This window comes from Rhizobium oryzicola (genome assembly GCF_030504645.1).
Taxonomy (GTDB): Bacteria; Pseudomonadota; Alphaproteobacteria; order Rhizobiales; family Rhizobiaceae; genus Neorhizobium; species Neorhizobium oryzicola.
Genome location: NZ_JAUKWQ010000001.1, coordinates 113,505 through 168,411, shown reverse-complemented (window position 1 = coordinate 168,411; position 54,907 = coordinate 113,505). Strand labels below are relative to the sequence as shown.

Annotated in this window: 57 protein-coding genes (2 of these 57 only partly in view); 28 read left to right on the top strand and 29 right to left on the bottom strand. The window is 59.9% G+C overall.

What is annotated here, in order from left to right; all coding sequences use genetic code 11:
- The 4 genes from Q2T52_RS00805 to Q2T52_RS00790 all read right to left on the bottom strand — a co-directional run.
- Positions 1–149, bottom strand: partial view of a nutrient deprivation-induced protein gene (locus Q2T52_RS00805; protein WP_302074787.1) — the 5' end (the start) only. 496 nt of this gene lie to the left of the window's left edge; only the first 149 of its 645 coding nucleotides appear in the window; the start codon lies at positions 147–149; its stop codon lies off the left edge, out of view.
- Between the two features lie 111 nt (positions 150–260).
- The gene (locus tag Q2T52_RS00800) at positions 261–662 is read right to left on the bottom strand and encodes a DUF2177 family protein (RefSeq protein ID WP_302074786.1); all 402 of its coding nucleotides are present in this window, start codon (positions 660–662) and stop codon (positions 261–263) included.
- 11 nt (positions 663–673) lie between these two features.
- Entirely contained in the window at positions 674–1,342 is a 669-nt protein-coding gene (locus Q2T52_RS00795) for a ChrR family anti-sigma-E factor (RefSeq protein ID WP_302074785.1), read from the bottom strand.
- Positions 1,339–1,899 (bottom strand): sigma-70 family RNA polymerase sigma factor, encoded by a 561-nt coding sequence (locus Q2T52_RS00790; protein WP_367187261.1) that lies wholly within the window; start codon positions 1,897–1,899, stop codon positions 1,339–1,341. Before Q2T52_RS00790 ends, Q2T52_RS00795 begins: the two co-directional genes overlap by 4 nt.
- Positions 1,900–2,131: 232 nt before the next feature.
- Here Q2T52_RS00790 and Q2T52_RS00785 point away from each other — a divergent pair, with 232 nt between their 5' ends.
- Genes Q2T52_RS00785 through Q2T52_RS00775 form a run of 3 tightly spaced genes read left to right on the top strand, consistent with a single transcriptional unit; the run spans position 2,132 to position 5,493 of the window.
- The gene (locus Q2T52_RS00785) at positions 2,132–3,475 is read left to right on the top strand and encodes an NAD(P)/FAD-dependent oxidoreductase (protein WP_302074783.1); all 1,344 of its coding nucleotides are present in this window, start codon (positions 2,132–2,134) and stop codon (positions 3,473–3,475) included.
- Positions 3,472–4,266, top strand: coding sequence for a DUF1365 domain-containing protein (locus Q2T52_RS00780; protein ID WP_302074782.1), 795 nt, complete (start codon positions 3,472–3,474; stop codon positions 4,264–4,266). The genes Q2T52_RS00785 and Q2T52_RS00780 overlap by 4 nt, the downstream gene beginning before the upstream one ends.
- Positions 4,267–4,269: 3 nt before the next feature.
- The gene (locus tag Q2T52_RS00775; RefSeq protein ID WP_302074781.1) at positions 4,270–5,493 is read left to right on the top strand and encodes an SAM-dependent methyltransferase; all 1,224 of its coding nucleotides are present in this window, start codon (positions 4,270–4,272) and stop codon (positions 5,491–5,493) included.
- Between the two features lie 180 nt (positions 5,494–5,673).
- Here Q2T52_RS00775 and Q2T52_RS00770 read toward each other — a convergent pair whose 3' ends face one another.
- On the bottom strand, positions 5,674–6,630 hold the full coding sequence (locus Q2T52_RS00770; protein ID WP_302074780.1) for a toll/interleukin-1 receptor domain-containing protein: 957 nt from the start codon (positions 6,628–6,630) through the stop codon (positions 5,674–5,676).
- A gap of 211 nt (positions 6,631–6,841) precedes the next feature.
- Positions 6,842–7,624 (bottom strand): SDR family NAD(P)-dependent oxidoreductase, encoded by a 783-nt coding sequence (locus Q2T52_RS00765; RefSeq protein ID WP_302074779.1) that lies wholly within the window; start codon positions 7,622–7,624, stop codon positions 6,842–6,844.
- Between the two features lie 140 nt (positions 7,625–7,764).
- Here Q2T52_RS00765 and Q2T52_RS00760 point away from each other — a divergent pair, with 140 nt between their 5' ends.
- Positions 7,765–8,712, top strand: a complete 948-nt coding sequence (locus Q2T52_RS00760) for a nucleoside hydrolase (protein ID WP_436799468.1) — start codon at positions 7,765–7,767, stop codon at positions 8,710–8,712.
- On the opposite strand, the gene Q2T52_RS00755 is transcribed toward Q2T52_RS00760, so the two are convergent.
- The 4 genes from Q2T52_RS00755 to Q2T52_RS00740 all read right to left on the bottom strand — a co-directional run bounded on the left by Q2T52_RS00755 (position 8,713) and on the right by Q2T52_RS00740 (position 11,506).
- Entirely contained in the window at positions 8,713–9,090 is a 378-nt protein-coding gene (locus Q2T52_RS00755; RefSeq protein ID WP_302074777.1) for a helix-turn-helix domain-containing protein, read from the bottom strand. It abuts the gene before it with no gap.
- Positions 9,087–9,386: a type II toxin-antitoxin system HigB family toxin gene (locus Q2T52_RS00750; protein WP_302074776.1), complete on the bottom strand. Its 300-nt coding sequence runs from the start codon at positions 9,384–9,386 to the stop codon at positions 9,087–9,089. The genes Q2T52_RS00755 and Q2T52_RS00750 overlap by 4 nt, the downstream gene beginning before the upstream one ends.
- Positions 9,387–9,452: 66 nt before the next feature.
- A complete protein-coding gene (locus Q2T52_RS00745) occupies positions 9,453–10,379 on the bottom strand; it encodes a pseudouridine-5'-phosphate glycosidase (RefSeq protein WP_302074775.1) in 927 nt (308 codons plus the stop codon).
- A 5-nt stretch (positions 10,380–10,384) separates the two neighbouring features.
- Positions 10,385–11,506: a carbohydrate kinase gene (locus tag Q2T52_RS00740; RefSeq protein WP_302074774.1), complete on the bottom strand. Its 1,122-nt coding sequence runs from the start codon at positions 11,504–11,506 to the stop codon at positions 10,385–10,387.
- 184 nt (positions 11,507–11,690) lie between these two features.
- On the opposite strand from Q2T52_RS00740, the gene Q2T52_RS00735 reads away from it, so the two are divergent.
- Positions 11,691–12,086 carry a DUF1236 domain-containing protein gene (locus Q2T52_RS00735; protein WP_302074773.1) on the top strand — a complete coding sequence of 132 codons (396 nt, stop codon included), beginning with the start codon at positions 11,691–11,693 and terminating at the stop codon, positions 12,084–12,086.
- Positions 12,087–12,132: 46 nt separating this feature from the next.
- On the opposite strand, the gene pncB is transcribed toward Q2T52_RS00735, so the two are convergent.
- From pncB to Q2T52_RS00705, 6 genes are all read right to left on the bottom strand, one after another.
- On the bottom strand, positions 12,133–13,440 hold the full coding sequence (pncB, locus tag Q2T52_RS00730; protein ID WP_302074772.1) for a nicotinate phosphoribosyltransferase: 1,308 nt from the start codon (positions 13,438–13,440) through the stop codon (positions 12,133–12,135).
- 133 nt (positions 13,441–13,573) lie between these two features.
- Positions 13,574–13,861 (bottom strand): PH domain-containing protein, encoded by a 288-nt coding sequence (locus tag Q2T52_RS00725; protein WP_302074771.1) that lies wholly within the window; start codon positions 13,859–13,861, stop codon positions 13,574–13,576.
- A 92-nt stretch (positions 13,862–13,953) separates the two neighbouring features.
- A complete protein-coding gene (locus Q2T52_RS00720; protein WP_302074770.1) occupies positions 13,954–15,591 on the bottom strand; it encodes an ABC transporter ATP-binding protein in 1,638 nt (545 codons plus the stop codon).
- Entirely contained in the window at positions 15,588–16,742 is a 1,155-nt protein-coding gene (locus Q2T52_RS00715) for an ABC transporter permease (RefSeq protein WP_302074769.1), read from the bottom strand. The genes Q2T52_RS00720 and Q2T52_RS00715 overlap by 4 nt, the downstream gene beginning before the upstream one ends.
- Positions 16,742–17,818, bottom strand: coding sequence for a microcin C ABC transporter permease YejB (locus tag Q2T52_RS00710; RefSeq protein ID WP_302074768.1), 1,077 nt, complete (start codon positions 17,816–17,818; stop codon positions 16,742–16,744). Before Q2T52_RS00710 ends, Q2T52_RS00715 begins: the two co-directional genes overlap by 1 nt.
- 149 nt (positions 17,819–17,967) lie before the next feature.
- The gene (locus tag Q2T52_RS00705; RefSeq protein ID WP_302074767.1) at positions 17,968–19,797 is read right to left on the bottom strand and encodes an extracellular solute-binding protein; all 1,830 of its coding nucleotides are present in this window, start codon (positions 19,795–19,797) and stop codon (positions 17,968–17,970) included.
- Positions 19,798–20,009: 212 nt separating this feature from the next.
- On the opposite strand from Q2T52_RS00705, the gene mepA reads away from it, so the two are divergent.
- From mepA to Q2T52_RS00665, 8 genes are all read left to right on the top strand, one after another.
- Positions 20,010–21,005 carry a penicillin-insensitive murein endopeptidase gene (gene mepA, locus Q2T52_RS00700; RefSeq protein WP_302074766.1) on the top strand — a complete coding sequence of 332 codons (996 nt, stop codon included), beginning with the start codon at positions 20,010–20,012 and terminating at the stop codon, positions 21,003–21,005.
- 123 nt (positions 21,006–21,128) lie between these two features.
- Positions 21,129–21,509, top strand: coding sequence for a methylglyoxal synthase (locus tag Q2T52_RS00695; RefSeq protein ID WP_302074765.1), 381 nt, complete (start codon positions 21,129–21,131; stop codon positions 21,507–21,509).
- Between the two features lie 21 nt (positions 21,510–21,530).
- Positions 21,531–22,553, top strand: a complete 1,023-nt coding sequence (locus Q2T52_RS00690) for a glucokinase (RefSeq protein WP_302074764.1) — start codon at positions 21,531–21,533, stop codon at positions 22,551–22,553.
- A 122-nt stretch (positions 22,554–22,675) separates the two neighbouring features.
- Positions 22,676–24,451 carry an ABC transporter ATP-binding protein gene (locus Q2T52_RS00685; RefSeq protein WP_302074763.1) on the top strand — a complete coding sequence of 592 codons (1,776 nt, stop codon included), beginning with the start codon at positions 22,676–22,678 and terminating at the stop codon, positions 24,449–24,451.
- A gap of 45 nt (positions 24,452–24,496) precedes the next feature.
- Positions 24,497–25,318: a 4-hydroxy-tetrahydrodipicolinate reductase gene (gene dapB / locus Q2T52_RS00680; RefSeq protein WP_302075987.1), complete on the top strand. Its 822-nt coding sequence runs from the start codon at positions 24,497–24,499 to the stop codon at positions 25,316–25,318.
- Positions 25,319–25,336: 18 nt separating this feature from the next.
- Positions 25,337–25,972: a 2,3-bisphosphoglycerate-dependent phosphoglycerate mutase gene (locus Q2T52_RS00675; protein ID WP_302074762.1), complete on the top strand. Its 636-nt coding sequence runs from the start codon at positions 25,337–25,339 to the stop codon at positions 25,970–25,972.
- Between the two features lie 544 nt (positions 25,973–26,516).
- Positions 26,517–27,209, top strand: coding sequence for a DUF1045 domain-containing protein (locus Q2T52_RS00670; protein WP_302074761.1), 693 nt, complete (start codon positions 26,517–26,519; stop codon positions 27,207–27,209).
- 138 nt (positions 27,210–27,347) lie between these two features.
- The gene (locus Q2T52_RS00665; protein WP_302074760.1) at positions 27,348–27,638 is read left to right on the top strand and encodes a hypothetical protein; all 291 of its coding nucleotides are present in this window, start codon (positions 27,348–27,350) and stop codon (positions 27,636–27,638) included.
- 8 nt (positions 27,639–27,646) lie between these two features.
- Here the strand turns inward: Q2T52_RS00665 and polA are convergent, their stop codons facing one another.
- On the bottom strand, positions 27,647–30,622 hold the full coding sequence (gene polA / locus Q2T52_RS00660) for a DNA polymerase I (RefSeq protein ID WP_302074759.1): 2,976 nt from the start codon (positions 30,620–30,622) through the stop codon (positions 27,647–27,649).
- Positions 30,623–30,766: 144 nt separating this feature from the next.
- Here polA and Q2T52_RS00655 point away from each other — a divergent pair, with 144 nt between their 5' ends.
- The 3 genes from Q2T52_RS00655 (at position 30,767) to Q2T52_RS00645 (ending at position 33,415) form a co-directional block, all read left to right on the top strand.
- The gene (locus Q2T52_RS00655; protein ID WP_302074758.1) at positions 30,767–31,171 is read left to right on the top strand and encodes a hypothetical protein; all 405 of its coding nucleotides are present in this window, start codon (positions 30,767–30,769) and stop codon (positions 31,169–31,171) included.
- Between the two features lie 343 nt (positions 31,172–31,514).
- Entirely contained in the window at positions 31,515–31,952 is a 438-nt protein-coding gene (locus Q2T52_RS00650) for a MarR family winged helix-turn-helix transcriptional regulator (RefSeq protein WP_302074757.1), read from the top strand.
- An 80-nt stretch (positions 31,953–32,032) separates the two neighbouring features.
- Positions 32,033–33,415 carry a dipeptidase gene (locus Q2T52_RS00645; protein WP_302074756.1) on the top strand — a complete coding sequence of 461 codons (1,383 nt, stop codon included), beginning with the start codon at positions 32,033–32,035 and terminating at the stop codon, positions 33,413–33,415.
- Positions 33,416–33,788: 373 nt separating this feature from the next.
- Here the strand turns inward: Q2T52_RS00645 and Q2T52_RS00640 are convergent, their stop codons facing one another.
- Positions 33,789–33,998 (bottom strand): cold-shock protein, encoded by a 210-nt coding sequence (locus Q2T52_RS00640; protein WP_302074755.1) that lies wholly within the window; start codon positions 33,996–33,998, stop codon positions 33,789–33,791.
- A gap of 466 nt (positions 33,999–34,464) precedes the next feature.
- On the opposite strand from Q2T52_RS00640, the gene Q2T52_RS00635 reads away from it, so the two are divergent.
- Positions 34,465–34,938 (top strand): YbaK/EbsC family protein, encoded by a 474-nt coding sequence (locus tag Q2T52_RS00635; protein WP_302074754.1) that lies wholly within the window; start codon positions 34,465–34,467, stop codon positions 34,936–34,938.
- On the opposite strand, the gene Q2T52_RS00630 is transcribed toward Q2T52_RS00635, so the two are convergent.
- On the bottom strand, positions 34,932–35,288 hold the full coding sequence (locus tag Q2T52_RS00630; RefSeq protein WP_302074753.1) for a hypothetical protein: 357 nt from the start codon (positions 35,286–35,288) through the stop codon (positions 34,932–34,934). The two genes, Q2T52_RS00635 and Q2T52_RS00630, sit on opposite strands and share 7 nt — an antisense overlap.
- 142 nt (positions 35,289–35,430) lie before the next feature.
- Positions 35,431–35,670, bottom strand: a complete 240-nt coding sequence (locus tag Q2T52_RS00625) for a hypothetical protein (protein ID WP_302074752.1) — start codon at positions 35,668–35,670, stop codon at positions 35,431–35,433.
- A 470-nt stretch (positions 35,671–36,140) separates the two neighbouring features.
- Between Q2T52_RS00625 and Q2T52_RS00620 the strand changes: the two genes are divergently transcribed.
- The 3 genes from Q2T52_RS00620 to dnaJ all read left to right on the top strand — a co-directional run bounded on the left by Q2T52_RS00620 (position 36,141) and on the right by dnaJ (position 41,896).
- Entirely contained in the window at positions 36,141–38,519 is a 2,379-nt protein-coding gene (locus Q2T52_RS00620) for a transglycosylase domain-containing protein (protein WP_302074751.1), read from the top strand.
- Between the two features lie 256 nt (positions 38,520–38,775).
- Positions 38,776–40,680 carry a molecular chaperone DnaK gene (gene dnaK, locus Q2T52_RS00615; protein WP_302074750.1) on the top strand — a complete coding sequence of 635 codons (1,905 nt, stop codon included), beginning with the start codon at positions 38,776–38,778 and terminating at the stop codon, positions 40,678–40,680.
- A 79-nt stretch (positions 40,681–40,759) separates the two neighbouring features.
- Complete coding sequence (gene dnaJ / locus Q2T52_RS00610; RefSeq protein ID WP_302074749.1) at positions 40,760–41,896, top strand: molecular chaperone DnaJ; 1,137 nt, start codon at positions 40,760–40,762, stop codon at positions 41,894–41,896.
- A gap of 213 nt (positions 41,897–42,109) precedes the next feature.
- On the opposite strand, the gene Q2T52_RS00605 is transcribed toward dnaJ, so the two are convergent.
- The 3 genes from Q2T52_RS00605 to Q2T52_RS00595 form a co-directional block, all read right to left on the bottom strand.
- Entirely contained in the window at positions 42,110–43,105 is a 996-nt protein-coding gene (locus Q2T52_RS00605; protein ID WP_302074748.1) for a carbon-nitrogen hydrolase family protein, read from the bottom strand.
- A gap of 200 nt (positions 43,106–43,305) precedes the next feature.
- A complete protein-coding gene (locus tag Q2T52_RS00600; RefSeq protein WP_302074747.1) occupies positions 43,306–43,893 on the bottom strand; it encodes a LysE family translocator in 588 nt (195 codons plus the stop codon).
- Positions 43,894–43,990: 97 nt separating this feature from the next.
- Entirely contained in the window at positions 43,991–44,347 is a 357-nt protein-coding gene (locus Q2T52_RS00595) for a putative antibiotic biosynthesis monooxygenase (protein ID WP_302074746.1), read from the bottom strand.
- A gap of 83 nt (positions 44,348–44,430) precedes the next feature.
- Between Q2T52_RS00595 and Q2T52_RS00590 the strand changes: the two genes are divergently transcribed.
- A complete protein-coding gene (locus tag Q2T52_RS00590; protein ID WP_302074745.1) occupies positions 44,431–45,021 on the top strand; it encodes a TetR/AcrR family transcriptional regulator in 591 nt (196 codons plus the stop codon).
- Positions 45,022–45,030: 9 nt separating this feature from the next.
- Here Q2T52_RS00590 and Q2T52_RS00585 read toward each other — a convergent pair whose 3' ends face one another.
- Both Q2T52_RS00585 and Q2T52_RS00580 read right to left on the bottom strand, forming a co-directional pair.
- Positions 45,031–45,237, bottom strand: coding sequence for a SlyX family protein (locus tag Q2T52_RS00585; protein WP_302074744.1), 207 nt, complete (start codon positions 45,235–45,237; stop codon positions 45,031–45,033).
- 53 nt (positions 45,238–45,290) lie between these two features.
- Entirely contained in the window at positions 45,291–45,575 is a 285-nt protein-coding gene (locus Q2T52_RS00580) for a hypothetical protein (protein WP_302074743.1), read from the bottom strand.
- A gap of 168 nt (positions 45,576–45,743) precedes the next feature.
- Here Q2T52_RS00580 and recF point away from each other — a divergent pair, with 168 nt between their 5' ends.
- From recF to Q2T52_RS00565, 3 genes are read left to right on the top strand one after another with little or no spacing between them, the layout of a single operon-like run.
- On the top strand, positions 45,744–46,865 hold the full coding sequence (recF, locus tag Q2T52_RS00575; protein ID WP_302074742.1) for a DNA replication/repair protein RecF: 1,122 nt from the start codon (positions 45,744–45,746) through the stop codon (positions 46,863–46,865).
- Positions 46,866–46,902: 37 nt separating this feature from the next.
- Complete coding sequence (locus Q2T52_RS00570) at positions 46,903–47,670, top strand: molybdopterin-synthase adenylyltransferase MoeB (RefSeq protein WP_302074741.1); 768 nt, start codon at positions 46,903–46,905, stop codon at positions 47,668–47,670.
- On the top strand, positions 47,667–48,140 hold the full coding sequence (locus tag Q2T52_RS00565) for a GNAT family N-acetyltransferase (RefSeq protein WP_302074740.1): 474 nt from the start codon (positions 47,667–47,669) through the stop codon (positions 48,138–48,140). The genes Q2T52_RS00570 and Q2T52_RS00565 overlap by 4 nt, the downstream gene beginning before the upstream one ends.
- On the opposite strand, the gene Q2T52_RS00560 is transcribed toward Q2T52_RS00565, so the two are convergent.
- Together Q2T52_RS00560 and Q2T52_RS00555 are read right to left on the bottom strand one after the other, a co-directional pair.
- A complete protein-coding gene (locus tag Q2T52_RS00560) occupies positions 48,141–48,641 on the bottom strand; it encodes a DUF3833 family protein (protein WP_302074739.1) in 501 nt (166 codons plus the stop codon). It abuts the gene before it with no gap.
- A gap of 77 nt (positions 48,642–48,718) precedes the next feature.
- Positions 48,719–49,723 carry a 2-hydroxyacid dehydrogenase gene (locus Q2T52_RS00555; protein ID WP_302074738.1) on the bottom strand — a complete coding sequence of 335 codons (1,005 nt, stop codon included), beginning with the start codon at positions 49,721–49,723 and terminating at the stop codon, positions 48,719–48,721.
- Positions 49,724–49,949: 226 nt separating this feature from the next.
- On the opposite strand from Q2T52_RS00555, the gene Q2T52_RS00550 reads away from it, so the two are divergent.
- Entirely contained in the window at positions 49,950–50,492 is a 543-nt protein-coding gene (locus tag Q2T52_RS00550; RefSeq protein ID WP_302074737.1) for an SH3 domain-containing protein, read from the top strand.
- Here Q2T52_RS00550 and Q2T52_RS00545 read toward each other — a convergent pair.
- Positions 50,485–51,477, bottom strand: a complete 993-nt coding sequence (locus Q2T52_RS00545; protein WP_302074736.1) for an adenosine kinase — start codon at positions 51,475–51,477, stop codon at positions 50,485–50,487. The two genes, Q2T52_RS00550 and Q2T52_RS00545, sit on opposite strands and share 8 nt — an antisense overlap.
- 265 nt (positions 51,478–51,742) lie before the next feature.
- Here Q2T52_RS00545 and Q2T52_RS00540 point away from each other — a divergent pair, with 265 nt between their 5' ends.
- Both Q2T52_RS00540 and Q2T52_RS00535 read left to right on the top strand, forming a co-directional pair.
- On the top strand, positions 51,743–52,618 hold the full coding sequence (locus Q2T52_RS00540; protein WP_302074735.1) for an undecaprenyl-diphosphate phosphatase: 876 nt from the start codon (positions 51,743–51,745) through the stop codon (positions 52,616–52,618).
- A gap of 88 nt (positions 52,619–52,706) precedes the next feature.
- A complete protein-coding gene (locus Q2T52_RS00535; protein WP_302074734.1) occupies positions 52,707–53,654 on the top strand; it encodes an AEC family transporter in 948 nt (315 codons plus the stop codon).
- Between the two features lie 69 nt (positions 53,655–53,723).
- Here the strand turns inward: Q2T52_RS00535 and Q2T52_RS00530 are convergent, their stop codons facing one another.
- Positions 53,724–54,296: a c-type cytochrome gene (locus Q2T52_RS00530; RefSeq protein WP_302074733.1), complete on the bottom strand. Its 573-nt coding sequence runs from the start codon at positions 54,294–54,296 to the stop codon at positions 53,724–53,726.
- A 166-nt stretch (positions 54,297–54,462) separates the two neighbouring features.
- Here Q2T52_RS00530 and Q2T52_RS00525 point away from each other — a divergent pair, with 166 nt between their 5' ends.
- Positions 54,463–54,907, top strand: partial view of a 3-deoxy-manno-octulosonate cytidylyltransferase gene (locus tag Q2T52_RS00525; protein ID WP_302074732.1) — the 5' portion only. Its footprint extends 311 nt past the window's final position; 445 of the gene's 756 nt are visible here — the first part of the coding sequence; the start codon lies at positions 54,463–54,465; the stop codon falls past the right edge of the window.

The following is a 54,907-nucleotide window of genomic DNA, read 5'->3' as shown; positions in this document are numbered from 1 at the left end:
TTCGCCTTCTGCCTGATGTCGACACTTGGCTGCGCGGTCTTTTCACGTTCTCCAGCAGCCGGATCCGGCTGCGCGCGTCTCTCGCCATTCGGCGCATAGGTCGAACCGGGTGCCCCCCGGTCCGTCCGACCGAAATCCTTATCTGACATGGAACTCTCCCTTGGCTGACGGACGATCGATCATCGCGACACATTCGCGATCGATCAGCGACGGAACCGTGAGAAAGGAGGAATGTTCCCGAGGTCAGGTGAGAGGCCTATTCAGCCCGCGAACTTGCGGGTGATTGCGAGACCAATAGCCGCCGCAGTACCGGTCAGCACCGTACCCCAGGCCATGTCCACCAGGCTCATGGCCAGAGGCCAGCCCTTCAGCGTGGCAAGATTGGTCATATCATAGGTGCCGTAGGCGATGAGACCGAGGATCGCACCCGATACGAAGGCATTGAACCAAGTGCCGTTTTGCAGATGCGGCTGCACGGCAAAATAGACGATACCGGCGATGTAAACGAGATAGAAGGCACCGGCGGCGGCAAAATCAGGCCGCTCGCGCATCATATCGCCCAGCTGGCTGCGGTAGAAGCCGGTCGCGACGTTGCCAAGCCAGATGAAATCCAGCCCGAAGAAGATGATGGCGGTAGAGATGTAGGCGATCACGTAGGTCATGATCGCCTACCTCATATCTTGAGAATGGGCTGGATCGCACGAACGATCCAGCTGGTGAACTTCAGCGGCGCTTCCGTGACGGCAAGGCAAATGCAATCCTCGCCTTCCGTCGCATGCGGCGTGTGCAACAGGTCGCCATCGGCTTCCTCCACATCTCCACGGGCAAAGATGTCGCTGCCGTCGCGGAAGCTTCCCGCCAGCACCAGCGTGATCTCCCGGCCGTCATGGGTGTGTTCCGGCACCGGCTTTCCCGCGGGGATCTTCAACAGGCGAACCTGCGTGTCCTTGTCAGCGGTCGGAATGCGTATCTGGTAGGCGCCGCGACCCAGCGCATTCCATTTCAGATCCTTCACGTCGCCACCGAGATAGGAACGGAGCGGTTCCGGAATGACGAAAGCGTGGTCGGGGGATCTCTTTGCCGGAACAGGCGGACGTTTTTCCGTCACCTCTTCCGCCACAAGGCGTGCCTTCATCGCTTCCCAGCTGTCAGAGCTTGTCGAAGGTGCCGGCTTGATCTTGTCGAACAGGGCGCCGGCTGCCCCTTCCATGGCCTCCAGCGTGCGCCGACATTCAGGGCAAAGCGCAAGATGGGTCGCGACTGCCAGGCTCCAGCCCTCCGACAGATTGCCGGACGCATATTCAAGCAGAAGCTCGTCGCTCAAATGATGGTGGATCTTCATCGACGGCCCTCCAGCGATGTACGCAGTTTATCGAAGGCCAGACGAATGCGAGACTTTACCGTACCCAAGGGCAAACCCATGTCTTCAGCGATGGTTGAGTGGGAAACATCTTCAAAAAAGGCGCGGCGGATAACTTCCAGCTGCTCCGGTGGCAGGCTTTCCATGGCCTGACGCAAAAGTTCTGCATCCTGGCGCTCCTCCAGCTCCACATCCGCGGGCGGCGCGTCATCCTTCACGAAAGCGGGGTCGTTCTCATCGAACACCGGGCGCTTGCGCCGGAAGGCATCGATGCGCAGGTTCCGGGCGATCGTAAAAATCCAGGCGGAAACATTGCCACGCGCCGGATCGAATTGCGCCGCCTTGTTCCAGACGGACATCATGGTTTCCTGCATCAGTTCTTCAGCCAGCAGCGCATCCCGGGTCTTCATCGCCATGAAGGCGCGAACACGCGGGCTGTAAAAGCGGAAAAGGGTTTCGAAGGCTTCGACGTTCCGTTCCGCTCCGACAAGACCAAGCAGTCGGGAGAGTTCGGCGTTTGAAAGCTCCTGTTCCTGCAAATTCCTATCCGATCGTTTCATCCTGACGCCATGCGAAGACCGCGACAGCGAACCGTAATTCGCTTTTTGATCGTTGTGGCACGTCCTTGCCAAGATGGAAACAGTCAAGCTCATGGTGGGCATTACGCCACCCTTGCAGCGCCGGATCATAAGCCAAAAAGAAATTCCGCAGAAATCCGATTGCATCCGCCCGTCGTAGAGCCCAAGCATACTCGAACAACAGGATTCGCAAATGGTTTCAGGGCCGTCGCAAAAGTCTCGCATCGCAATCGTCGGCTCCGGCATCAGCGGATTGTCTGCTGCTTGGCTCGCATCGCAGAAGGCGGAGGTCGTGCTTTACGAGGCCGACAACCGGCTGGGCGGCCATTCCAACACCGTAACCGTTCCGACACCGCATGGCGACATTGCCGTGGATACCGGTTTCATTGTCTTTAACGACAAGAACTACCCGAATCTCGTTGCGCTGTTCGATCATCTCAAGGTCGCGACCGAAGCCTCCGACATGTCGTTTGCTGCCTCAATCGACGACGGTGCCTTCGAATATTCCGGCACCGGGCTTAAAGGTCTGCTGGGACAGAAGAGCAATGCCGCACGCCCGCGTTTCTGGCGAATGCTCTCGGATGTCCTGCGCTTCTACCGCGAAGCCGAAAGCCTGATGAACCGGGCCGACCTGATCGGCGTGACACTGGGCGACTATCTGGATCGCGAGCGCTATTCCAAAGCTTTCATCGACGACCATCTGTTGCCCATGGGCGCGGCGATCTGGTCCATGACCACCCAAGACATGCGCGCCTATCCGCTGCATGCCTTCATCCGTTTCTTCGTACATCATGGTCTGATCCTGCTGACGGGCCGCCCGCGTTGGCGCACAGTCACCGGCGGCAGTCGCGAATATGTAAGCCGCCTGATTGCCGATTTCCGCGGCGAGGTGCGCAAGGCATGCCCCGTTGCCCGCATCGAACGCCATGCCGATGGTGTGACCGTCATCGACGGATTGGGCAATCGCGACCGTTTCAGTGACGTGATCATCGCGACCCATGCCAATGATGCCCTGTCCCTGCTAGCCGAACCGACGCGCCCGGAGCGTGAGGTTCTCGGCGCCTTCCGCTATACGGACAATGTCGCGGTGCTGCATCGCGATGAAAACCTGATGCCGCGCCGCAAGGCGGTGTGGTCCAGCTGGAACTATATCGGCGGCAAGCGCACGGGCGACGACCAGCCGCTCTGCGTGACCTACTGGATGAATCTGCTGCAGAACATCGATAACCGTGATCCGCTGTTCGTGACATTGAACGCCTCGCGCGAGATCCGCCCCGAAGCCATCATCCGCACCTTCCACTATACCCATCCCCTGTTCGACCAGAGCGCGATGGAGGCCCAAAAGCAGCTCTGGGATCTGCAGGGACAGAACAATACGTGGTTCTGCGGCGCGCATTTCGGCAGCGGCTTCCATGAGGATGGCCTGCAAGCGGGCCTTGCGGTTGCCGAAGCGGCGACCGGCGCTCGCCGTCCGTGGACAGTGATGAACGAGTCGGGCCGCATTTTTGCTCCCGATCTCGCGGCGGCGGCGGAATGAGCAGCGCCTCAGCCCTCTATTTCGGCGAGGTGGTGCATGCGCGCCAGCGCCCGCGCGCGCACCGGCTGCGCTATTCCGTTTTCTCGCTTCTGCTCGACCTGGACGAGTTGTCGGCGCTGTCACGGCGGCTGAAACTTTTTGCCTATAACAGCTGGGGCGTCTTCAGTTTCTGGGACAAGGATCATGGCAATGGCGAGCCGGGCGGGCTGAAGGCCTGGGTGAAAACGCGCCTTGCCGAGGCGGGTATCGATACGCCCGACCTGCGCGTAACCATGCTCTGCTATCCTCGTATTTTCGGATACGTCTTCAATCCGCTGACCGTCTATTTTTGCCGGGATGATAGCGGTCGCCTGCTGGCCTTGCTTTACGAGGTCTGCAATACATTCATGGAGCGACATACGTACATCATTCCTGTCCTGGGGGAGAGTGAGGGCAGCGTGAAGCATTCTTGTGCAAAAGCCATGTACGTGTCTCCATTTATGCCGATGGAGTGCACCTATTACTTCGATATCGCGCCGCCGGGGGAGCGCGTGCGCGTAGCCATCAACGAAACCGATGCCGAGGGGCAGCTGCTCTATGCAAGCTTTGCCGGTCGCCGCGCGCCCTTACACGACCGCATGCTGGGCCGCGCACTTGTGACCCATCCATTGATGACCATCAAAGTGATGGCCGGCATCCATTGGGAGGCGCTCAGGCTATGGCTGAAGGGCGTGCCGATTTACCGGCACAAAAAAGCCAACCAGCCTGTGGCAAGCTCTGTAGAACAACCTGTTGTAAGTGGAGGAACCTGACCCATGACCCATGCCGGCCACGGAGACCCGCTTCTGGTGACTGATCGCATTCCCTTCTGGGAACGGCTGCTTTGCCGAATGCTGACCCGCACCCGTCACGGCAGACTGACCGTGGTTTTCCCCGGCGGACGCGAATATCATTTCGGCGGTCATTCTGCCGGCCCCTCTGCGACGATCGAGTTCAAGCGCGCCCGTGTGATCAAGCGCCTGATGGCGGGTGGTGGTCTGGGCTTTGCCCGCAGCTACATGGATGGCGACTGGGCAACACCCGATCTCGGCCATGTTCTCGACCTCGCCATTGCCAACGAGGCAGACTGGGAACGGCTGGAAAAGCCGATGGCGCTGTTTGCGCGCCTGGCGCATCTGCGCCATCGGCTGCGACACAATTCCCGGAAAGGCAGCCGCCGTAACATCGCGTTTCATTACGATCTCGGCAATGATTTCTACCGCGCCTGGCTCGATCCCTCGATGACCTATTCATCGGCGGTCTTCCGCAGCCCGGACGTCAGCCTCGAAGAGGCGCAGGCCGAAAAATACGGCCGCATCATCCGCGAGCTTGGCATCACCGCAGATGATCACGTGCTGGAAATCGGCTGCGGCTGGGGTGGCTTCATGGAACAGGCCATCCGCGAGACGGGCTGCAAGGTGACGGGCCTGACGCTTTCCAAGGAGCAGGCGGCCTATGCGCGCCAGCGGCTGGCGGAAAAGGGTTTGAGCGAGCGCGGCGAGATCCGCCTCGAAGACTATCGCGATGTACAGGGCCGCTTTTCTAAGATCGTTTCCATCGAAATGTTCGAGGCGGTTGGCGAGGAGCACTGGCCTGTCTATTTCGAGCGGGTGAAGTCGCTGCTGGTCCCGGGTGGGCAGGCGATGATCCAGGTCATCACCATCGACGAAAGCCGCTTCGAGCAATATCGCCGCCATGCCGATTTCATTCAGACCTATATTTTCCCGGGCGGCATGCTGCCAACCGTTTCCGGCTTCGCCGATCTGGCCGAAAAGGCAAAACTCTCGGTGAAGGACTGCTTCCGCTTCGGTCGGGATTACGAGCGGACGCTTTTGATCTGGGATCGAGCCTTCCAAAGCGCCTGGTCACGTATCGTCCCGCTGGGCTTCGATGAGCGCTTCTACCGCATGTGGCACTACTACCTGCATTATTGCGCAGTCGGCTTCCGCACCGGCCGCATCGACGTGGCGCAGTTCAGACTGGAGAAGGTGGCGGGGTGAGTGAGGCGCTTAACGTAGCCGGAGGCAAGTTTGCTTGTCCAGCTTCAACCAGTTTCGGCTGCTCTGTAAGCATTGATGATAGTAGCCCGAGGCCCGTCGCGGAACCTGTAACACGGATCGTTGTTTTGGTGGTAGCAAGCAGTAAGGTCCGTGAACTTCCATAATGCGCACTTGCGCGTGTTATTTGTCTTTCTTGCCAGTGAACGCGGAAACTATCTGAATGACCATATTCACAATCTGCGGGTCGATTTGAGAAGCATCAAGCGACGAGAAGGTCGATGTGCGGTCAATATTCCAATGTTGGAAAACTTCGCGGATCTCGGCGCTGTTTGCTTTACTGCCATATGCTCTGAGGAAAAATTTTCCGAATTGAATGGCGTGGATACGGTCCGAGGACTTAAGAGATTCGCTCATGTAGGATTTACCTAGCGAATAAGCGTAGCGGGCAAGAGCTGCCAAAATGGCTATAGCAATCACATTAAGCAACGATATCGAGATTGTGCGAGCATAATCAGGCGCGGTCGCGGTAGCTCTGATAACAGAATATGCTAGGTAAGCCGTTGTTAGCAGGCCAAGAAGCAGACTGGCGTATCCAATCAAATACCAGCGCTGAGCTGATGCTTTATGCGCTTTTTCATACTCTTGCTGCGTCTTGATCGCCTCATCAACAAACTCTGCAAGATTGCCCTGAACAACTTGAGCGAGTTCTTTCTGCTGTTCCTCCTGGGCCGCCCGCCGACCTTCGAACGCCGAAATTGCTATATCTATATCGGCCACCAAATCGCTGGGTGGACGATCCCGTGCGAAAATGACCTGAATATCCTGTACGATTGTGGGAAGAGTGAGCTCGCCCAACACAACTGGAAGAATGAGCATTTTCCCTGACGTCTCGGCATATGCGCGAGCGGTCCCTAGCTCCATCATAGGAAACTGAGAGTGCATCGTGCTCTCGGAAATTAGGATGATGAAGACCTCAGCGGCCTTTAGGCCTTGGTTGAGTTCCTGTCGCCAATTGATACCCGGTGTTAGCCGCGCGCCCTCGATAGTAATTTCATGTCCTGCGGCGCGAAGACTTGTCATCAGCGCTTGCGCAAACTTGTCGTCCCGCATCGTATAGGACACGTAAATTTTGGACATGTTGCCCCCAGCTTAAAGCGATGAATTTACACAACTTGTAAGATAAGGGAAGCTAGTTCGGTTGCAAACGATAGGCCATAGGGGCTCATACGGCACTCTAATGGAAGCCACTGCTTTTTGCTGGACAACTTTGTCGAGAAATCGACTGTGTCAGCGTCCTTCTTCCAAGTCTTTTTGGACGCCATCGACCTGGGCCCCTTGCACCCCCTCCTCACCCTTTCCGCAACATCATCCGCGTCAGCGCAAACTGCAGGCGGCGCGGCAGAGCGTGCAGGAGCTTGATGGCGAAGGCCATCTTCCAGGGAAAAATGATTTCGAAGTTTTGGGTCGCCAGACCCTTGATGATGGCGTTGGCCGCCTCATCCTCTGATACAAGAAACGGCATCGGAAAATCATTCTTCTTGGTCAGCGGCGTATCGACAAAGCCCGGATTGATGACGCGCAGCCTGACCCCTTCCCGCTCCAGCTCGGGATGCAGCGCTTCGCAGAGATTGATGAGCGCCGCTTTCGTGGCGCCATAGAAGCCGCCGCCGGGCAGGCCGACATAGCCGGCAACGGAAGCGACCACGGCGATCTCGCCATGACGGCGGCTGATCATGTCCGGGATGACGGCTTCCAGAGAATGGCCGGTGCCGACGACATTCAGGTTGATGGTCGTCGCCAGATCCTCGCTGTTGAAACGGCGCACGCTATCGCGCTTGTAGCTGCCGGCAGAGAAGATCGCGAGGTCGATCGGCCCCAGCGCTGTGCGGATCGCAGCGCCTGTTGCAAGGCATGCCTCGCGGTTGGTCACATCAAGCGGGAAGGGAAAGATGCGGTCCGGCATGAGCGATTGCAGTTCCGCCAGCATCTCGCCCCGGCGGGCACTCACTGCCACCCGCCAGCCACTACGTGCCAGCTTCAGCGCCACCGCGCGGCCAATGCCGGAGCTGGCGCCGGTGATCCAGCAGAGTTTACCCGTTGTCGTCGCGGCCGTCGTGCCTTCAGTGCTCATGCAATTTCTCCCTTTTGAAAGGGATTACGCATGAGGAGGAATTCGGTTCTCTGCTTGCGGTCAAACCGCCTTGCGAAGCGCTTTTCGCCATGCCAAACCAGCGGGCAACCTCCTTCTTCCCCTCGCGAGACACAGAGCCCATGACCCAGAAAATCATCATCGATACCGACCCCGGCCAGGACGACGCCGTTGCCATTCTGCTGGCACTGGCCAGCCCCGAAATCGAGGTTCTGGGCATTACGGCCGCTGCCGGAAACGTGCCCGTGGCGCTCACCTCCAAGAACATCCGCAAGGTCTGCGAACTGGCGGGTCGCCCGGATATCAAGGTGTTTGCCGGCTGCGAAGGCCCGATGGAGGGCAGCCTGTTCACCGCCGAATATGTGCATGGCGCGACCGGCATGGACGGTGCGGAACTGCCCGAACCGACAATGCCGCTGCAGGCACAGCACGGGGTGGATTTCATCATCGACACGCTGAAGGCGGAGGCTCCGGGTACGGTCACGCTCTGCACGCTGGGGCCGATGACCAATCTCGGCACGGCGCTCACACGGGCACCCGAAATTGCAGCCCGCATCAAACAGGTCGTGCTGATGGGCGGCGGTTTGTTCGAGGGCGGCAATGTGACCCCGGCTGCGGAATTCAACATCTTTGTCGATCCGAAGGCCGCCGACATCGTCTTCAAGAGCGGCGTTCCGATCGTGATGATGCCGCTCGACGTGACGCACCAAGTGCTGACGACGGCGAAGCGCGTCGCCGCGATCCGCGCGCTCGGCACGCCGCTTTCCGAGGCGGTTGCCGGCTGGCTGGAATTCTTCGAGCGTTTCGACGAAGCCAAATACGGCACCGATGGCGGCCCGCTGCATGACCCGAATGTCATTGCCTATCTGATCAAGCCGGAGCTTTATTCCGGCCGCCACTGCAATGTGGAGATCGAGACGCAGTCACCGCTGACCAAGGGCATGACGGTGGCCGACTGGTGGGGTGTGACCAAGCGCGAGAAGAACGCGATGTTCATGCGCGATGTTGATGCGGATGGTTTCTACGCGCTGCTGACCGAGCGGCTGGCGCGCCTGCCTGCCAAGGCCTGATCACGCCACCAGCGCGTAAGGTTCAACGAGGCTATCGGCAGGGATATGCCATTCCTGCCGCAGCCGGTTGATCATATCGAGCGTCAATGCGCGCTTGCGCCGCAGCACTTCCGAGGCGCGGGAACGCGACCCCAAAAGCTCTGCCAGATCGCCTTGCGTGCGGCCGGTGGTCTGCATGTAGAATTGCAGCACATCAATGGGATCGACCGCCGGCATATCGACCATACGGTTTTCGTAGGCCTCGATAAGGTCCGACAGAATGTCGAAGCGGTCGGCTTCGGGAGAGTTCTGCGGCGGAGGATTGTCGAAATAGGGCTCGATTTCTCCAAGTGCCCAGTCGAGATCGTCCTGTGTGCGGATCGGTCTGATGTCCTTCATGAGATGCTCTCCACCTTGATCCTGTCATACTCCGCATGGGTGCCAACAAACTTGATCAGCACACGCTGGAAGGGATAGGCCACATGTACGACCAGCCGGTATTTGTTGCCAGCAATGTCGAAGATGATGCGGTTGTCGGCAACAAAATCGACAGCACCTCCAAACATCGCTTTCACGTCTGAAGGCGTCGTCCACCGCGCCGCTTTCACCAGCTTGTACCACTCGGAAAGCGGCTTTTGCGCCTGAGGATGCTTATCCCAGAATGCCTTCAGCCGAGATTTGGCGATAATCTGCATGACCAAAAATATTCCCAAAATGGGAACATTACAAGGGGAGGCCTTGAACCTCCCCTTCCAGAAAGACTATCGGCTCTTCTTGATCGCCGCGTAAGCCACCGCCATGCGGGAAGCGAGCGCGGCATTGTTCTTAACCAGCGCGATATTCGCCTTCAGGCTTTCGCCCTTGGACAGTTCGTTGATGCGGGCAAGCAGGAAGGGCGTCAACTCCTTGCGGCCGATGCCGCGTTCATCCGCTTCGCGCACGGCATCATTGATCGTGCCATCGATAAAGTCGGGGGTCAGGGCGAATTCTTCCGGAATAGGGTTCGCGATCATCAGGCCGGTGCCAGTGCCGAGCTTGTGGTGCATGTGCATGGCCTCTGCAATCTCTTCCGGCGTATCGAGGCGATGGTCCGCCTTGTAACCGCTTTTGCGGGTGAAGAAGGCCGGAAAATCTTCGGTGCCAAAGGCGATAACAGGCACGCGCTGCGTTTCCAGATATTCCAGCGTCTTGGCGATATCGAGAATGGATTTGACACCAGCGCAGACGACGGCCGTCTTGGTGCGGCCGAGTTCGGTCAGGTCAGCAGAAATATCGAAGGTCTGTTCGGCGCCGCGATGCACGCCGCCGACGCCGCCGGTCGCGAAGATATCGATGCCGGCGAGATCGGCCAGCAGCATGGTGGCGGAAACGGTGGTGCCGGCAGACGCCTTGCGCACCATGGCGACCGCCAGATCACGGCCGGAGGCCTTCACCACGCCCTTCGCCTGGGCAAGCGCTTCCAACTCGCTCGCGTCGAGACCGGCGCGAAGTTCGCCATCGATCACGGCGATCGTTGCCGGTACGGCGCCGTTCTGGCGCACAACATCTTCCACGGCCTTCGCCGTTTCCAGATTGGCGGGGTATGGCATGCCATGGGTGATGATGGTGGATTCGAGCGCCACGACAGGTCCGCCGGCGGCAAGCGCATCGGCCACTTCGCGGCTCAGTTTCGGTTTCAGAAGGGTCATCGGTGTCATCCTCTTTCAGCCGGCATCAGCCGGTGCAGGTTCGCTTCCAGGAAGCGTTGGGAAAGATCGGGGTGGACGCTTGCGGCGTTTTCCGTGGTGAGTGCGCCGAGCAGCGCGCCGTGGCGGGCGGCAGCGAAGACATCCTGGCCGCCCAACAGACCGGAGAGTGTTCCGGCAATCATCGCATCACCCGCGCCGGTCATATCGACTGGCTTCGCGGAGATTGCGGCAAAGGTCTGCGTGCCGGTAGCGGACGCGACCGCCATGCCGCGCGCGCCCATGGTCACGATGGCTTCAGCGACGCCTCTTTCGCGAAGAGCAATGGCTGCGTCAGCGGCATCTGCCAAGCTTTCGCTGCCCTGGCGGTTGAGCACCGCATTGGCCTCATCGATATTCATGAACAGCAGATCGACGCCTTTGAGTTCCGATGGCAGGCGCATGACCTTATGCGTGGAGACGGCATCGATCGCCAGTCTAAAGCGGGCATCGGCCCGACGTGCAATCAGCGCGGAAAGGGTTTCAGCCGGCAGGTTGCAATCGGCAAAGACGAGGCTGGCGGAAGCAAGATGCGGCCAGACGCGATCAAGCATGGCAGGCGAAATGAGATCGAAGATGCCCATATCGGCAATGCCGATGACGAGATCGCCGTTGAGGTCAAGGATCGCGGCGTATTCCGCGGTCGAGCGCTCCGGCGTCATGACCACCTGGCTGACATCGATGCCGCGCGCCCTCAAGTGTGAGAGGATGGAGGCCCCCGTCTCATCCTCACCCACCAGGGAGATAAAGCTGACGGATGCGCCGAGCAGCGACAGGTTTTCCGCCACATTGCGCGCCACGCCTCCGAAGCTGCGCATGCCGTCCACGGGATTGGAAGTTTCCAGCACCACCTGCTGGCGAGCGCGATACTTGCGGTCAAAGACCGCGCCGCCGATGCAGACAGCGCGTGAGGCCTGCGGCAGCACATAGCCACGGCCCAGGATATAGCCCTTTTCCATGAGCCGCACGATGTGTGCGGCAACGGTGGAGCGCGCGAGGCCCAACTGGTCGGCAATCTCCTGCTGACCGGTAAAAGGGTTTTGCCTGATCAGCGAAAGAACCGCTTCTTCCTGTACGCCCAGATCGTCCATCGTGCCTTCCTGTGTTGTGGGCAGGTCTATAAACAAATGTCTTAAACGTCAACTATTGTTTTATGGCATTACTGCTCGCGCATATTTGCAACAGCTAACGAAACGTGAGCAGAGGTACGGAACGGAAATCGAGGGATGGGGATTATGTGCGCATTGGTTGACAAACAAGAAGAGGAGAAAACCAATGCGTAAGCTCGTACTCACGTCTGTGGCCGCCCTCGCCGCGACCTTCGGGACGGCTGCCTTTGCCCAACAGAGCACCGTGAGCGGCGCAGCCGGCGGTGCCGTCACCGGCGCCATTGTCGGCGGACCCGTCGGTGCCGCCGTTGGCGGGATTGCCGGTGCAGCGCTTGGCACGGCGATCGACCCGCCGCCGCGCGAAGTGGTGACCTATGTTCAGGAACAGCCGGCTCCGGCTCCTGTCGTTGTGCAGGAAGAGGTTGTCGTCGGCAAGCGTGTGCCCGATACGGTCGTCCTGACGCCCGTTCCGCAGCACCGCGATTATGCCTATGCTGTCGTCAACGACCAGCGCGTGATCGTCGATCCGCGTACCCACACGGTCGTCCAGATCGTCAACTAAAGCACATGCAGAACAGGCGGAGAGCTCAGCTTCTCCGCCTGTCTCCTTACACAAAGACCGCCTGCTCGACCCGGTCTTCCTGGCCAAAGACACGCAGGTAACGGTCGACTTCAGACGGTTCCCCTGTCGCCTTCATCGGATTGTCCGAAAGTTTCACGGCCGGTCTTCCGTTTGCTTCGCTGACCTTGCAGACAATCGAGATCGGATTCAGTCCCTGTAGTTCACGAGGCGCGCAGCCCGCGAAGTCATTGGTGAGGTTCGTGCCCCAGCCAAAGCTCATGCGCACCCGCCCCTCGAAGTGCTTGTAAGTTTCAACAATCGCATCGACATCGAGACCGTCGGAGAAGATCAAGAGCTTCTCGCGCGGATCCCGGCCCATCTTCTTCCACCACGCAACGATCTTCTCGCCACCCTCAATGGGTGGCGCGCTGTCTGGACGGAACCCCGTCCAGTCGGCGACCCATTCCGGCGCGTCGCGCAGGAAAGATGCCGTACCGAAGGCATCCGGCAACACGATCAGAAGATTGCCGCCATAGAGGCGGTTCCAGTCCTTCAAGACTTGATAGGGGGCTGCCCGCAATTGCTGATCGGAACTGGCGAGGGCTGCCAGCACCATTGGCAGTTCATGCGCATTGGTACCAACGGCTTCCAGATCGGAATCCATGGCGAGCAGCACGTTGCTGGTGCCTGTAAAGCGTTGGCCAATGCCTTCCTTCAGCGCTTCAACGCACCAGCGCTGCCAGAGAAAACTGTGGCGGCGGCGCGTGCCGAAATCGGAAATGCGTAGGCCCGGCAATTGGCGCAGGCGCTCGACCTTTTCCCACATCTTCGCCTTGGCGCGGGCGTAAAGCACATCCAGCGTGAAGGGACCGAGCGACTTCAGCGCCGCACGGGAGCGCAGTTCGTTGACGATCGCAAGTGCCGGGATTTCCCACATGGTGGTATCCACCCAGCGGCCATGGAAGGTCAGCTCATACTGGCCGTCCTTTTTGGAAAGCTCGTATTCCGGTAGGCGGTAATTGGCGAGCCAGGCCAAAAATTCCGGCTCGAAGATCTGCGCCTTGCCGTAAAAGCTATTACCCGCCAGCCAGATCATTTCCTTCTTGGAAAGCTGCACAGTGCGTGCATGATCCAGTTGGTCGCGCAGCTCCTTCTCGTCGATCACCTCTGCGAGCCTGACACTCTTCGTGCGATTGATGACGGAAAACGTGGCATCGACATCCGGATAGAGCTTCCAGATCATCTGCAGCATCAGCAGTTTGTAGAAGTCCGTATCGATCAGGCTGCGGATGATGGGATCGAGCTTCCAGGTGTGATTGTAGACCCGGCTGGCAATATCGGTCTTCGTGGTCATGTCTGCCCCTGCCCGCCTCCCGCGGCGGGCCCTCACTGGAAGAGAGGCATCGGACGACAACCTCCGGCAACGTTATGGGAAAAAGCGCCGGGGAAGTCCAGACATGCAAGGATCAAATCGATTGATATGACCCTCAGGGGTTCGACGACGGCTGGCGATCCGGATTGGCGGGCGCCGCAGTGCTGGCTGCCGGAGGCTTGGACGTCTGATCCGCTGGCGGCTCGGTCGATTGGCCCCACCACTCGGCACCGGCCCAGGCGACCATCGCCAGAACGATGCCGGCGATAAGCACCACTAGTACCGGCGATCCGCGACGCCCCTGCCGGGCTTCGGTGGGTGTCAAAGGGGCTTCGACATTACCAGGCAGCGGAATTTGACCTTGGGGCCGTGTTCCCTCTTCGGGCTTGTAGTGGCTATTCATCGCCTTCTCCTCTTCGCGGCCTACTGCCGCGCATGCGACAAACCGATGTCTGCCGAACGGATGAGGAGACCGGAGGTTCCGGACGATCAGTTCTACTGACTGACCGCCTCCGAACGAACGGCCTGGATATTGAAGGCGGCGGCCATCAGGGCCTTGGTGTAGTCATTCTGCGGCGAGGCAAAGATCTGCTCGGACGGCCCCTCTTCCATCACCTTGCCGGAGCGCATCACGATGACATGGTTGGCGAGCGCCTTCACCACCTTCAGGTCATGGCTGATGAAGAGATAGGCGAGATCATGCTTCTGCTGCAAGTCCCGCAGCAGGTCCACCACCTGCGCCTGCACGGTCATGTCCAGCGCCGACGTCGGCTCGTCCAGCATGACGAAGCGTGGCTTCAGCACCATGGCGCGGGCAATGGCAATGCGCTGTCGCTGGCCGCCGGAAAACTCATGCGGGTAGCGCCAACGGGTGGCGGGGTCGAGCCCCACTTCCTCGAGCGCCCAGGCCACCTGCCGGTCGCGCTCATCGGCACTCAGGTTTTTCTGGTGGACCTTCAAGCCTTCGGCGATGATTTCGCCAACCGACATGCGGGGGCTGAGCGATCCATACGGGTCCTGGAAAACCACCTGCAGCCGGCTGCGCAGCGGCAGCATATCCTTGAAACTATAGGCGTTGATATCCTTGCCGATGAAGCTGATCCGCCCCCGCGAGGAGATGAGACGCGCCAGGGCGAGACCCAGCGTCGTCTTGCCTGAGCCGGACTCGCCGACGATGCCGACTGTTTCGCCCGCGCGCAGCGTCACGTCGACGCCATCCACCGCCTTCACATGATCCACGACTCGGCGCAGGAAGCCCGCCTTGATGGGAAACCAGACGCGTAGATCCTTGCCTTCCATTATCACGGGACGTGTCGGGTCGATGGTCGGCGGTTCACCACGCGGCTCCGATTCCAGCAGGTGGCGGGTATAGGCGTGCTGGGGCGCGGTAAACACCGTTTCCACCGGGCCGCTCTCGACGATCTTGCCCTTGGTCATCACGCAGACGCGGTCGGCAAAGCGGCGCACGATGCCGAGGTCATGGGTGATGAACAGGATCGACATGCCGTATTCGCGCTGCAGCTTCTTCAAAAGCTCCAGGATCTGCGCCTGTACCGTCACATCCAGCGCCGTGGTCGGTTCATCCGCGATCAAAAGCTTGGGACGGTTTGCGAGCGCCATGGCAATCATCACGCGCTGGCGCTGCCCGCCGGAAAGCTCATGCGGATAAGCTTTCAAGCGCTTTTCCGGCTCGCGGATACCGACCTGGTTCAACAGTTCCAGAACACGCGCACGCGCCGTATCCCCCACCATGCCCTGATGCAGTTCAAGGATCTCGGTGATCTGCCCCTCAATCGTGTGGAGCGGATTAAGCGAGGTCATCGGCTCCTGAAAGATCATGGTGATGTCATCACCCCGCACGGCGCGCAGTTCCGCCTCGCTCGCTTTCAGCATGTCCTTGCCCGAAAACAGGATCTCGCCGGAGGGGTGGCTGGCGGAGGGATAGGGCAGGAGCCGCAGGATGGAGGCGGCCGTCACCGACTTGCCGGAGCCGGATTCACCGACGAGCGCCATCACTTCGCCGGACTGGATATCGAAGGAGACCCGGTCAACGGCTGTCGAGGTGTTGCCGCCTTGGTGAAAGGCAACCGAGAGATCGCGGACGGAGAGAAGCGGTTCAGTCATGGCACTCACCGGAACGCCTTTCTGGGGTCGAAGGCATCACGTACGGCCTCCCCGATGAAGATCAGCAGCGAGAGCATGATCGACATGGTGAAAAATGCGGTGAGGCCAAGCCACGGCGCCTGAAGGTTGTTCTTGCCCTGCGCGATCATTTCACCCAGCGACGGCGAGCCGGGCGGCATGCCGAAGCCGAGGAAATCGAGCGAGGTAAGCGTCGCGATCGATCCGGACAGGATGAAGGGCAGGAAGGTCAGCGTCGCTACCATGGCATTCGGAAGCAGGTGGCGGAACATGATTGTCCAGTTGCCGACGCCGAGCGCACGCGCCGCCCGCACATATTCGAAATTGCGCGCCCGCAGGAATTCCGCGCGCACAACATGCACGAAGCCCACCCATTCGAACAGCAGCATGATGCCGAGCAGCACGAAGAAGCCGGGCGGCAGGATGGCTGCAATGATGAGCAGGATGTAGAGAACCGGCATGGACGACCAGATCTCGATGAAACGCTGCATCAGGAGATCGGTCCAGCCGCCGAAATAGCCCTGGATGGCACCAGCCGTGACACCGATGATGGCCGAGCAGATGGTGAGCGCCAGGCCAAACAGCACGGAAATGCGGAAACCATAGATCAACCGCGCCGTGACATCACGCGCCTGGTCGTCGGTGCCGAGCCAGTTCAGGTTGCCGAGCGTGCAGTTCGGATCGGCATCCCCTTGCGGATAGGCCTTGCAGCGCTCCTCCTTCGGCATCAGCCAGAAGGGCGCTGTCGGTGCCGAATGGGGAATGTTGGAGTTGACAGTCTGATAGGAATAGCGGATCGGCGGCCAGATCATCCAGCCATTGGCGTTGATTTCCTGCTGGATGAACTCCGAGCGGTAATCGGTGGTCGCCAGAAAGCCGCCGAACTTTTCTTCCGGATAGGTGACGAGCACCGGATAGAGCATCTCGCCCTTGTAGGAGACGAGAATCGGCTTGTCATTGGCAATGAACTCGGCCGAGAGGCTGAGGACAAACAGGACGAGAAAGATCCAGAAGGCCCAGAAGCCGCGCCGGTTCGCCTTGAAGTTCTGCCAACGGCGAAGGCTGGTGGGCGAAAGCCACGGGCGCTTTGGCGGCGCCAAGGCAATATCCTGCCGCTCTGTGGTGGTGGAGGAATGGCTCATCACACCTCCCTCTTTTCAAAATCGATGCGCGGATCGATCCAGGTATAGATCAGATCCGAAATCAGGCCGACGAACAGGCCTATCAGCGAGAAGATAAAGAGTGTGCCGAAGACGATCGGGTAATCGCGGTTGACGACCGAGAGGTAGCCGAGCCGACCCAGCCCATCCAGCGAAAAGATGTTTTCAATCAGCAGCGAGCCGGTGAAGAAGGCCGAGATGAACGAGCCCGGAAAGCCGGCAATCACGATCAGCATGGCATTGCGGAACACATGGCCGTAGAGCACGCGTCGCTCGCTCAAGCCCTTGGCACGGGCGGTGATGACATACTGCTTCTTGATCTCGTCGATGAAGGAGTTCTTCGTCAGCAACGTCGTGGTGGCAAAGGCAGAGAGCGAAAGCGCGATCAGCGGCAGCGTCAGGTGCCAGAAATAGTCGGTGATCTTCTGCCACCACGGAAGCTCGCTCCAATTGTCGGAGACAAGCCCGCGTAAGGGGAACCAGTCGAGGAAGGAGCCGCCTGCAAACAGCACGATCAGCAGGATGCCGAACAGGAAGCTCGGCACCGCATAGCCGATGATGATGACGCCTGACGTCCAGACATCGAAGGTGGAGCCGTCGCTGACCGCCTTCTTGATGCCGAGCGGAATGGAGATCATGTAGGAGACGAGCAGGATCCAGAGGCCGAGCGAGATGGAGACCGGCATCTTCTGCTTGATGAGATCGATCACCGCCGTGTTGCGGAAGAAGCTCTCGCCGAAATCGAAGCGGATGTAATTGCCCATCATTTCCAGAAAGCGGGTCAGTGGCGGCTTGTCGAAGCCGAACTGCTTTTCGAGCTTCTTGATCAGTTCCGGGTCCAGCCCCTGCGCGCCGCGATAGCGCCCTTCTTCGGCGCCGCCGCGCCCGGCATCGCCGCCGCCGCCCAGCCGATCGCCGTTGTCGGAGCCTTGGATCTGCGAGATCACCTGCTCGACCGGTCCGCCCGGCGCGAACTGAACGACAAGGAAGGAGATCCCCATGATGCCGACAATGGTCGGGATCATGAGCAGAAGGCGACGCAGAATATAAGCGCCCATCAGCAGGCTCCGCCCTGGCCCTTGGAGGAGGCCGTGATCTCGGTTCTGGTCAAAATGTCACTCTCTCCGGATCTCTTGTCGAGAATCAGCATGTCCGTTGATTTGGACTATCAAACATAGATGGCGCAAGGATCTTGAGCCGGTCTTGCCTATTTGGCCCACCAGATCGTCGGGAAGCCGATGCCATAGGTTGGCAGCCTTTCCGGATGCGTGATGGTGTTCCAATAGGCAATCTTCGCTTCACCCGAATAAAAGAGCGGGACCACAAAGTTATTGGCCAGCAACACCCGGTCGAGTGCGTGGATGGCAGCCACCTGTTCCTCTCGAGTGGGGGCCGAGGTTACCATGCGGACCAGTTCATCGACCGCCGGATCGGCAATGCCGGCGTAATTCTTGGAGCCGTTCTGGCTAGCAGCCGCAGAACCCCAATAGGTCGCCTGCTCATTACCGGGGTTCATGGTCTGCGCCCAGACAACCCAGATCATGTCGAAATCAAATGTGCGGATACGATTGATATATTGCGAGGCATCCACCACGCGCAGCCGCGCGTCGATACCGATCTTCTTCATGCTGGCGATATACGGCGAAATCGTTCGCTCGAAGGAGGGACTATTGACCAGAATTTCGAAAGAGAGGGGCTTGCCAGTCTTGGCATTGACCATCTGGTTGCCCTTCAGGTCCCAGCCGGCCTCCTTCAAAAGGCCAATAGCCGTTTTCAGGTTGTCGCGGACCTTGGTCGCGTCACCACCGACAGGGTTGGTATAGGGCGTCGTAAACACCCGCGACGGAACCTTGTCCTTCAGACCCTGCAATATCTCCAGTTCGCGGCCTTGCGGCAGGCCGGAAGAGGCAAGCTCCGTGCCCCAGAAGAAGCTATCGACGCGCTTCAAGCCGCCATAGGCGAGATCGCGATTGAGCGTTTCAAAATCCAGCGCATAGTTCAGCGCCTCGCGAACGCGGGAATCCTTGAACTGATCGCGGCGCATGTTGGGCACCATGGCCTGCATGATTCCTGTCGCCTTGAACGGATTGCTGAGCGCCTCGCGGATCACGCGGCCTTCCTTGACGGCGGCAAAGTCATAACGCGTCGCCCAGCGGCTGGCGCTGTTTTCCTGCGCATAATCCACGCTGCCCGAACGGAAGGCTTCAAACTCCACGTCCTTATCCGTGAAGTAGGTGTAGCTGATCACCTTGAAATTGTTCTGGCCGCGATTGATCGGCAGATCCTTGCCCCAATAATCATCCCGCAATTCGTAGCGTAGCGTGGAGCCGGCCTGAAAGCTCGCGATTTTGTACGGGCCGGAGCCGAGCGGCGGTTCGAGGCCAGATTTGGAGATGTCACGCTGGCTGCCCTTGGCATCCTTGCCCTCGTACCAGTGCTTGGGCAGGATCGGGAAATCACCAACGATCGCCGGCAGTTCCTTGTTGTTCTTCTCGTCGAACTTAAAGGTCACCTCACGCTCGCCCGTCTTTTCCGCCGAGGTGACATGGCGGTAGTAATTTGCCAGCTGCGTGCTGTTGGCCTTGGCGCTGTTGAAGCTGAACACCACGTCCTCTGGCGTCACCGGCTGGCCATCCGCCCATTTGGCTTCTGGCCGAAGACGGAAGGAGACGGACGACATGTCCTCCGGATAGGAGATTGCTTCCGCGAGAAGTCCATAGGAGACAGAGACTTCATCTTCCGAGGATTTCATCAGCGTGTCGAAGATCAGCCCGACGCCGGCTGCCGGATTGCCCTTATCCACCAGCGGGTTGAAGCTGTCGAAGGTGCCTTCCTCGGAAAGGCGGAGCTCTCCTTTTTTCGGCGCCTGCAGGTTCACGTAAGGCAGGTTTTGGAAGTCCGGCGGAAGTTTTGGCGTTTCGAGGACCGAGACCGCATGCCGCCAGACCTGCTCTTCGGCTTTTGCCGTGATCGGTGAAAGGCTTGCGCCCAGAGCCGTAACAATCACCAAACCGTTGCGCAGATGCTCTCGCAGCATTCAGCTCCCCTTTCTGTCGAAATCCATTTCATCAGCAGCATAGGGCAAAGTGCGTCAAAATACAGTCGCCTCTCCTCACAAGGCTTTTATCTGGCTTGCCATTCTCTTGCCGTCATTGTCCGTGGAGGTTCAACAGCGGGCCAAATCACGCTAGATTCGCGAGACAGAATCGCGCTGGCGAATGGCGTCTCATACAGGTGAACCGGAAGTCGATGGCAACAATTCTCTCCTCGGCGGGCAAGCGGCTCGCATTCCTGACCGGGCTCGGCGCGCTTGTCGCCTCGGCGGCGCTTGGCGCCGATCAACCGGCGAAGCAGGCCTTCGGCGCCGTTTCCCTGCCAAGCGCGGGCGCGCCGACGCCTGTTGGATTTTACGCCAAGGGTTGTCTTTCCGGCGGCGTTCCACTTGCCGATGATGGCCCGCACTGGCAATCGATGCGCCTGTCGCGCAATCGCCATTGGGGCATGCCGCAGACGGTTGCCATGCTGAAGCGTCTTTCTAATGATGCCGACAAGCTAGGCTGGGGCGAAGGTATCCTCGTGGGGGATATGTCTCAGCCGCGCGGCGGCCCGATGTCATCAGGCCATGCCTCGCACCAGATCGGCCTCGATGTAGACGTATGGTTCACGCCCATGCCGAAGAAGCGGCTGACCCCGCAGGAGCGTGAAACATTCCCCTTCACCTCCATGCTGGACAAGAGCAAGTTCCTGACGGTCGATGAGCATCGCTGGTCGAAGACGGCAGCCAAGCTTGTCATGACGGCGGCGAGCTATCCGGATGTCGAACGCATCTTCGTCAACCCCGCCATCAAGAAGAAGCTCTGCGAGACCTGGACGGGCGACCGTTCGGTGCTGGGCAAGGTGCGGCCCATGTATGGCCATGACGAGCATTTTCATATCCGCCTGACCTGCCCGCCCGGCATGGCCAGCTGCAAGGCGCAGGCACCGGTTGCGGCAGGAGATGGTTGCGACAAATCTCTCGCCTGGTGGTTTACGCCCGAACCCTGGGCCAAGCCGAAGAAGGACCCGAACGCGCCACCGCCCAAGCCGCCGCGCCCGATGATGGTGTCCGATATGCCCAAGGCCTGCAGCGCGCTTCTTTCGGCACCGGCGGCACCGGGCGCCCGTGCGCAGGGTGTTTCCACGACGCCCGTTTCCAAGGCGACAAGCAGTGCCGAAGAGGAAGCGGGCGACCAGCCGATGCAATGAGATTTCCGCAAGGTTCTATGCGGCACATCTTCATTGAAAACGATATAAATCGGTTTCATGCCTTTCCTTGGGTGGCGAACTCGGTATAGAAATCGCCGCAGTTACGTGGGAGCGGGAGGGACCATGTCCGCTGAGGAAAAGCCGTGCATCGCGCTGATTGCGCATGACCAGAAGAAGGCCGAGATGGCGGAATTCGCCAAACGGCACGAAGTCGCCCTTTCTCGTTTTCGCATTGTGGCGACGGGCACCACCGGCGGTCGCGTGCTGGAGGCTTCCCCTGGCCTTGATGTCACGCGGCTGAAGAGTGGCCCGCTGGGCGGCGACCAGCAGATCGGCGCGATGATTGCGACGGGAGAGGTGAGCATGCTGATCTTCTTTACCGACCCGCTGACACCCCTGCCGCATGATGTGGACGTGAAAGCGCTTACCCGACTTGCCACCGTTTATGATATCCCCATGGCGCTGAACCGCGCGACGGCGGAAAAGCTTATCGATTTCCAGTAATTGACCCTTTTGGAGCGCCCCATGGCATCTGCGTTTGGCACTGAGACGCTGGCCTTCCCCATTCTCATCGGCGATATCGGCGGCACCAATGCCCGCTTCTGGATTCTGCCCGACGCCGTGGCCGAGCCTCAGCAGTTCCCGAACGTGCAGACGGCCGATTTCTCCAGCATCGACGCCGCAATCCAGACCGATGTGCTGGCGAAGACCGATCTTCGTCCGCGCTCTGCGATTCTTGCGATTGCCGGGCCGATCGAAGGCGATGAGATCCCGCTGACCAATTGCGATTGGGTGGTGCGCCCGAAACAGTTGATTGCCGAATCCGGCTTCGAACATGTCATCGTCATCAATGATTTCGAGGCACAGGCACTGGCCGTTGCCTCCATGCCGGAGCAATTCCGGGAGCCGCTGGGGCCTTCGACGGAGCCGCTCATTGCCTCCCGCGTCGTGCTGGGCCCCGGCACGGGCCTAGGGGTAGCAGGGCTGATCCATGCACGCGACACCTGGTTTCCGGTTCCGGGCGAAGGTGGCCATGTGGATCTCGGCCCCCGTACAGAGCGCGACTACCAGATCTTTCCGCATGTGGAGAAGCTCGATGGCCGCATTTCCGGCGAGCAGATTCTTTGCGGGCGCGGCCTCGTAAACCTCTACCGCGCCATCTGCGCGGCGGACGGGGTGGAGCCGCTTTATGCGCAGCCCGCCGATATCACCGCACATGGCCTGACGGGTGAAGATGCCCGCGCGGCCGAGACCATAAGCCTGTTCGTCACCTATCTTGGACGCGTGGCAGGCGACATGGCGCTGACCTTCATGTCGAAGGGCGGCGTCTTCCTGGCAGGTGGCATTTCCCAGCGCATCATAGCCGCGTTGAAGAAACCGGAATTTCGCGCCGCCTTTGAAGACAAGGCACCGCATCAGGCACTCATGCGCCACATCCCCACCTTCGTCGTCACCCATCCGCAGGCAGCCTTGGCGGGTCTTGCCGATTTTGCCCGCAAGCCCAGCCATTACGGCATTGCGACAGAAGGCCGTCACTGGAAGCGGTGAACCCTGCAGGACCGGAATGCAACAGCTGACGTGAATCTGTTCCCGGCGCTAGCCAAAGCCGACGCGACTGGTTAAACCGCCTGCGCACGGCATGAGGCCGGTCAAGATATGGGATCGTCTTATTGGAAGCAGTCAAGCAACGGAAGCGGCAGGTCGATTCAGGCACGGTTGCCGGCGTCCTGAAGCGGGTCATCGCGGAAAACGGCCGTGACCACGTCAAGGGCTACGTGATTGCCATTTCCTGTCTTGTCGCGGTGGCACTTTCGACAGCGTTCACCGCCTGGATCATGGAATCGGTCGTGAACGAAGCCTTCGCCAACAAGCGGGCTGATCTCGTCTGGATGATCTGCGGCTCCATTCTGGTTGCCTTCATCATCCGCGGTTTCGCTTCCTATGGCGAAGCGGTGACGCTCTCCAAGATCGGCAACAATATCGTCGCCGTCTATCAGCGCCGACTTTACGATCATTTGATGACGCTGTCGGTGGGCTTTTACAACGAAGCGCGCTCGGCGCATCTCGCAGCCCAGATCAGCCAGAACGTCAATGGCATCAGAGACGTCCTGAACCTGACCGTGACCTCCACGGCGCGCGACCTGCTGACGTTGATCTCTCTCATCGCGGTCATGGTGAGCAAGGACTGGATACTGTCGTTGATCGTGTTCTTCGTCGCGCCGCCGCTTCTCTATGCGCTGCGTTACGTGTCGAAGCGCCTGCGCAGCGCCACGAAGGAATCCGTTGAGTTCAACAGCCATGTCGTCGGCGCGATGCAGGAAACCATCCAGGGGATTGCCATCGTCAAGGCCTTCACCATGGAGCAGTCGCTGAGCCGCAAGGTGAACGGCATCATCGACGCTGCCGAAAACCGCGCCAACCGCATCGCACGCCTGACGGAGCGCACGGCACCGCTGACAGAAACCTTCGCGGGCGTCGCAATTTCCAGCGTACTGGCCTATGCGGCTTTCCGCTCGATCTACAGCAACGTTCCGCCCGGCGCCTTCTTCTCCTTCGTGACGGCGCTGCTGATGGCCTATGATCCGGCGCGTCGGCTTGCCCGTCTGCAGGTGCAGCTGGAACGCGCCGTCGTCAATGCCCGCATGATCTATGAGCTTCTGGACCTGCAGCCGCAGCAGCGGGAACGCGCCGATGCCAAGGATCTTGTCGTTACTGATGCCAAGATTGAGCTCGAAAATGTCAGCTTCCGCTATGGCAATGGTGATGAGATCCTGAAGGGCGTCAATCTCATGGCCGAGGGCGGCAAGACCACCGCGCTTGTGGGGCCTTCCGGTGCCGGCAAGTCGACGATCATTTCGCTTCTGCCGCGCTTCTACGATCCGGCGGAAGGCCGCATCCTGATCGACGGACAGGATATTTCGCATGTCACCAAGGCGTCGCTGCGCCATCACCTCGCTTACGTCTCGCAGCAGCCCTACCTTTTCGAAGGCTCGATCCGCGACAACATCCGCTACGGGCGCCCGGAGGCGACCGACACGGAGGTGGAGGAAGCGGCAAAGCTTGCCTATGCCCATGATTTCATCCTGGCGCAGCCGCAAGGCTATGACACGCCGGTTGGCGAAAACGGCGTGACACTGTCAGGTGGCCAGCGGCAGCGGCTTTCCATTGCCCGTGCGCTGGTGCGCAACGCACCGATCCTGCTCCTGGACGAAGCGACATCCGCCCTGGACAACGAATCGGAAGCTGCCGTGCAGAAGGCGCTGGAAACCGCCATGCGCGGACGCACCGTCGTGGTTGTCGCGCACCGCCTCTCCACCATCGTCAAGGCGGACAAGATTGTCGTGATGAATGAGGGCCGCGTGGCGGAGGAAGGGTCGCACGAAGCCCTTGCACAGCGTCCGGACGGGCTTTACGCTCGCCTCAACAACCTTCAGAAACCCATCTGAAATCCTGCTGTCGAGACGGAGCCAATTTCCCGCATGCCAACTTCCCTGAATGATACCGATATGAAGCTGGTGGTCGTGGGTGCCGCCGGGCGCATGGGCCAGACGCTGATCCGCATCATCCAGGAAACGCCGGGCGCAAAACTGCATGCGGCAGTGGAACGAGCAGGCTCCACATTTATCGGCAAAGACGCGGGCGAAATCGCCGGTGCTGGCTTCATCGGCGTGCCTGTCACGGATGATCCGCTGCAGGCCTTCCTGCATGCGGAAGGCGTCATCGACTTCACCTCGCCCGCCGGCACTGTCGAATTTGCGGGGCTGGCCGCGCAAGCGCGTATCGTGCATGTGGTCGGCACCACCGGATGCTCTGAAGAGGACAATGCCAAGATCGAAGCGGCTGGTCGGCATGCGCGTGTCGTCAAGTCAGGCAATATGAGCCTGGGCGTCAACCTGCTCAGCGTTCTTGCGGAGCAGGCAGCGCGGGCACTTCCGGTCAGCAACTGGGATATCGAGGTGCTGGAAATGCACCACAAACACAAGGTGGATGCTCCCTCCGGCACGGCGCTTCTGTTGGGCGAAGCCGCCGCCAAGGGGCGCGGCATCGACCTCAAGAGTCAGTCGGTGCGCACGCGGGATGGCCATACCGGCGCTCGTCCGCAAGGCGCGATCGGCTTTGCGACGCTGCGCGGCGGCTCCGTCGTTGGCGAGCACTCCGTCATCCTCGCTGGCGAAGGCGAATTGGTGACGCTGTCGCACAGTGCCCTGGACCGCTCGATCTTCGCGCGTGGCGCGGTTGCCGCAGCGCTCTGGGCGCGCGACAAGAAGCCCGGTTTCTATTCGATGCTCGACGTTCTCGGGCTGAATGCTTGATTTGATTTGGAGGAAATTATGAGCGGAACCCTCGTCCTCGTTCGCCACGGCCAGAGCGACTGGAACCTGAAGAACCTTTTCACCGGCTGGAAGGACCCTGATCTGACCGAACTCGGCGTGCAGGAAGCGACCGCTGGCGGTGAGGCACTCGCTGCCACCGGCATCAAGTTCGACATCGCGTTTACATCCGAACTGAAGCGGGCGCAGAACACCTGCCGCATCGTTCTGGAAAAGGTTGGTCAGCCGAACCTCGAAACCATTCGCGACCTCGCCCTCAACGAGCGTGATTACGGTGATCTCTCCGGCCTCAACAAGGATGATGCGCGCGCCAAGTGGGGCGAAGAGCAGGTGCATATCTGGCGCCGCTCCTACGACATTCCGCCTCCGGGTGGCGAATCCCTGCGTGATACCGGCGCGCGTGTCTGGCCGTATTATCTCACGGAAATTTTGCCGCGCGTGCTGAAGGGCCAGACGGTTCTGGTTGCCGCTCACGGCAATTCGCTACGTTCGCTCGTCATGGTTCTGGATCGCCTTTCCAAGGAAGAGATCCTGAAGCTGAACCTCGCGACGGGCGTGCCGATGGTCTACAAGCTCAACGCCGACTCGACGGTCGCCTCCAAGGAAGTCTTGGGCGACATGTCCGGCGCGCACTGAGCGCCTTGCCTCTTCTCATCAGCGCCGCCTCCGGGCGGCGTTTTGCTGTCAGCGATTGTACCAATAGGCACTGGCAACGGCGCTGGCTGTAAGAACCGACAGAAATGTTGCGATCAGAACTGTGGTCGTAACCATGGATTTTCTCCTTCTGTTCGAAAAGAGAATGCAGGAAAACGCCTGTGGTTCCTTGTACAGACATGCTGTCGTCATTGCGCGCGGCTAGAGCCTATCAAGGTTAAATGGAAACGGTTCTGTTGGCTCAGGCGGGGTCATATGCGAGGAGCGCGGCGCGCGTCGTAGCCAAAGCATACGGCCAAGCCGCTCGACAAAGCAGATGACCCGCCTCAGCCAACCCAATGGGCCGGATCATTTTCCGCCATTATCTGCGGCTTTCGTCTCGACCGTACCGGGAGGTATGTCCTTCGCCGAAAGCCTTGATCCTGACGAAAAATGTTTCCGGCAGAACAATTTCATTTAGCCCTGATAGGCTCTAACGCAAACTGCTGACCACCCGTCTTCTCACCCTTCCGATTCGAGGTTTTCCATGCGCTACGCCGTCTATTTCACGCCACCGCAGGATGATGCGCTGACGAAGGCGGCGGCGGCCTGGCTGGGGCGCGATGCCTTTACCGGTGAGACATTGGCACCTCCCGCAGTGCCTGATCTGACCTTGGAAGCATGGCGGATGCTGGTGGCCGAACCCGCCCGCTACGGTTTCCATGCAACCTTGAAAGCGCCCTTCTCACTGGCGCCGGGCCGCACCGAGGAAGAGCTTGTGGCCGCCTTCGATTCCTTTGTTGCCGCCACACCCGCAACCGTCATTCCGGAGCTGACCCTATCCAGCCTCGGCGCCTTCTTTGCGCTCACCCCCGGAGAAGACTCGGCAGCAATCGATGACCTGGCCGCCAAGATCGTCCGTTACTTCGAGATCTTCCGCGCGCCGCTGTCGCCGGAAGATATCGCCCGGCGCAATCCGGACAAGCTGACCGAGCGCAAGCGCGCCCATCTGGAGCGGTGGGGCTATCCTTCAGTCTTCGAAGACTTCCGCTTTCACATGACCCTGACCGGCCAGGTACCGCCGGAAGATCAAGAGCAGGTTCGCGATATCCTCTCCCCCCGCTTTGCCGATTTCACCGGCCGTCCGCTGCCGATTTCCCATCTTGGCCTGTTTGCTGAGCCGGAACGCGGAGCGCCTTTCACAGTTATGAAGGTGGCATTGCTTGGCGGCGCTTCATAACGACAGATCGTCCCGCCCTCGCCTCGGATCCCATAGAAAAAACTTCTATCGTCCTTGGAGGGAAATTTGATCTATCTCGCTTTAAAGTGGATCGTTTCGCGCTAAGTGATCTCGAACCGCTCGAACAGAGGAGAGAACATGGCGGACGCATACAGAAGCGATGGTCACGCGGCAGATGTTCTATCTGAGCTGGAAGCGCGCATGGTGGCGCTGGAAATCATTTCCATGACGGCATTGGCCATGGCGCTCGATACGTCCGAAAACGGTGATCCGCGTCAGGCGCGCGGTATTGCCCAGTTGATCAGCGAAACCGTTGGCCAGCGGTGTCAGGAGCTCGGCCTGGCGGAAGACGCCCGGCTTTCCGCCCTGCGCTATACCGAGCAGCTTCTTGGAACCGCCCTTGCCTCACTCTATCCGGGACAGCATTGACCTTCAGGTCAATGCGCCTCGTCCCAGTTCGAGGCCGCGCGCGCATCCACCTTCAATGGAACTCGCATAGCAATGGCCGGCATGGTCGCATGCTCCATCGTCTTGACGATGACAGGCATGGCGGCGTCGATCGCATCCTCTTCCACTTCAAAGATCAATTCGTCATGAACCTGCAGCAGCATGCGGACCCGCTCTTGTAGTCCTGCGGCGGCAAGCGCAGGCTCGATCTGAACCATGGCACGGCGGATGACATCGGCCGCCGACCCCTGAATGGGCGCGTTGATGGCGGCACGTTCGTTGAAGGCGCGCACGGAGGGATTGGACGACTTGATCTCGGGGTAATGCGCGCGCCGGCCAAAAATGGTTTCCACATAGCCATGCTCGCGCGCAAAGGCCTTGGTGCTTTCCATGTAATCGCGGATGCCGGGGAAGCGTTCGAAATACTTCTTGATGTAATCACCCGCTTCCGAGCGCTCGATGGACAATTGGTTCGCGAGACCAAAGGCCGAAATGCCGTAGATGATGCCGAAGTTGATCGCCTTGGCGCGGCGGCGTACCTCGCCCGGCATGCCTTCGACCGGTACGCCGAACATCTCCGAGGCCGTCATCGCATGAATATCCACGCCGTCGGCAAAGGCTTGGCGCAGCTGCGGAATATCAGCCACATGCGCCAGCACACGCAGTTCGATCTGGCTGTAGTCGGCAGACAGCAGCTTGTGGCCGGGCGTTGAGATGAAGGCGGTGCGGATCTTGCGCCCCTCGGCATTGCGCACGGGAATGTTCTGCAGGTTCGGCTCGGAGGAGGAAAGCCGGCCCGTGGTGGTCGATGCCAGCGAATAGCAGGTGTGAATGCGCTTGGTCTGCGGATGCACATAGGATGGCAGCGCATCCGTATAGGTGCTCTTCAGCTTGGTCAGCTGGCGCCAGTCGACGATCTTGCGCGGCAGTTCCGCGCCTTGCGCGGCCAGATCTTCCAGCACCTGCGCCGAGGTAGACCATTGGCCGGTCTTGGTCTTGGAGCCGCCCGGCAGGTTCATCTTGCCGAACAGGATGTCGCCCAGCTGCTTCGGCGAACCAATGTTGAAGCGCTCACCCGCCAGCTGATAGATCTCGTCTTCGAAACCTGCTGCCTTCTGGGCAAGTTCGCCGGAGAGGCGCGAGAGGATCTGCCGGTCGATGGTGATGCCGCGCTCCTCCATATGGGCGAGAACGGGCACCAGCGGGCGCTCCAGCCGCTCATAGACGCGTGTCAGACCTTCGGCAGCAAGCCGGGGCTTCAGCACCAGCCAGAGGCGCAGCGTGACATCGGCATCCTCGGCGGCGTAGGCCGTCGCCTTTTCGATATCCACGAGATCGAAGGTTACCTGCGATTTGCCCGAACCCGCCACATCCTTGTAAGGGATCGGCGTGTGGCCGAGCCAGCGTTCGGACAGGGCATCCATGCCGTGATTGCCGGCACCGGCCTCCAGCACATAGGAAATCAGCATCGTGTCGTCGAAGCTCTGCATGGTGACCCCATGCCGCTTCATCACGAGGTAATCATATTTCAGGTTCTGCGCGACCTTCAGCACCGAAGGGTCTTCCAGCAGATCCTTCAGCGCGGCAAGCGCATCCGCCATCGGGATCTGGCCCTCGACCAATCCGCCGCCCAAGAGATCGCCATGGCCGGATTGATGCGCCAGCGGCACATAGGCCGCCATGATCTCGGTCGAATCCGGCCCCTTGGAATTGTCCTGGATGGCGAGCGACACGCCGACCAGATCCGCCAGCATGGGATCGACAGCAGTCGTTTCCGTATCGAAGCCGACAAGACCGGTATCCTTCGCCGCAGCGATCCAGGTCTTTAGCGTATCAAGATCGCGGATGGTGAGGTAACGGGAGCGGTCGATTTCCTTGCCGGCAAAGGCTTCCAGCCGGCGCGCCGCGAGTTCCGCCGCCTTGGCCCTCTCGGCGGAGGCTTTTGCGGCAGGCGCAGCGGCAGGCGCCAGCGGCGCCTCGCTGGCAGGGTGTTCGGCACCGGGATCGAGATCCGGCCCATGCGCTGCCGTGCCCCACTCCACCAGCACTTCCGCCGGTTCGATGGCACTTGCATCGCAATCGCAGGCTTCCGCCACGCGGCGGGTCAGCGTGCCGAATTCCATAGCCTTCAGGAAGCCGAGCAGCTTCGGTCCGTCCTGCTTTTCTAGAACCAGCGCATCCAGCGGCAGGTCCAGCGGCACATCGGTACGCAACTCAACAAGCTTGCGGGACAGCCGCGCCATGTCCGCGTTGGCAACGATGTTCTCCCGGCGCTTCACCTGCTTGATCTCGTCGGCGCGCGCCAAAAGCGTGTCGAGATCGCCGAATTCTTCCAGCAGCTGAGCCGCTGTCTTTGGACCGATGCCTGGAATGCCGGGCACGTTATCGACGGAATCGCCGACCAGCGCCTGCAGGTCGATCATCTTTTCCGGCGGCACGCCCCACTTCTCGATAACATCGGGGATGCCGATCTGCTTGTCCTTCATGCTGTCATACATGTGGACGTTTGGCGTCACCAGCTGCATCAGGTCCTTGTCGGAGGAAATGATCGTCACGTCGGCACCGATCGCCTCCGCCGCACGGGCATACGTTGCGATGATGTCATCAGCCTCAAAGCCTTCGGTCTCGATGCATGGCAGGTTGAAGGCGCGCGTTGCCTGGCGGATCAGGCCGAACTGCGGCACCAGTTCTTCCGGCGGCGCTGAGCGGTTTGCCTTGTAGGCGTCATAGAGATCCTTGCGGAAGGTCTTCGACGAATAGTCGAAGATGACCGCGAAATGCGTGGGCGTCACACCGACATTGGTGTCGCGGGCATTGGTCAGAAGCTTCCACAGCATGTTGCAGAAGCCGGACACTGCTCCGACGGGCAAGCCGTCGGATTTGCGCGTCAGCGCCGGGAGCGCGTGGAAGGCACGGAAGATGAAACCGGACCCGTCGACAAGGAAGAGGTGATCGCCTTTTTTCATGAAAGGATGGATAGCGCGACCGGCAGGAAAGGTCCATCACAACCGGCTCTTCACCCCTGAAAATGCAAGGTGGTAGCGGATCGAGGTCGGGAATAGGCTGCCAGCCATATTGAAAATCACAATGCCACTCTTTGGAGGCTGGCCATGCCAAGAGTTCGCTTATCGACAGCCTTTTTGACATCCATCGGCCTGGCGGCGTTTGTCGGCGTCATCGGATATTTTCACCAAGTTCCCACCTGGCTACTCCTTCCCAAGGTGATGTTCGCGCCTGTCTTTGTACTCGCCTCCCTTGGGCTGGATCAGCTTTTTCCCGCTGAGGAAGCGATATCGCGCTCCTGGTCAAAGGAACTCGCAAGGTATCTTGCGAATGGCTTCCTGCTGGCAAGCTTTGTTCTCATCACCGTTACGACGAAACCAGACGCAACGCTGATAGACATGTTAGAGACGCTGGCAGTCTTTTTGGCGGTTTATGTGCCTACAATGGCAGCTCTCTTCTGGCGCCAACACGGTCGTTCAAAAACCCCTCACCACAACGTTACCGACATGTAATCGGCTCTTTCCTTGAAAAGCCGGAGTCGCCCCCACATCTCTTGGTCACCGGCGATTGATTACGCCGCAGCCTGACAGTCGGCTCGTCCCCCGCCGCATCAGGCCGGACAAAGGTCTATCCCCCTCTCCGGGCCTTTGTCCCCCCATTGAGCCGCCACGGTTGTCCCTCCCGACCGTGGCGGTTTCTTTTGGAGCTTGCCTCTTCCCAGCCGCAGGCGTGAAAGATACCGTGCTATGCAATCGGCGAGCCTGATGTGATTCGTAGGATGCCGAGCCTGCCGCAAACCGCGGCGGAAGACAGCAGCATGCCATGTTTTCCTGCATGACCCGAAGGATGCCCTTCATGGCCTTCGAACGTTCCGATTCGGCGCTTTATCTTGCCAACCAGCTTGCCAAGAGCCTTTCACGCTCGCTGCAACGGCGCGCCTCTGCGCTTGGCTTTTCACCCGGACAATTTCCCGTATTGCAGGCACTCTGGCAGGAAGACGGATTGACGCAACGCCAGTTGCTGGACCGGATGGATGTGGAGCAGGCAACGCTTGCGAACACTTTGGCCCGCATGGAACGGGACGGGCTGATTTCCCGCACGCCGCATCCCAGCGACCGGCGCGCCCAGATCGTTGCCCTCACGCGCCGGGGCCGGGAATTGCAGGAACTGGCGATGACGGCCGCCGCCCAGGCAGATGAAGAGATCTTCCACGGCTTTCGCCGCTTCGAGCGGGAGCTGCTGAAGGAATATATGCGCATGGCGATTGCCAACGGGCGGAAGCTGGAAAAATAGGCCGTCTCTTCGGGTTTTCTTTGCCGGATATCCGAAATAGGGTGCTGACAGCCCATGCATTCGACAGCAGGAATATCCGCATGACCGATCTCTCCCCTATCCTCGCGAAAGCCGACGCGAACCTCAATGCCAGCCTGGAACGGCTGTTCGATCTCGTCCGCATTCCCTCGATCTCCACAGACCCGGCTTACAAGGCCGACTGCCGCAAAGCGGCCGAATGGCTGGTGAAAGCACTGACGGATTTGGGCTTCACCGCCTCCGTCCGTGACACGCCCGGCCATCCCATGGTCGTCGCCCATCACGATGCCGATCGGGCCGATGCGCCGCACGTGCTGTTCTACGGCCATTACGATGTTCAGCCGGTAGATCCGCTTGAGCTTTGGGAAAACGATCCCTTCGCGCCCGCCATCAAGGAACTGGAGGGCGGTCGTAAGATCATCACCGGCCGCGGCACATCCGATGACAAGGGTCAGCTCCTGACCTTCCTGGAAGCCTGCCGCGCCTATAAGGATGTGAAGGGCTCGCTGCCGGTCAAGATCACCATCCTGTTCGAAGGCGAAGAGGAGTCTGGCTCGCCATCGCTGAAGCCGTTCCTGGAAGCCAATGCGGCGGAATTGAAGGCGGAATACGCCCTCGTCTGCGACACCAGCATGTGGGATACCGAGACGCCTGCGATCGCGGCAACGCTACGCGGCCTCGTGGGTGAGGAAATCACGGTTCATGCGGCCGATCGCGATCTGCATTCCGGCCTGTTCGGCGGTGCCGCCGCCAACCCGATCCATATCCTGACGACCGCGTTGGCGGGTCTGCGCGACGAGACCGGTCGCATCACACTACCGGGCTTCTATGACGGCGTGGAAGAAACACCTGAGAACATCAAGGCCAGCTGGGCGACGCTTGGCCGCGACGCGAAAAGCTTCCTGGGTGAAGTTGGCCTCTCCGAACCGTCAGGTGAAAAGGGACGCTCGGTTCTGGAACTGACCTGGGCACGCCCGACCTGCGAAGTGAACGGCATCTGGGGCGGCTATACGGGCGAAGGCTTCAAGACTGTCATTGCCGCCAAGGCCTCCGCGAAAATCTCCTTCCGCCTGGTCGGCGAGCAGGACCCGGCCAAGATCCGCGATAGCTTCCGCGCCTATATCCGCTCCAAGATCCCGGCGGATTGCTCGGTCGAGTTCCACGAGCATGGCGGCTCGCCGGCCATTCAGCTCGCCTATGACTCGCCGGTTCTCACAAAGGCCAAGGCTGCCCTTTCGGACGAATGGCCGAAGGCCGCCGTCGTCGTCGGCATGGGCGGCTCCATCCCAATCGTCGGCGACTTCCAGACCTATCTCGGCATGGATTCGCTTCTCGTGGGCTATGGCCTGATCGACGACCGCATCCATTCCCCCAACGAGAAGTATGACCTTCAGTCCTTCCACAAGGGCATCCGGTCCTGGATCCGAATTCTCGACGCGCTGTGATCCGGCAGCCAAGGCGGCTTGCCCAGCGCAAGCCGCTTTCTGTTTTCTGTCCGAACGAAAAGCCAAAAACGCAAAAAGGCCGGGCAAGCCCGACCTTTCCCACCCCTCATGCATCGCGCCAGTACATCCGTGGTCACAGGCATCAAGGGGTTGCATATCGTGAGTAAAGCAGGATCCGCTTTAACAGCATGACCTCATCATCCCTGCACTTGGTTAACATTCCGTTAACGGCATCAACCTGAAGTGCGGGATGGCGCGGCGATTTACGCCGCTGGATCTTCACGACATGCGCTTGATCCGAAAATGGGAAGGGCGCCCCGCGATTGCAAGGGCGCCCTCCAAAATTGTTCTCTCGAAAGAGGGGGGGGCCGAATCAGGCGGCCTGCAGATGGTCTGCGGAAACGCGGCCCGAGCGCTTGTCGGTCACCAGTTCGTACTCAACCTTCTGGCCGTCGGACAGGCCGGTGAGGCCAGCACGCTGAACGGCAGAGATGTGAACGAAAACGTCCTGAGCGCCATCATCCGGCTGGATGAAGCCAAAACCCTTGGTCGCATTGAACCACTTTACGGTACCAGTTGCCATAACGATGCCTTTCCTTCGCAACGTGTATCTTTGAGCCGTCCCTGACGGGAAAGCTCGGTGGTCGTATTTGAAGAAAGGTCGTCTTTGCGCCTTGGCGCGTAGTCCCGCTTGTCAAACAAATATCGATGCGAAGGAGGTAGAGGGAGGCCCTCTGGATGTCAAGGCGCAGCCGGAGAGCGGCTGAGACCATGCTCAGTTTCGCATAGATGAAGAGAACAAGGCCCAAAACGGAAGAAACCCGGCGCGGGAGGAGGTGCGCCGGGTTTCTAAAACTGACTGACAACTGGGAGGAGGAGGTGTTGTCAGTCCCCTCGACGAACACTGGGAGGAGGAGTGCGTCCGTCGATGGTTGGAATATACGCCATCAAAGCTTAAAAAACAGTCTCTTTATCGCACTGCAGCAATGCAATTTTCGCATGGCTTTGGTGATCTTGCTGATTCTCTGCCGCATAGATAGGCTCACTGTATGAGCCTCGAATCAGTTCAAGCCTTCTTCGCAGCACATGCGCCGGACATCGATGTGATCGTCACGGACAAAAGTTCCGCAACGGTTGCCATGGCGGCAGAAGCCCATAGCGTGGTACCGGATCAGATCGCCAAAACCATCTGCCTGCGTGCGGGTGAAGAGGTGATCCTGCTTGTTGCGTCGGGCATGAGCCGCCTCGACAATCGCAAATTCCGCGACCGGTTTGGCTTCAAGCCGCGCATGCTGCAGGGAGAGGAAGTGGTCGAGCAGACCAGCCATCCTATCGGTGGCGTGTGTCCCTTCGGCCTCGCAAAGCCGCTCACCATTTATTGCGACGTGTCCATCCGGGCCTACGCAGAAGTTGTTCCGGCAGCCGGTGCTACCAATTCTGCTGTTCGGATTTCGCCGGAAAGGCTGGCGCAGTTGACCGGCGCCAGCTGGGTCGATGTCTGTCAGACACCAACAGATCAGTAATAGCGACGGTACCAGGCTTCCTTCTGCTCGGCCTGGGCAGATGCCACCACATAACCGATGGCAAAGCCGATGGCACCAATCAGCGTCATGAGCGTGGTTGCCGTTGCGGGATGCTCTCGGATCACGCCGGCGACGGATGTGGCCTCTTCCTGCACATAGGTAGCAGCCTGACTGGCAGTGCGCGAAACGTTGTCGTAAGCCTCACCACCGAACCTAGACAGACTTTCACGGATGCTGGCAATTTCTGCCCGCAGGGCTGAAATTTCTGCCTTAACCGCATCTTCCGCTTGGCCCGCGGCCATCTCGGCGTGCGAACCTGCCGACCTGAAGTTTCCTACCGGCTCTACCATCTCAGTCTCCTGGCTATTGAGGGTGTTCAAGAGCCCGGTCAACTGCCAAGTCCAATTTTGGTTCCAAGAAATGAATGCCGGGCTATGGCAGATGCCACCAGCCGATTGACTTGATATGAGACTAATGGATGCGAGGGGAGCGTCAGATATTGTCGGCCAAAGCCGTCGCGAGATGCGCAAGCGCCTCACGTTCGCTCATACCTTTTTGCAATGAGTTGACGAGGATCAAGGCCAAGGCCTCGCCGTCGGGACTATCCTTGTCGATATTGTATCGTGCACATGCCTCATCAAAGACCTGTTGCAGCAGAGACAACTGGTGAGGATGCACAGGGCGTCTGACCACCTGCGTTCGCATTACAACCTCCATCGGAGCAGCCTCCATGCTACATCCGCTTCATCGCACCAACCCCACCCCGGATGGCATCTTCACTCGAAAGCAAAGATCAGTTCAAACTGGACGATCATAGTCTAGTCCCAACAGTAGAGTTAACGGCCGGGGATTGGCAACTACTATTATTTACGGATGAATTAGAACAATCTAAACATCGCGGATTTCCTTGACAAACTGCAGTTTCAAGGTGACGAATCACACGCATTGGTAGAAATCCTAGCATCGACTGCCGCGGACTGTTACGGAATGAAAAGCTATATCCGCCTCCTTAAAGTATTCTTAACTTCCCCTTAAATCGCCGCATTTACAGTTCACGAGGTCCGTGGACGGGGCGGCAGGAGCAGGCAGCTTGATTGCGCCGCCTCATGGTCTTTTCCGTCTATCCAAACAGATATCCGGTCAGCGCGCGATGCGTGTAACCGGTCCGATGGGGCACAAGCTGGGGAGCGTGGCCGTAACCTATGGCATCAGGACATAAATCCGGAAAGCACAGGGTCGATCCGTCTTTCGGTGACGAGGACGAGGATGACGGCTTTCAGGTGGAAGCCGAGGAGCGGATCACGGGGCCTGCCAGCCGCAAAGCGCAACGCCGGACTGCAGAGCCGGAACCGCGCGAGGCGCGCGAACCACGGAGCCGACGCAAGCGGCGCGAAGCGCGTAGCAGCGGCGGTTTCTTCGGTTTCATCCGTTCGATGATCTACTGGTCGATCGTGCTGGGTATCTGGGTCGGCATCGGCATTGGCGGTCTGGTTCTTTACTATGGTGCACGCATGCCGAATGCCAGCACATGGTCCATCCCCGAGCGTCCGCCCAACGTGAAGATCACTGCGCTGGACGGCAGCCTGCTGGCGAACCGTGGTGCGACCGGCGGCGAGGCCTTGGCGCTAGAAGAGATGTCCCCCTACATTCCTCAAGCGGTCGTGGCCATTGAGGACAGGCGCTTCTATTCCCATTTCGGCATCGACCCATTGGGACTTGCCCGTGCCTTCGTCAACAACCTGACGGGCCGCAGCATCCAGGGCGGCTCGACGCTGACGCAGCAGCTTGCCAAGAACCTCTTCCTCTCACCGGACCGCACCTTCGAGCGCAAGGTTCAGGAGGTGCTTCTATCCCTATGGCTGGAGCGCAAGTTCACCAAGGACCAGATCCTCACCATGTATCTGAACCGGATGTTCTTCGGTTCGAATGCCTATGGTGTCGAAGCTGCCTCCCGCCGCTACTTCAACAAATCGGCCAAGGATGTGAACCTGCGGGAAGCGGCGATCCTTGCCGGTGTATTGAAGGCACCCACAAAGCTTTCCCCGGCGCGCGACGCGCAGGCGGCGGAAACGCGCGCGCAACTGGTGCTCGGCGCCATGCGGGAGTCCGGCTTCATCTCCGATCAGGAAGCCATGACAGCCATGTCGCAGCCGCCAACCAAGGCGCGCAGCTACTGGACCGGGGCGCAGCATTATGCGGCCGACATGGTGATGGACGAGGTGAAATCTCTGATCGGCGAAGTAAAGACGGATGTCACGGTACAGACGACGCTGGACCTGCGCCTGGAAAAGGAAGCAGAAAAAGCCCTCTTCGAGGTTTTGAAATCCGAGGGTGTCAAACAGAATGCCTCGCAGGCCGCTCTCGTCTCGGTCGATGCCACGGGCGCCATCCGCGCCGTCGTCGGCGGCAAGGATTATGCTGAGAGCCAGTTCAACCGCGCAGCCAAGGCGAAGCGCCAGCCGGGTTCGGCCTTCAAGCCGTTTGTCTATGCGGCAGCACTTGAGGCGGGCTACCGTCCGGATACGGTGCTGAACGATGGTCCCGTGAAGATCGGCAACTGGACCCCTGAGAACTTCGATCAGAAATATCGTGGGCCGGTGACACTAGCGACAGCGCTTGCCCATTCGCTGAACACGATTGCTGCCCAGCTCGTGATGCAGGTGGGGCCGAACAATGTGATCACGCTGGCGCATCGCCTCGGGATCGAATCGGACCTGCAGGCCAATGCCTCGATCGCGCTTGGCACATCGGAAGTTACGCTGGTGGAGCTGACGTCTGCCTATGCCGCCTTCATGAATGGCGGTTTCAAGGCAACACCGCATCTGGTGACCCGCATTACCGACGCCAATGGGAAGGTTCTCTACGACGCGGATTTCTCCAACCCGCCACGCGTGCTGAACGAAACCATCGTGGCGACCATGAACAACATGATGAGCCATGTGCTGACCGAGGGCACCGGCCGGGCGGCACGGCTGGCGGATTGGCAGGCGGCGGGCAAGAGCGGCACGACGCAATCCTTCCGCGATGCGCTGTTCGTCGGCTTTACCAGCACGCTGACCACGGGCGTGTGGTTCGGTAATGATGACGGCACCTCGATGAAGAAGGTGACCGGCGGCGGCCTGCCCGCCAAGGCCTGGAAGAATTATATGACGGCCGCGCTGAAGGGCTACAAGCCGACGCCGCTCTACGGGGTGGGCCTGCCCGTCGCACCGCCCCCAGCAAACGATCCGGCACTGCTTTCACAGCAACCGGCACAACCGCAGCCACAGCAACAGCTTGGTGGACCGGGGCAGTTGTTGTCCGGCACGCAGCCGGCGCGTGACCCGCGCAGCTATCCAGCGGCGCCGACGCCTGCTGAAGAGAGCGCTGCCGTTGCTGAAGAAGGCGGATATATCGCGCCACCGTCCCAAATACCTGCGAGAGACTACCGCGATTATCGCACCTATCGCGGCCCGACGGATGCACCGATCCCACCCGGAGACGTGGGGGGTGGACCGGTTCCGCCAGCCGATGTGGGCGGCGGTTCGCAGCGTGGCCACTCCAAGCAGACCACCCTTCTTGATCTCATCATGGGTCAATAGAAAAGCAGGCATCCAAGGCCTTTGGCGTTTAAAGCTGGGACATGCCCTACCAAAGGTGGCGCGCCCCTCTTAAAAGACGGCGTCAAAGGCTTATTTTTGCTGACAGTCGGGCTCTTTCTCGCCTTGCAGTCAGAAAAACCCGTCCTTATATACCCGGCATAACAGCAGCCGATGCTGCGAATCCATTCCAGTCAAGGAACTGTCAGTGGAATGCCTTCAAGGGGTTCCGACAGTTCGCTTCAAGGAGAGAGAAGACATGGCAAAAGTAATTGGCATTGACCTTGGCACAACCAACTCCTGCGTCGCAGTCATGGACGGCAAGGACTCCAAGGTGATCGAAAACGCAGAAGGTGCGCGCACGACGCCTTCTATGGTGGCATTTTCGGACGATGGCGAGCGCCTTGTGGGCCAGCCGGCCAAGCGCCAGGCCGTCACCAACCCGACCAACACGCTGTTTGCCGTCAAGCGCCTGATTGGCCGCCGCTTCGATGACCCGACTGTCGCGAAGGACAAGGGCCTCGTGCCTTATCACATCGTCAAGGGCGACAATGGCGACGCCTGGGTCGAAGCCCAGAACAAGAATTATTCTCCCGCCCAGATCTCGGCCATGATCCTTCAGAAGATGAAGGAAACGGCTGAAGCCTATCTCGGCGAGAAGGTCGAAAAGGCCGTCATCACCGTTCCTGCCTACTTCAACGACGCGCAGCGCCAGGCCACCAAGGATGCAGGCCGCATTGCAGGTCTTGAAGTTATGCGCATCATCAACGAGCCGACGGCTGCCGCGCTCGCCTACGGCCTCGACAAGAAGGACGGCAAGACGATCGCCGTTTATGACCTTGGCGGCGGTACCTTCGATATCTCGGTTCTCGAAATCGGCGACGGCGTCTTCGAAGTGAAGTCCACCAATGGTGACACCTTCCTCGGCGGTGAAGACTTCGACATGCGTCTGGTCGAATACCTCGCAGCCGAGTTCAAGAAGGATAACGGCATCGACCTGAAGACCGACAAGCTGGCTCTGCAGCGCCTCAAGGAAGCTGCCGAAAAGGCAAAGATCGAGCTGTCTTCGTCGCAGCAGACGGAAATCAACCTGCCCTTCATCACGGCAGACGCTTCCGGCCCGAAGCACCTGACGCTGAAGCTGACCCGTGCCAAGTTCGAAAGCCTGGTCGACGATCTCGTCCAGCGCACCGTTGCGCCGTGCAAGGCAGCGCTCAAGGATGCCGGCGTGACAGCCGCTGAAATCGATGAAGTCGTTCTGGTCGGCGGCATGAGCCGCATGCCTAAGGTGCAGGAAGTCGTCAAGCAGCTGTTCGGCAAGGAGCCGCACAAGGGTGTGAACCCGGATGAAGTGGTCGCCATGGGTGCAGCCATCCAGGCCGGTGTTCTGCAGGGCGACGTCAAGGACGTTCTTCTGCTCGACGTGACCCCGCTGTCGCTCGGCATCGAAACGCTCGGCGGCGTCTTCACCCGTCTGATCGATCGCAACACGACGATCCCGACCAAGAAGAGCCAGGTCTTCTCGACCGCTGAAGACAATCAGCAGGCCGTGACGATCCGCGTCAGCCAAGGTGAACGTGAAATGGCTGCCGACAACAAGCTGCTCGGCCAGTTTGATCTCGTCGGCCTGCCGCCGTCGCCGCGTGGCGTTCCGCAGATCGAAGTGACCTTCGACATCGACGCGAACGGCATCGTGCAGGTGTCCGCGAAGGACAAGGGCACGGGCAAGGAACAGCAGATCCGCATCCAGGCTTCTGGTGGTCTGTCCGACGCTGACATCGAAAAGATGGTGAAGGACGCAGAGTCTCATGCCGAGGAAGACAAGAAGCGCCGTGCAACTGTTGAAGCCAAGAACCAGGCCGAAAGCCTCGTTCATTCCACGGAGAAGTCTCTGAAGGAATATGGCGACAAGGTTTCCGAAGCCGACCGCAAGGCGATCGAAGACGCCATTGCCAACCTGAAGACGGCCATCGAAGCTTCCGAGCCGAACGGTGACGACATCCAGGCCAAGACGCAGGTGCTGATGGAAGCGTCCATGAAGCTTGGCCAGGCCATCTATGAAGCCCAGCAGGCTGAAGGCGGCGCATCCGCCGGCGGCAAGCATGAGGATGGCGTTGTCGATGCCGACTATGAGGAAATCAAGGACGACAAGAAGTCGGCCTGACGGTAGTCTGAAGTTGTAATCGCGTACAAGTATCCGGCTGCCTCGTGCAGCCGGAACCCTTTCGGGAGCCGTTACCTCCATGGCAAAAGCTGATTTTTACGAAACCCTGGGTGTCGGCAGGACCGCTGACGAGAAGGAGCTGAAAAGCGCCTTCCGTAAGCTCGCGATGCAATATCACCCCGACAAGAACCCGGGTGACGCGGAAGCCGAAAAGAAGTTCAAGGAAATCAACGAGGCCTACGAGACGCTGAAGGACCCGCAGAAGCGGGCAGCCTATGACCGTTACGGCCACGCAGCCTTTGAGCAGGGCGGCATGGGCGGCGGCGGTTTCGGCGGCGGCGGTGGTTTCGCGGCGGGCGGCTTCTCCGACATTTTCGAAGACATCTTTGGCGAGATGATGGGCGGCGGCCGTGCCCGTCGCTCTGCCGGTGGCCGCGAACGCGGCGCCGATCTTCGCTACAATATGGAAATCACGCTGGAAGAGGCGTTCGCCGGCAAGACGGCGCAGATCCGCGTTCCAACCGCGATCACCTGCGATGTCTGCTCCGGCTCCGGTGCCAAGCCCGGCACGCAACCAAAGACCTGCGGCACCTGCCACGGTTCAGGCCGTGTGCGCGCCAGCCAGGGCTTCTTCTCGGTCGAGCGCACCTGTCCGACCTGCCACGGTCGGGGCCAGACGATCAGCGATCCCTGCACAAAGTGCCACGGCCAGGGCCGTGTGACGGAAGAGCGGGCGCTTTCGGTCAACATTCCATCGGGCATTGAGGATGGCACCCGCATTCGCCTGCAGGGCGAAGGCGAGGCCGGCGCACGCGGTGGCCCGGCGGGCGATCTCTACATCTTCCTGTCGGTCAAGCCGCATGAGTTCTTCCAGCGCGATGGCGCCGATCTCTACTGCACCGTGCCGATTTCCATGACGACGGCAGCGCTCGGGGGCACCTTCGATGTGGCAACGCTTGATGGCACCAAGTCGCGTGTTTCCGTGCCTGAGGGTACGCAGCCCGGCAAGCAGTTCCGCCTGAAGGGTAAGGGCATGCCGGTGCTGCGCTCATCGCAGACGGGTGATCTTTACATCCAGATCCAGATCGAGACGCCGCAGAAGCTGACCAAGCGCCAGCGCGAACTGCTGCAGGAATTCGAGGAGATCTCGTCCAAGGAAAACAATCCGGAATCGACGGGTTTCTTCGCCCGCATGAAGGAATTTTTTGAGGGGTGAGCTGCGACGGCGTAGCCGGCAAAACGTGCCAGTGGCACGTTTTGAGCAGCGAACGCCCTGAGCCAAAGTGAAGGGCCGGGGCGTAGCCAGGAGCGACTGAGCCCAAAGCGAAGGGCCGGGATATGCTACCAATCGAGCCTCGGGTGCAGCAAACGCCCGAGGCTTTTCCTTTGCACCTGTGCGGACGGAAAACCACCGCCGCACGGCAGGCTCCTAAAACGCCAGTCGATCGTCGCTGCGGATATCACCCTCCACCTGATAGGGCCGATATAGACCGAGACGCGCCTGACGCCGCCAGGGGCGCGCCAATTCGTCACCATTGAGCTCAATGTCAGCAACGGCGATGGAGGGGGTCTCCGGCAGGTTGCACCGTGCCGCCCAGCCTCCTTCAGGCCTGGCTATTCCCGACAAGGCGGCCTCACCCTTGGCCAAGGTTGCGAAGCTTACCCAATACCGATTGCTGGCGGCATGGCCCTGAGCTTCAATGGCAAAAGCGGCATCGCTTTCCACGGTGCCTCCTGTGGTGGAAAACAGCACGCAATCCACATCCATCTGCTCATACTCCCTGAAGATCTCGGGGAAATTGACCTCCATGCCAAGAGACAGCCCGAAACGGACGGCATCAACCTCGAATGTGATCGGCACCGTTCCCGGCGAGTACATGAACGAGATCTTGGTATTCGACAGCATGCGCTCGTCGTACCGTGTCACCAATTCGCCGCTGTCGGAAATGACATAGAGGCAGTTGTAGGGGCGATGTGTCCCACTCAGCTGATGCACCGCCCCAAGCACGGTCCAGAGCTCCAGCTCACGCGCCAGTAGTCGGACCGCATTCAACTCCTCCCGCTGCACCGCCCATTCGAAGCGGCTCCAGTCCGAGGGGCCAATCGGATGGCGACCGGTCGAAGACATGATGCGCTTGTTGGGAGAGCATGTGGCACCCTCAGGCAAATGGAGGAGGCGTGCCCCCGCCTGTTTTGATGCCTGCATCAGCCGCCGGATCTCCACGCCTGCCGCGCGCAGTTGCGAGATATCACGGGGATCGTCATAGGTCGTTGTTTGCGCCACAGCGAGCCGCAGCGACCTGACGGGCCGTGCCAGATCGACGGGTTCGCTCTTGCGGATGTGGCTGAGTGCCGTGGTGTAGGATTCGCCCGTTTTTGCCGCACGGGCGCGGACGCGGCGCTTGAAGTTGGCATTCCTTGTCATGATCAGGCCTCTCGCGTTGCGGACGCATTCCCCAGCAATTCATCCGTAACGGTCGGACCAAGACAAATGGCTCGAGAACCTATTCCCTTTGCCTCCGCTAAGGGACCATGCTGGGGAAGGTCCGGGGAGGTTTGGCGTGAGCCGCGCGGAAGGCATGATGCAAAGGCGGTGCCGATTCGTCAATCAGGGATACCGGGGCCTTACGCCAATCCCTTGAGACTTGCCCCCGCCAAGATCATCACGAACACAAAGAGGCCTGCGGCAGCGGCGCGGCTGATCACCGCCGGGCTCGCCCGCTTCAGCATGCCCTTGCTCAGAAGCGTGCCGAAAGCGATCCATCCGTTGGCAGCGGCAAGCACCAGGGCCGAGAAGAGGCTAAGCCAGGGCAGCAAGGCTGCCAGCCCCTGATGCGGCATGATCACCAGCCCGATAATCAGCGCCTTCGGATTGAGGCAGGTGGTGACCAGCACCGAACGGGCATCCACTGCTCTGGCCTCCCCCGCGCCGGATTTGAACGACCAGAGTTTCACCGCGAGATAGAGGACCCAAAGGCCGGCAAGGAGCTTGGTCCAGAGCGCAAGCTGCGGCCACTCTTCGAAAAGCGAAGCTGCCAAGGTTGCGACCGGAATGATGACTAAAAGATAGCCGCAAAGCTCTGCACCGATCAGCGGTGCGGCCCGGCGCCAACTGCGTTGATAGCCCGCCAGTGCCATCAGCGTATTGGTTGGGCCGGGCGTTGCCAGCAGAAGCAGGATCGAGAGCGTGAATTCGAGCAAGACTGAAGCCACCTGAAAAACCTGAAGCTGCCGGTTTATAGACCGGCAACACGAAAGGGGGTCTTGATCAATATCAAAGGTGGCTTTCGCGGCTTGCCGGCTCCAGCCGTTACGGAATGCGGCGGCGCGGCACCACCAGCCAGTGTAGGTAACGCAGGATGAGGGGCGTCACCACGAACATGATGGCCGAGACCATGATCGGCGTGATCAGCAGCGTGCGATGCCAGGTTGCCCACCCCTCTGTCAGCGGAACGAGGATATAAAGCAGCCCAGTGATGACAGGGTAGACGAAGAGCATCAGCACCAGGGCAAGCCGCAGTCGATGCGGCGCAGGCGGCGGGGGTGGTACGGGATGCAGATGCACATGATGCGCATGAGAATGGGGATGGTTATGCGCATGCGCGTGTTCCGCACCGGCAGCATGGGCTGCCCGGTCGGTTGTGGCTTTGCTACGGGGGTCCTGCATCCCTTGCTCCATATGAAACGGACCGTTTCGTTTTATATGGAGTTCATATTTGGCTCAAGAGGTTTTCATGCTACGAGGATGCCATGACCGAGACATCGCGCAGAACCTCGATTGGCGCGCAGCGCAACCTGCAGAGCCGTGATGCCATACTGGATGCAGCAACTGCCATCATCACGGAAGCGGGGCTTGCCGGCTTTTCCATTGAGGCTGTGGCGCGACGGGCGCGTGCAGGCAAACCGACAATCTATCGCTGGTGGCCTTCGAAAGGCGCGCTTCTGCTCGCAATTTACGAACTCCAGAAGCCTGATTTGCGAATGCCGGATACGGGTAAACTGGAAGAGGATATCTTTCTGTTCCTGAAGGGGCTCATCAACCACTGGCGCAACTCGCCCGCTGGTGCGATCTACAGGTCGATCGTCGCGGAGGCCCAGTCCAACCCGGACTCAGCACTGGCGATCGGAAACTACATGACCGATCGCTATGAATGGATCGGTGCGATCCTGAAACACCACCAGCAGCGCGGGGACTTGGCGGATTGGATCGACACGGATATCGCGGGCGAACAAATAGCAAGTTTTGCCGTTGCGCGGCTGATTATGGACCGGCTTGAAAGGCCTGATGAAGATCTGCGCCAGGCGGCACGGCAATTTGCAAAGGGCCTGCGGACGCAGTAGCAAAGGCTCTCAATAATGCGGCGGCTTGGTAATCGCTGGTGCTTCCAGCGAAGCCTCCTCAAGGGATAGAAATCGCTCGGTCAGGCGGTCAAGCTTGGTGCGGGTCTGCTCAAGCACTTTCCACTGTTCGGCCAACTGTTCAGACAGCTCATCGATCGTCTTGGCCTGATAGGCGACGGTTTCTTCCAGTTGGGTGATGCGATCAGTGTCAGACATGGCTTGGCTCTACCTGAACTCGAAGAGGAGCGGAAGAGCCAATTCTCTCGGCTCTACCGCTCTCTCTTGCGTTTATAGGGCATCAGCATGACAGCCGATGCGGTGACGCAGGCACCAAATGTCAGCGCCAGCGGCATGGCCATCATGGCGAAGGAAAGCGTGGGGGTGGCAGAACGCTCAAGCCTTGTGCCGATCTCACCGAGGTCAAAGTAGACGAGCGCGAAAGCGACCAGCGAGCCCAGAGCCATTCCAAAACCGGCATTTAAACCCAGAAATCGCAGCATCTCCCAATGGTCGCTGCGGGCCTCTTCCGGTGTCAGTTCCGTTTCATCACGCATCCGGGTTCTCCTGACCCTTGAGGACATTTAGCGCACCCTAACATGGATCACATGACGATGTTCCTGTGACTGCACGTCATTCGTCATTCTCTTCAACAAAACGCCTGCCACTTGCCTTGAGCATCACATGCTATTAGCTGCTGCCGCAACAGGACGATGCAAGACCCGATGCCGCACAAGACCTCCCTATCGACGCTGAAGCTGACGGACTTCCGCAATTATGCGGGCGTATCGCTGGCGCTCGATGATCGGCATGTGGTGCTGACCGGCGACAATGGTTCCGGCAAGACCAACCTGCTGGAGGCGATTTCCTTCCTCTCTCCGGGCCGCGGGCTTCGCCGTGCTGTGCTTTCCGACGTCACCCGCGTCGGTGCGTCGGGCGGATTTTCCGTCTTTGCGGATGTGGACGGGCGCGAGGGCGAGGTGGCGATCGGCACCGGCATCGATGCCGATGGCGAAACGGTCGCGCGGCGCCTGAGGCTCAACGGAACGCCGGTGAAATCCGTCGAGGAACTGACGGATCATTTGAGCGTGCTGTGGCTGACGCCGGCCATGGACGGGCTCTTTACCGGCGGCTCCTCTGACCGCCGACGCTTCCTCGACCGGCTGGTGCTATCGCTCGATCCGGCGCATGGCCGGCGCGCAGCCGATTATGAGCGCGCCATGCGCAGCCGCAACCGGCTTCTCTCCGAAGGCCGTTTCGACCCGGCCTGGCTGACAGGCATCGAGGTGCAGATGGCAGAGCTTGGCATTGCCATGGCAGCAGCCCGGCGTGAAATGCTGGATCTTCTGACCGCGCTCGTTGCCCGCAGCGCCGCAACACCCTTCCCCTCGCCCGATCTAAGCCTCACCGGTTTCCTCGATGATGAGGCGGCGCGCCCATTTGCCGAACTCGAAGAGGTGTTTCTCGCAGAGTTGCGCGACGGGCGTTACCGCGATGCCGCCGCAGGCCGCACGCTGACTGGCCCGCACCGCGTGGACCTTATGGTCCGTCATCGGGAAAAAAACATGGAAGCCGATCGCTGCTCGACCGGCGAGCAGAAGGCGCTACTCGTTGGCCTTATCCTTGCCCATGCGCGGCTGACGGCTGATATGACCGGCCATGCGCCGGTGCTGCTGCTGGACGAGATTGCCGCGCATCTGGATGAAGGTAGGCGCGCCGCACTCTTCGATCTCGTGCATGATCTCGGAGGCCAGGCTTTTATGACCGGCACGGACCGCGCCATGTTTTCCGCGCTGGGTGAGCGAGCGCAATTCTTCACAGTTCATCAGGGACATGTCTCGAAATAAATGATTGCACACCGTCTGGCCGTGCTAGGATATCGCCATGGAACCGCTCTCATCTGACGAAATCGAACGCTACAAGCGCCACATTCTGCTGCCCGAAATCGGCGGCACTGGCCAACAGAAGTTGAAGGCGGCGCGCGTACTTGTCATCGGCGCCGGTGGTCTTGGCGCGCCGGTGCTTCTCTATCTTGCCGCCGCCGGCGTGGGCACGATCGGCCTCGTGGATGACGACCGGGTGTCGCTCTCCAACCTGCAAAGGCAGGTGATCCATGATTCCGGCACGCTGAACGAATTGAAGACGCAAAGTGCGGCGGATGCCATTGCAGCACTCAATCCGCATGTGCGGGTAATCCGCTTCGAGGAGAGGTTCGACGAGGCTTTCGCGGCCAACCATCTCGGCCGGTTCGACCTGCTGATCGATGGCTCGGACAATTTCGACACGCGCTATGCGGCGGCTGATGCGGCAGAAGCGGCAAAGGTGCCGCTCGTGACGGGCGCGGTCGGCCGTTTCGATGGTACGCTGACGGTGTTGAAACCCTATGAAAGCGGAGCAGACGGCACGCCAAACCCCACCTACCGCGATCTCTTCCCGGTTCGTCCCCCGGAAGGGCTGCTGCCCAATTGCGCCGAAACCGGCGTGGTCGGCGCACTGACTGGTGTGATCGGCACGCTGATGGCGATGGAAGTGATCAAGGTCATCACAGGTGTCGGTGAACCCCTGGTCGGCCGCCTGCTGCTCTACAACGCGCTTTCTGCCCGCTTCGACACCATCCATTACGCCAAACGCAAGAAGACGTCTGCCGCATGATCCGCATCATTCCCTTGCCCGCCGATTTTCAGGATTGGACAGGCCTGCTCTCACTGGTGATGGAATCCTTTGCCTACATGGATGGCGTCATCGATCCGCCCTCCTCAGCGCACCGTCTGACACCGCAGTCGCTGGCGCAGAAGGCCGTTGATGAAACCTGCTTCCTCGCCGTGGATGATGGGACCATCCTGGGATGCGTGTTCTGCAAGGTGGAACAGCCGGATTGTCTCTACATCGGTAAACTTGCCGTCGCACCATCAGCGCAAGGCCAGGGCCTCGGGAGACAATTGGTGGCCGCAGCCGAGGATCATGCGAGGGCCTTGGGACTCACTCGGCTTCGCCTGGAAACGCGGATCGAATTGACCAGAAACCATGCTGCCTTTGGTCGCCTTGGATTCGCCAAGACTTCAGAGAACCGCCATGCTGGCTTTGACCGCACCACCTCGATCGAGATGCAGAAAGCGCTCTAGTCAACGGCGAAACAGCACTTTGGTGCGGGCGACCGGAAACAGGTATTTGGTCACCAGCGCCGTGTTCAACACGGTGCCATCGCTGCGCAGTTCCATCTTGTCATAGAAGCGCACCTTGTTGGGCTTTGTGGGCGTTCCCAGGTTCACGAGGTAGTTGAAGCGCGCGACATTACCGTCAACGACAACCTGCGTTTCACCAATTACGTCCTCGCGGGTGCCGCTATAGCGGCCTTCTGACGTCTTGCGGAAGCGCCAGGTCTTGGTGTCGCGTTCGCCATCCGAGAAATGGAAATCTTCCCGAAGCGTCAGCGTTTTGCCATCCCATCGACCCGTCAGGTTGACGGTGAAGTCGCGGCTGACGCCGTTGATGGCGCCGAAGCTGCCTTCCGCCTTCGTCTTCCCGAGAAAGTATTTCTCCAGAACAAGATCCGCAGCGTCCGCCGTTCCCGTTACCGTCAGCATTGCCAGCCCCATCGCGATCGAGAATAGACCCTTTGCCATGGTCATCTCCTTTCGTTTTGAAGGCTTCTACGCGCGCAGTTAGAAACTGGATTTCTCAGGTGCTAAGAGGAAGGCTGTTACAGCCTCCCGGGAAGCACGCGGTTCGGCGGACGATGACCATCGAAGAAGGTGCGAATATTGATGATGACCTTCTCGCCCATGTCGATGCGGCCCTCGATGGTGGCAGACCCCATATGCGGCAAAAGCACCGCCTTGCCCTCCTGTGCCAGCTTCAACAGCTTCGGATTGACGACCGGCTCGTTGGAGAACACGTCCAGGCCCGCACCGGCAATCTTGTGGTCCTTGAGGAGCTGGATCAGCGCCGCCTCATCGATGATGTCGCCACGCGCCGTGTTGACGATGATGCTGCTGGGCTGCATGAGCGCGAGCCGCCGCGCCGACAAGAGATGGAAGGTCGCCGGCGTGGCGGGGCAGTTGACTGAAACGATGTCGACACGGGCCAGCATCTGGTCAAGGCTATCCCAATAGGTTGCCTCCAGCTCCTCCTCGGTCGCGGGATTGACGCGCTTGCGATTGTGATAATGGATCGACAGGCCAAACGCCTTGGCGCGACGGGCGACCGCCGTTCCGATCCGCCCCATGCCGACGATACCGATGCGCTTGCCGCTGATGCGGTGACCCAGCATCCAGGTGGGCGACCAGCCGGACCAGGCGCCTGGCTTTTCCGTCAGCACGCGCGAACCTTCGATCAGCCGGCGCAGCACCGCAAAGATTAGCACCATGGTCATGTCGGCGGTGTCTTCCGTCAGCACATTCGGCGTGTTGGTGACGGTGATTCCCTTCTTAGCGGCGGCGTCCACGTCGATATGGTCTACGCCGTTCGAGAAGCTGGCGATCAGTTTCAGTTGCGGTCCGGCGGACTCGATCAGCGCCGAATCAATACGGTCGGTCACGGTGGGCACGAGGACCTCTGCCGTTGTGACCGCGCGCAGCAGTTCGTCAGCGCTGCGGGGCGTGTCATCGATATTCAGTTCCGCATCGAAAAGCTCACGCATGCGGGTTTCCACCGCATCGGGCAGCTTCCGGGTAATGTAGACCTTGGGCTTCTTCCTGGGTGTCATGGCGTCCTTCGACGAACCGTTCAGAGGTCGTTAACCAAGTTGGGCGACACTTGCTCAATCAGGCAATTTCTAACAGACCCGTCGGCGAAGACAAACGAAACCTCTTGCAAAACCTCTGGGCAAAACCTCTGGCAACACCCAAGCGGTCTTTCGAAGAGGTCGTCCCTGCCGGTCGACCGTCGGGACGTGCTGGCAGCTGTGCCTGAAGACCACCGAGAGACTGTTCATGCGCCTAAACTTTTCCGTTCTCCGTCTGGCTGTTGTAGCCTCCCTGCTCAGCGCCGCCGTCGCCTCACCGACCGCTTACGCTCAAGGCGCAGGCAAAGGTGCCAGTGGGTTGCCACTTCCCCGCTTCGTGAGCCTTAAATCCAAGCGCGTGAACATTCGCATCGGGCCAAGCGCGGATTACGCCGTCTCGTGGATGTATACCCGCCTAGGTTTGCCGATGGAGGTGATCCAGGAATACGAAAACTGGCGCCGCGTGCGCGATGCCGAAGGCACCGAAGGCTGGGTCAACCAGGCGCTTCTTTCCGGTGACCGCACCGCGCTGGCCGCCCCGTGGATGCGGGAAAAGGGCAAGGACGTCTATGTGAACCTGCGCAAGGAGCCGCAAAGCTCCGCGCAGATCATCGCGAAGCTGGAACCCGGCGTCATCATGCATATCCGCCAGTGCAATGGCGACTGGTGCCAAGCCAAGACCGAAGGTGTGGAAGGCTGGGTCAACCAGGGTGAGATCTGGGGCGCCTATCCGGGCGAGGCCTTTAAATAAGGCCTCTTTCCGTAGCAGCCTGCTTCAGCGAGGTCATCGGGCGCGGACCGAACTGCTGGATGACGATACCGGCCGCCAGGCAGCCGAGATCGCCGCAGGTCTTGAGATCCTTGCCGTTTGTGTAACCGAACAAGAAACCGGCGGCGAAAAGGTCACCGGCACCGGTCGTATCGAGAACCGTTTCCACCGGGATGGCATCGACCTTCACACGCTCACTCCCCCGAACCATCACGGCGCCTTCTTCACTCAGCGTCACGCAGGCGAGCTTGCAATCAGCCGCGATGTTCTTGAGTGCCAGTTCGAAATCCTCGGTCTCGTACAGAGACAGCGCTTCCTGCTTGTTGGCGAAGACGATATCGACTGTGCCTGAACGCATGAGATCCAGGAACTCGTCGCGATAGCGGCCGACACAGAAGGGGTCGGAGAGCGTCATGGAAACTTCGCGACCGTTGGCATGGGCGATGCGGGCGCTCTCGCGAATGGCTTCCTTGGCGCGCGGCGGATCCCACAGATAGCCTTCAAAATAGGTCACCTTCGCCTGCGCCACGACCTCTTCTTCCACATGCTCGGGCCCCAGATCCACGCAGGCGCCGAGGAAGGTGTTCATGGAGCGCTCGCCATCCGGCGTGACGAAAATCATCGAACGGGCGGTCGGCGGAAAGGTGCCTTCCGGCGTTGTCTGGTAATGAACGCCGAGCGCACGGATATCGTGGCTGAAAATTTCGCCCAGCTGGTCCTCGGCCACTTTGCCGAAATAGGCAGCGCGGCCGCCGAAGCTTGCGACACCCGCTGCCGTATTGCCGGCGCTGCCGCCGGAAGCTTCATGGGCCGGACCCATCAGCGAATAGAGAAGCTCGGCCCGTTCTGCATCGATGAGGTTCATGGCCCCCTTGATGATACCATTTTCGGTGAGGAAACGATCTTCGCAGCGCGAAATGATATCCACGATCGCATTACCGATCGTCAGAACGTCGAACTTGCTCATGCAGGCTTCAATCTCCGGGATGTCTGGACAGTTTCCTATTATCGCTTTCAAAGTTGAAGGAAAGGAAAAACCGGTTATCCGCTCGAGAAAATGGCTTGTTGAGAGACAGGAAAAATTCATCCACATGCAGTGGCGCAAAGCTATCATGCTGAACGGATAAACAACGGCACCAGTCTTCGTTCCGCCATGATCGCGCATTGAAACGGCACGGGGATACCGCGGGATCATACTCGCCGGAAAATGCCAGCACAGGAGAGACGGGGACATGACAGATGCAGCATGCGTGACGGGCTCGGCAACGGGTTTCGTCGATTTGAGTTTCGGGCAGACGGCGTTCCTCGGCATCCTGCAGGGCATCACTGAACTGGTACCAGTTTCTTCGAGTGCGCATATGCGCGTGGTACCAGCCTTCCTCGGCTGGCCGGACCCGGGTGCCGCCTTTTCCGCCGCCATGCAGATGGCAGCGCTGGTGGGCGTGATCAGCTATTTCTGGAAGGATATCTTCGGCCTGCTGACCGGCTCAGTCACCGCCATCCGCAAGCGCGACTTCGAAGCTTTCAGCTTCCAGCTGGTGCTGTGGATCATTATTGCCACCATCCCGATCGTGCTGGCCGGCCTCGCCCTTTCCCACAGCCTCAACAGCTGCGGCTCCCCCTTGCGCAGCATTTGGGCGGTCGGCATTTCGTGCATCGTCATGGGCTGCCTTCTGGCCGCAACCGAAGTTCTGGCAAAGCACCGGCGCAACATGCCGAGCGTGCGCCCGCTCGATCTGCTGCTGGTGGGCCTGGCCCAGGTGGGCGCACTGATCCCCGGCGTGTCCCGTTCGGGCTCCACCATCACTGCAGCGCTGGCGCTCGGCTTCAAGCGCGAGGAAGCGGCACGCATCTCCTTCCTGCTTGGCCTACCGGCGATCCTGCTGGCGGGCTTGAAGGAAGTCTGGGAACTGCACAAGCTTTCCCTCGACGGACATGGCTGGGCCATCCTCGCGGTCGGCCTGATCGCCGGCGGCATTTCGTCTTTGATCGCCATCTGGGGCCTGATGCGGTTCCTCGAACGTTTCTCCACCTGGCCTTTCGTCATCTACCGCATTCTGCTCGGCATCGTGCTGATTGGTGCTGCCGCCATGGGCATCGTGACCTGATCCGAAAAATCAACGGGAACAAGGACATCCTGTTTGAGATGACCGGCAGAATGGGCTAGTGAAGTAAAGCTTCAGAAAGTCCTGCCTCATGTCCGCCGTCTTCACCAATGTCGCTCCCGTTTTCCTGCTCATCCTGATCGGCTGGGTACTGGCGAAGACAGGCCTCCTGCGAGAGGTGACCGGGGACGCGTTGGGCGAGTTCGTCTACAAGGTGGCGCTTCCCACCCTGATCTTCAGGACATTATCCGAAGCCCATTTTCACGGCGCCTCGCCTTTTCGGCTCTGGGTCGCCTATTTCGGCGGCGTGACGGTGACCTGGACGATAGGCCACCTGATGGCCACACATCTTTTCAAGCGCGATGCCAAAATCGGTGTCGTCTCGGGAATGTCCGGCGCCTTCGCCAACAATGTCTTCATCGGCCTTCCGCTGGTCGGCCGCTCCATTGGCGATGATGGTCTGGTGGCGCTCTCGATCCTGCTTGCCGTGCACTTACCGATGATGATGATTGCCGGGACGATCCTGATGGAACACGCGACAGCCAAGGTCGACGGCGCAGGTGGTCTCGGCATTGCCGCCGTTCTGCGACAGGTCGGTGCCAATCTCGCCCGCAATCCGCTGGTGATCGCGCTGGCGCTGGGGACCGCGTTCAATTTGTCAGGCATCGGCGCCATGCCTGTGGTGTTGAAGAGCGTTATCGATCAGATCGCGGCTGTGACCTCGGCAGCGGCCTTGATTTCACTTGGCATGACGCTGCGCAAATACCCGATAAAGGGCAATTTGGCGCTGGCCGCAGCCATGGCAGTCCTGAAGCTCATGCTGCTTCCAGCCTGCGTGTTTGCTCTCGCGCATCTGCTGGGGCTTTCGAAACCCTGGACGGCAGCGATGGTGCTGACCTCTTCCGTCCCGACAGGCATCAATGCCTGGATCATTGCCACCCGTTTCGGCTCCGGCCAGAGCATTGCGGCGTCCGTCATCACCATGACGACCATGCTGGGGGTGGTTACGGTTACCTTCTGGGCCTGGGCCCTTAGCTAAAATTATGTAGAGGGCAGATACTAAAAAGCCCGACTCGAGCCGGGCTTTCGTTTGATCGTTCCAACCTGATCAGTTGGTTGGCGCCGGAGCGGCCGGATCCGGAAGCGGCACCGGCGTGTCAGCAAGCGAGCGCAGATAGGCGATGACGTTGGCGCGCTCATCATCCTTCTTCAGACCGGCAAAGCCCATAGCGGTGCCGGAAATGTAAGCCTTGGGACCGGCCAGGAAGTGGTTCAGGTGTTCATAATCCCACTTTACGCTGCCGCCCTTGGAGAAATCCTTGATGGCACCGGAATAGCTGAAGCCTTCATGCGATGCGATCGGACGAGACACCACGCCCCACAGGTTCGGACCGACCTTGTTGGGACCACCCTTCTCGCCGCTGTGACAGCTCGTGCACTTCTTGAACGCCGCTTCGCCGGCTGCAACATCGGCCTTGGCCAGAAGCTGGGCAATCGGAACGGCGGCTGGTGCCGCAGCAGCTGCACCGCCAGCAGCGGGCGCTTCCTCGGCAACGATGGCGAAGCCCGGCTTCTCCGGGGTCTTGGAATGAAATAGGCCTTCCGAGGCAATTGACACAGACATCATGACGAAGACCGTGCCGAGCAGGGCCCCCGCAGCCATGTTCACGTAAGAGTTCATCCGAAAAAAGCTCCTTCCCCACCTGCAGGAATCAAAGGTGTCCCACCTTGAAATCTTGAGGAAGCTATGTCTTTTGCCCCCCTGGTGCAACCTGAATCACGCATGCCCCCCTGAGACGTTTTGACATCCTCGGGCGCGCATCGAAAACGTGACGGAGACGGCTGACATGCCGAATTTGGCTTTTGATAAGACACTCGTGCTCATTCCCGCACGCATCGCTTCCACCCGCCTCCCCGGCAAGCCGCTGGCGGATATTCACGGCCTGCCGATGATCGTTCAGGTTGCAAAACGTGCCCAGGAAGCCGAGGTCGGCCGCGTCATCGTGGCTGTGGATGATCAGGACGTCTTCGATGCCGTGCAAAAAGCGGGCTTCGAGGTCATCATGACCGGCCAGCACCACCAGTCCGGCTCGGACCGCATCTTCGAAGCCGTACAGCTCGCCGATCCGCAGGCGCGCGCCGAATTCATCGTCAATGTTCAGGGCGATCTGCCCACCATCGAACGCGAGGCTGTGCGGGCTTCGTTGAAGCCCATGGAGAACCCGGCTGTCGATATCGCAACCCTGACGGTGGAGATCACCGAGGAAGAAGACAAGTTCAAGCCGCATATCG

Bases quoted from the DNA above. Each gene is read 5' to 3' on its own strand.
- Q2T52_RS00545 (WP_302074736.1), bottom strand. From the start codon at position 51,477: ATGAGCAAGTTCGACGTTCTGACGATCGGTAATGCGATCGTGGATATC.
- Q2T52_RS00795 (WP_302074785.1), bottom strand. From the start codon at position 1,342: ATGAAGATCCACCATCATTTGAGCGACGAGCTTCTGCTTGAATATGCG.
- Q2T52_RS00760 (WP_436799468.1), top strand. From the start codon at position 7,765: ATGACCCAGAAAATCATCATCGATACCGACCCCGGCCAGGACGACGCC.
- Q2T52_RS00770 (WP_302074780.1), bottom strand. From the start codon at position 6,630: ATGTCCAAAATTTACGTGTCCTATACGATGCGGGACGACAAGTTTGCG.
- dnaJ (WP_302074749.1), top strand. From the start codon at position 40,760: ATGGCAAAAGCTGATTTTTACGAAACCCTGGGTGTCGGCAGGACCGCT.
- Q2T52_RS00740 (WP_302074774.1), bottom strand. From the start codon at position 11,506: ATGGACGATCTGGGCGTACAGGAAGAAGCGGTTCTTTCGCTGATCAGG.
- Q2T52_RS00635 (WP_302074754.1), top strand. From the start codon at position 34,465: ATGAGCCTCGAATCAGTTCAAGCCTTCTTCGCAGCACATGCGCCGGAC.
- Q2T52_RS00690 (WP_302074764.1), top strand. From the start codon at position 21,531: ATGGCATCTGCGTTTGGCACTGAGACGCTGGCCTTCCCCATTCTCATC.
- pncB (WP_302074772.1), bottom strand. From the start codon at position 13,440: ATGACCACGAAGACCGATATTGCCAGCCGGGTCTACAATCACACCTGG.
- Q2T52_RS00705 (WP_302074767.1), bottom strand. From the start codon at position 19,797: ATGCTGCGAGAGCATCTGCGCAACGGTTTGGTGATTGTTACGGCTCTG.
- Q2T52_RS00565 (WP_302074740.1), top strand. From the start codon at position 47,667: ATGATCCGCATCATTCCCTTGCCCGCCGATTTTCAGGATTGGACAGGC.
- dnaK (WP_302074750.1), top strand. From the start codon at position 38,776: ATGGCAAAAGTAATTGGCATTGACCTTGGCACAACCAACTCCTGCGTC.
- Q2T52_RS00800 (WP_302074786.1), bottom strand. From the start codon at position 662: ATGACCTACGTGATCGCCTACATCTCTACCGCCATCATCTTCTTCGGG.
- Q2T52_RS00630 (WP_302074753.1), bottom strand. From the start codon at position 35,288: ATGGTAGAGCCGGTAGGAAACTTCAGGTCGGCAGGTTCGCACGCCGAG.
- Q2T52_RS00765 (WP_302074779.1), bottom strand. From the start codon at position 7,624: ATGAGCACTGAAGGCACGACGGCCGCGACGACAACGGGTAAACTCTGC.
- Q2T52_RS00715 (WP_302074769.1), bottom strand. From the start codon at position 16,742: ATGAGCCATTCCTCCACCACCACAGAGCGGCAGGATATTGCCTTGGCG.
- Q2T52_RS00560 (WP_302074739.1), bottom strand. From the start codon at position 48,641: ATGGCAAAGGGTCTATTCTCGATCGCGATGGGGCTGGCAATGCTGACG.
- Q2T52_RS00605 (WP_302074748.1), bottom strand. From the start codon at position 43,105: ATGACAAGGAATGCCAACTTCAAGCGCCGCGTCCGCGCCCGTGCGGCA.
- Q2T52_RS00645 (WP_302074756.1), top strand. From the start codon at position 32,033: ATGACCGATCTCTCCCCTATCCTCGCGAAAGCCGACGCGAACCTCAAT.
- Q2T52_RS00640 (WP_302074755.1), bottom strand. From the start codon at position 33,998: ATGGCAACTGGTACCGTAAAGTGGTTCAATGCGACCAAGGGTTTTGGC.
- Q2T52_RS00750 (WP_302074776.1), bottom strand. From the start codon at position 9,386: ATGCAGATTATCGCCAAATCTCGGCTGAAGGCATTCTGGGATAAGCAT.
- Q2T52_RS00655 (WP_302074758.1), top strand. From the start codon at position 30,767: ATGCCAAGAGTTCGCTTATCGACAGCCTTTTTGACATCCATCGGCCTG.
- Q2T52_RS00785 (WP_302074783.1), top strand. From the start codon at position 2,132: ATGGTTTCAGGGCCGTCGCAAAAGTCTCGCATCGCAATCGTCGGCTCC.
- Q2T52_RS00735 (WP_302074773.1), top strand. From the start codon at position 11,691: ATGCGTAAGCTCGTACTCACGTCTGTGGCCGCCCTCGCCGCGACCTTC.
- mepA (WP_302074766.1), top strand. From the start codon at position 20,010: ATGGCAACAATTCTCTCCTCGGCGGGCAAGCGGCTCGCATTCCTGACC.
- Q2T52_RS00570 (WP_302074741.1), top strand. From the start codon at position 46,903: ATGGAACCGCTCTCATCTGACGAAATCGAACGCTACAAGCGCCACATT.
- Q2T52_RS00725 (WP_302074771.1), bottom strand. From the start codon at position 13,861: ATGAATAGCCACTACAAGCCCGAAGAGGGAACACGGCCCCAAGGTCAA.
- Q2T52_RS00745 (WP_302074775.1), bottom strand. From the start codon at position 10,379: ATGACCCTTCTGAAACCGAAACTGAGCCGCGAAGTGGCCGATGCGCTT.
- Q2T52_RS00620 (WP_302074751.1), top strand. From the start codon at position 36,141: ATGGCATCAGGACATAAATCCGGAAAGCACAGGGTCGATCCGTCTTTC.
- polA (WP_302074759.1), bottom strand. From the start codon at position 30,622: ATGAAAAAAGGCGATCACCTCTTCCTTGTCGACGGGTCCGGTTTCATC.
- Q2T52_RS00670 (WP_302074761.1), top strand. From the start codon at position 26,517: ATGCGCTACGCCGTCTATTTCACGCCACCGCAGGATGATGCGCTGACG.
- Q2T52_RS00665 (WP_302074760.1), top strand. From the start codon at position 27,348: ATGGCGGACGCATACAGAAGCGATGGTCACGCGGCAGATGTTCTATCT.
- Q2T52_RS00710 (WP_302074768.1), bottom strand. From the start codon at position 17,818: ATGGGCGCTTATATTCTGCGTCGCCTTCTGCTCATGATCCCGACCATT.
- Q2T52_RS00625 (WP_302074752.1), bottom strand. From the start codon at position 35,670: ATGGAGGCTGCTCCGATGGAGGTTGTAATGCGAACGCAGGTGGTCAGA.
- Q2T52_RS00595 (WP_302074746.1), bottom strand. From the start codon at position 44,347: ATGCAGGACCCCCGTAGCAAAGCCACAACCGACCGGGCAGCCCATGCT.
- recF (WP_302074742.1), top strand. From the start codon at position 45,744: ATGCCGCACAAGACCTCCCTATCGACGCTGAAGCTGACGGACTTCCGC.
- Q2T52_RS00535 (WP_302074734.1), top strand. From the start codon at position 52,707: ATGTCCGCCGTCTTCACCAATGTCGCTCCCGTTTTCCTGCTCATCCTG.
- Q2T52_RS00555 (WP_302074738.1), bottom strand. From the start codon at position 49,723: ATGACACCCAGGAAGAAGCCCAAGGTCTACATTACCCGGAAGCTGCCC.
- Q2T52_RS00540 (WP_302074735.1), top strand. From the start codon at position 51,743: ATGACAGATGCAGCATGCGTGACGGGCTCGGCAACGGGTTTCGTCGAT.
- Q2T52_RS00590 (WP_302074745.1), top strand. From the start codon at position 44,431: ATGACCGAGACATCGCGCAGAACCTCGATTGGCGCGCAGCGCAACCTG.
- Q2T52_RS00585 (WP_302074744.1), bottom strand. From the start codon at position 45,237: ATGTCTGACACTGATCGCATCACCCAACTGGAAGAAACCGTCGCCTAT.
- Q2T52_RS00780 (WP_302074782.1), top strand. From the start codon at position 3,472: ATGAGCAGCGCCTCAGCCCTCTATTTCGGCGAGGTGGTGCATGCGCGC.
- Q2T52_RS00580 (WP_302074743.1), bottom strand. From the start codon at position 45,575: ATGCGTGATGAAACGGAACTGACACCGGAAGAGGCCCGCAGCGACCAT.
- Q2T52_RS00530 (WP_302074733.1), bottom strand. From the start codon at position 54,296: ATGAACTCTTACGTGAACATGGCTGCGGGGGCCCTGCTCGGCACGGTC.
- Q2T52_RS00675 (WP_302074762.1), top strand. From the start codon at position 25,337: ATGAGCGGAACCCTCGTCCTCGTTCGCCACGGCCAGAGCGACTGGAAC.
- Q2T52_RS00775 (WP_302074781.1), top strand. From the start codon at position 4,270: ATGACCCATGCCGGCCACGGAGACCCGCTTCTGGTGACTGATCGCATT.
- Q2T52_RS00550 (WP_302074737.1), top strand. From the start codon at position 49,950: ATGCGCCTAAACTTTTCCGTTCTCCGTCTGGCTGTTGTAGCCTCCCTG.
- Q2T52_RS00755 (WP_302074777.1), bottom strand. From the start codon at position 9,090: ATGAAGGACATCAGACCGATCCGCACACAGGACGATCTCGACTGGGCA.
- Q2T52_RS00650 (WP_302074757.1), top strand. From the start codon at position 31,515: ATGGCCTTCGAACGTTCCGATTCGGCGCTTTATCTTGCCAACCAGCTT.
- Q2T52_RS00695 (WP_302074765.1), top strand. From the start codon at position 21,129: ATGTCCGCTGAGGAAAAGCCGTGCATCGCGCTGATTGCGCATGACCAG.